This is a genomic window from Sphingobacterium sp. SG20118 (assembly GCF_044740685.1).
In the GTDB taxonomy this organism is placed as follows: domain Bacteria; phylum Bacteroidota; class Bacteroidia; order Sphingobacteriales; family Sphingobacteriaceae; genus Sphingobacterium.
Genome location: NZ_CP172826.1, coordinates 3,517,959 through 3,575,629, shown reverse-complemented (window position 1 = coordinate 3,575,629; position 57,671 = coordinate 3,517,959). Strand labels below are relative to the sequence as shown.

General features: G+C 36.5%; 52 protein-coding genes and 1 pseudogene (2 of these 53 cut by a window edge). 28 read left to right on the top strand and 25 right to left on the bottom strand.

What is annotated here, in order from left to right:
- From rpsL to ACFX5U_RS16455, 3 genes are all read right to left on the bottom strand, one after another.
- Positions 1–213: the 5' portion of a 30S ribosomal protein S12 gene (gene rpsL, locus ACFX5U_RS16465; RefSeq protein WP_002993550.1), read on the bottom strand. Its footprint begins 201 nt before the window's first position; only the first 213 of its 414 coding nucleotides appear in the window; the start codon lies at positions 211–213; its stop codon lies beyond the left edge, outside the window.
- A 131-nt stretch (positions 214–344) separates the two neighbouring features.
- Positions 345–983, bottom strand: a complete 639-nt coding sequence (locus tag ACFX5U_RS16460; protein WP_400261480.1) for an SGNH hydrolase domain-containing protein — start codon at positions 981–983, stop codon at positions 345–347.
- Positions 958–2,196: an acyltransferase family protein gene (locus ACFX5U_RS16455; protein WP_400261479.1), complete on the bottom strand. Its 1,239-nt coding sequence runs from the start codon at positions 2,194–2,196 to the stop codon at positions 958–960. Before ACFX5U_RS16455 ends, ACFX5U_RS16460 begins: the two co-directional genes overlap by 26 nt.
- A gap of 152 nt (positions 2,197–2,348) precedes the next feature.
- On the opposite strand from ACFX5U_RS16455, the gene ACFX5U_RS16450 reads away from it, so the two are divergent.
- Entirely contained in the window at positions 2,349–3,290 is a 942-nt protein-coding gene (locus tag ACFX5U_RS16450; protein WP_400261478.1) for an MBL fold metallo-hydrolase, read from the top strand.
- A 148-nt stretch (positions 3,291–3,438) separates the two neighbouring features.
- Positions 3,439–4,005 carry a DUF1572 family protein gene (locus ACFX5U_RS16445; protein WP_280565939.1) on the top strand — a complete coding sequence of 189 codons (567 nt, stop codon included), beginning with the start codon at positions 3,439–3,441 and terminating at the stop codon, positions 4,003–4,005.
- A gap of 81 nt (positions 4,006–4,086) precedes the next feature.
- Here ACFX5U_RS16445 and rnr read toward each other — a convergent pair whose 3' ends face one another.
- The 3 genes from rnr to fsa all read right to left on the bottom strand — a co-directional run bounded on the left by rnr (position 4,087) and on the right by fsa (position 7,948).
- On the bottom strand, positions 4,087–6,216 hold the full coding sequence (gene rnr, locus ACFX5U_RS16440; protein ID WP_400261477.1) for a ribonuclease R: 2,130 nt from the start codon (positions 6,214–6,216) through the stop codon (positions 4,087–4,089).
- A 513-nt stretch (positions 6,217–6,729) separates the two neighbouring features.
- Positions 6,730–7,188 (bottom strand): Fur family transcriptional regulator, encoded by a 459-nt coding sequence (locus ACFX5U_RS16435; protein ID WP_051960000.1) that lies wholly within the window; start codon positions 7,186–7,188, stop codon positions 6,730–6,732.
- A gap of 100 nt (positions 7,189–7,288) precedes the next feature.
- Entirely contained in the window at positions 7,289–7,948 is a 660-nt protein-coding gene (gene fsa / locus ACFX5U_RS16430; protein ID WP_038700037.1) for a fructose-6-phosphate aldolase, read from the bottom strand.
- 168 nt (positions 7,949–8,116) lie between these two features.
- Here fsa and ACFX5U_RS16425 point away from each other — a divergent pair, with 168 nt between their 5' ends.
- On the top strand, positions 8,117–9,337 hold the full coding sequence (locus ACFX5U_RS16425; protein WP_038700035.1) for an MFS transporter: 1,221 nt from the start codon (positions 8,117–8,119) through the stop codon (positions 9,335–9,337).
- Here the strand turns inward: ACFX5U_RS16425 and ACFX5U_RS16420 are convergent.
- The 7 genes from ACFX5U_RS16420 to ACFX5U_RS16390 all read right to left on the bottom strand — a co-directional run bounded on the left by ACFX5U_RS16420 (position 9,323) and on the right by ACFX5U_RS16390 (position 19,040).
- The gene (locus tag ACFX5U_RS16420; RefSeq protein WP_400261476.1) at positions 9,323–9,766 is read right to left on the bottom strand and encodes an aspartyl protease family protein; all 444 of its coding nucleotides are present in this window, start codon (positions 9,764–9,766) and stop codon (positions 9,323–9,325) included. The two genes, ACFX5U_RS16425 and ACFX5U_RS16420, sit on opposite strands and share 15 nt — an antisense overlap.
- Positions 9,767–9,825: 59 nt before the next feature.
- Positions 9,826–10,353: a helix-turn-helix domain-containing protein gene (locus ACFX5U_RS16415; protein ID WP_400261475.1), complete on the bottom strand. Its 528-nt coding sequence runs from the start codon at positions 10,351–10,353 to the stop codon at positions 9,826–9,828.
- Positions 10,354–10,403: 50 nt separating this feature from the next.
- Positions 10,404–11,342, bottom strand: a complete 939-nt coding sequence (locus ACFX5U_RS16410; RefSeq protein ID WP_038700029.1) for a malate dehydrogenase — start codon at positions 11,340–11,342, stop codon at positions 10,404–10,406.
- 126 nt (positions 11,343–11,468) lie between these two features.
- Positions 11,469–13,772 (bottom strand): BamA/TamA family outer membrane protein, encoded by a 2,304-nt coding sequence (locus tag ACFX5U_RS16405; protein ID WP_235212279.1) that lies wholly within the window; start codon positions 13,770–13,772, stop codon positions 11,469–11,471.
- Entirely contained in the window at positions 13,762–14,280 is a 519-nt protein-coding gene (locus ACFX5U_RS16400) for a hypothetical protein (protein WP_400261474.1), read from the bottom strand. The genes ACFX5U_RS16405 and ACFX5U_RS16400 overlap by 11 nt, the downstream gene beginning before the upstream one ends.
- Complete coding sequence (locus ACFX5U_RS16395) at positions 14,225–17,899, bottom strand: translocation/assembly module TamB domain-containing protein (RefSeq protein WP_400261473.1); 3,675 nt, start codon at positions 17,897–17,899, stop codon at positions 14,225–14,227. Before ACFX5U_RS16395 ends, ACFX5U_RS16400 begins: the two co-directional genes overlap by 56 nt.
- The gene (locus tag ACFX5U_RS16390) at positions 17,832–19,040 is read right to left on the bottom strand and encodes an AsmA family protein (RefSeq protein ID WP_400261472.1); all 1,209 of its coding nucleotides are present in this window, start codon (positions 19,038–19,040) and stop codon (positions 17,832–17,834) included. Before ACFX5U_RS16390 ends, ACFX5U_RS16395 begins: the two co-directional genes overlap by 68 nt.
- A gap of 285 nt (positions 19,041–19,325) precedes the next feature.
- On the opposite strand from ACFX5U_RS16390, the gene ACFX5U_RS16385 reads away from it, so the two are divergent.
- Complete coding sequence (locus ACFX5U_RS16385) at positions 19,326–19,757, top strand: Dabb family protein (protein ID WP_038700023.1); 432 nt, start codon at positions 19,326–19,328, stop codon at positions 19,755–19,757.
- A gap of 46 nt (positions 19,758–19,803) precedes the next feature.
- On the opposite strand, the gene ACFX5U_RS16380 is transcribed toward ACFX5U_RS16385, so the two are convergent.
- The 5 genes from ACFX5U_RS16380 to ACFX5U_RS16360 form a co-directional block, all read right to left on the bottom strand.
- The gene (locus ACFX5U_RS16380; RefSeq protein WP_051959999.1) at positions 19,804–20,103 is read right to left on the bottom strand and encodes a DUF4342 domain-containing protein; all 300 of its coding nucleotides are present in this window, start codon (positions 20,101–20,103) and stop codon (positions 19,804–19,806) included.
- 74 nt (positions 20,104–20,177) lie between these two features.
- On the bottom strand, positions 20,178–20,372 hold the full coding sequence (locus tag ACFX5U_RS16375) for a YqaE/Pmp3 family membrane protein (RefSeq protein WP_038700020.1): 195 nt from the start codon (positions 20,370–20,372) through the stop codon (positions 20,178–20,180).
- Positions 20,373–20,506: 134 nt separating this feature from the next.
- Entirely contained in the window at positions 20,507–21,046 is a 540-nt protein-coding gene (locus ACFX5U_RS16370) for a hypothetical protein (RefSeq protein ID WP_400261471.1), read from the bottom strand.
- A gap of 55 nt (positions 21,047–21,101) precedes the next feature.
- A complete protein-coding gene (locus tag ACFX5U_RS16365; RefSeq protein ID WP_400261470.1) occupies positions 21,102–21,380 on the bottom strand; it encodes a hypothetical protein in 279 nt (92 codons plus the stop codon).
- Positions 21,381–21,551: 171 nt separating this feature from the next.
- Positions 21,552–24,167: a valine--tRNA ligase gene (locus ACFX5U_RS16360; protein ID WP_280565957.1), complete on the bottom strand. Its 2,616-nt coding sequence runs from the start codon at positions 24,165–24,167 to the stop codon at positions 21,552–21,554.
- Between the two features lie 325 nt (positions 24,168–24,492).
- Here ACFX5U_RS16360 and ACFX5U_RS16355 point away from each other — a divergent pair, with 325 nt between their 5' ends.
- From ACFX5U_RS16355 to mnmE, 3 genes are all read left to right on the top strand, one after another.
- Complete coding sequence (locus ACFX5U_RS16355; RefSeq protein WP_400261469.1) at positions 24,493–26,373, top strand: LTA synthase family protein; 1,881 nt, start codon at positions 24,493–24,495, stop codon at positions 26,371–26,373.
- Positions 26,374–26,382: 9 nt separating this feature from the next.
- Complete coding sequence (locus ACFX5U_RS16350; protein ID WP_400261468.1) at positions 26,383–28,320, top strand: LTA synthase family protein; 1,938 nt, start codon at positions 26,383–26,385, stop codon at positions 28,318–28,320.
- A gap of 759 nt (positions 28,321–29,079) precedes the next feature.
- The gene (mnmE, locus tag ACFX5U_RS16345) at positions 29,080–30,456 is read left to right on the top strand and encodes a tRNA uridine-5-carboxymethylaminomethyl(34) synthesis GTPase MnmE (protein ID WP_038700010.1); all 1,377 of its coding nucleotides are present in this window, start codon (positions 29,080–29,082) and stop codon (positions 30,454–30,456) included.
- A gap of 177 nt (positions 30,457–30,633) precedes the next feature.
- Here the strand turns inward: mnmE and ACFX5U_RS16340 are convergent, their stop codons facing one another.
- Both ACFX5U_RS16340 and ACFX5U_RS16335 read right to left on the bottom strand, forming a co-directional pair.
- Complete coding sequence (locus ACFX5U_RS16340; protein WP_400263608.1) at positions 30,634–30,945, bottom strand: alpha-L-rhamnosidase C-terminal domain-containing protein; 312 nt, start codon at positions 30,943–30,945, stop codon at positions 30,634–30,636.
- A 21-nt stretch (positions 30,946–30,966) separates the two neighbouring features.
- Positions 30,967–32,878: pseudogene (locus ACFX5U_RS16335) on the bottom strand (family 78 glycoside hydrolase catalytic domain); the annotation flags it as partial.
- Positions 32,879–33,605: 727 nt separating this feature from the next.
- Between ACFX5U_RS16335 and ACFX5U_RS16330 the strand changes: the two are divergent.
- The 9 genes from ACFX5U_RS16330 (at position 33,606) to ACFX5U_RS16290 (ending at position 41,997) form a co-directional block, all read left to right on the top strand.
- Positions 33,606–34,757 carry a Pycsar system effector family protein gene (locus ACFX5U_RS16330; protein WP_400261467.1) on the top strand — a complete coding sequence of 384 codons (1,152 nt, stop codon included), beginning with the start codon at positions 33,606–33,608 and terminating at the stop codon, positions 34,755–34,757.
- 3 nt (positions 34,758–34,760) lie between these two features.
- Entirely contained in the window at positions 34,761–36,545 is a 1,785-nt protein-coding gene (gene ppk1 / locus ACFX5U_RS16325; protein WP_400261466.1) for a polyphosphate kinase 1, read from the top strand.
- 10 nt (positions 36,546–36,555) lie between these two features.
- Positions 36,556–36,831: a hypothetical protein gene (locus tag ACFX5U_RS16320; RefSeq protein WP_400263607.1), complete on the top strand. Its 276-nt coding sequence runs from the start codon at positions 36,556–36,558 to the stop codon at positions 36,829–36,831.
- Between the two features lie 6 nt (positions 36,832–36,837).
- Entirely contained in the window at positions 36,838–37,701 is an 864-nt protein-coding gene (locus ACFX5U_RS16315) for an SdiA-regulated domain-containing protein (RefSeq protein ID WP_400261465.1), read from the top strand.
- A 4-nt stretch (positions 37,702–37,705) separates the two neighbouring features.
- Entirely contained in the window at positions 37,706–38,800 is a 1,095-nt protein-coding gene (locus ACFX5U_RS16310; protein WP_400261464.1) for a metallophosphoesterase, read from the top strand.
- A 199-nt stretch (positions 38,801–38,999) separates the two neighbouring features.
- Positions 39,000–40,172, top strand: coding sequence for a hypothetical protein (locus ACFX5U_RS16305; protein ID WP_400261463.1), 1,173 nt, complete (start codon positions 39,000–39,002; stop codon positions 40,170–40,172).
- Positions 40,144–41,358 (top strand): hypothetical protein, encoded by a 1,215-nt coding sequence (locus ACFX5U_RS16300; RefSeq protein WP_400261462.1) that lies wholly within the window; start codon positions 40,144–40,146, stop codon positions 41,356–41,358. Before ACFX5U_RS16305 ends, ACFX5U_RS16300 begins: the two co-directional genes overlap by 29 nt.
- Before the next feature lie 104 nt (positions 41,359–41,462).
- Positions 41,463–41,882 carry a YceI family protein gene (locus tag ACFX5U_RS16295; RefSeq protein ID WP_400261461.1) on the top strand — a complete coding sequence of 140 codons (420 nt, stop codon included), beginning with the start codon at positions 41,463–41,465 and terminating at the stop codon, positions 41,880–41,882.
- Complete coding sequence (locus ACFX5U_RS16290) at positions 41,839–41,997, top strand: YceI family protein (protein ID WP_400261460.1); 159 nt, start codon at positions 41,839–41,841, stop codon at positions 41,995–41,997. The genes ACFX5U_RS16295 and ACFX5U_RS16290 overlap by 44 nt, the downstream gene beginning before the upstream one ends.
- A gap of 109 nt (positions 41,998–42,106) precedes the next feature.
- Here the strand turns inward: ACFX5U_RS16290 and ACFX5U_RS16285 are convergent, their stop codons facing one another.
- Positions 42,107–42,499: an OsmC family protein gene (locus ACFX5U_RS16285; protein ID WP_400261459.1), complete on the bottom strand. Its 393-nt coding sequence runs from the start codon at positions 42,497–42,499 to the stop codon at positions 42,107–42,109.
- Positions 42,500–42,503: 4 nt separating this feature from the next.
- Complete coding sequence (locus ACFX5U_RS16280; RefSeq protein WP_280565976.1) at positions 42,504–43,397, bottom strand: pirin family protein; 894 nt, start codon at positions 43,395–43,397, stop codon at positions 42,504–42,506.
- Positions 43,398–43,977: 580 nt separating this feature from the next.
- Here ACFX5U_RS16280 and ACFX5U_RS16275 point away from each other — a divergent pair.
- The 9 genes from ACFX5U_RS16275 to ACFX5U_RS16235 are packed head-to-tail and all read left to right on the top strand — an operon-like array spanning position 43,978 to position 50,720.
- Positions 43,978–44,352 carry a transmembrane 220 family protein gene (locus tag ACFX5U_RS16275; protein ID WP_038699994.1) on the top strand — a complete coding sequence of 125 codons (375 nt, stop codon included), beginning with the start codon at positions 43,978–43,980 and terminating at the stop codon, positions 44,350–44,352.
- 9 nt (positions 44,353–44,361) lie between these two features.
- Positions 44,362–45,057, top strand: a complete 696-nt coding sequence (locus ACFX5U_RS16270) for an EboA domain-containing protein (RefSeq protein ID WP_280565979.1) — start codon at positions 44,362–44,364, stop codon at positions 45,055–45,057.
- Between the two features lie 11 nt (positions 45,058–45,068).
- Positions 45,069–45,281 (top strand): hypothetical protein, encoded by a 213-nt coding sequence (locus tag ACFX5U_RS16265; protein WP_400261458.1) that lies wholly within the window; start codon positions 45,069–45,071, stop codon positions 45,279–45,281.
- Positions 45,256–46,056: a TatD family hydrolase gene (locus ACFX5U_RS16260; RefSeq protein WP_400261457.1), complete on the top strand. Its 801-nt coding sequence runs from the start codon at positions 45,256–45,258 to the stop codon at positions 46,054–46,056. Before ACFX5U_RS16265 ends, ACFX5U_RS16260 begins: the two co-directional genes overlap by 26 nt.
- A gap of 12 nt (positions 46,057–46,068) precedes the next feature.
- Positions 46,069–46,953: a UbiA-like protein EboC gene (eboC, locus tag ACFX5U_RS16255; RefSeq protein WP_280565982.1), complete on the top strand. Its 885-nt coding sequence runs from the start codon at positions 46,069–46,071 to the stop codon at positions 46,951–46,953.
- Between the two features lie 16 nt (positions 46,954–46,969).
- Positions 46,970–48,139, top strand: a complete 1,170-nt coding sequence (locus ACFX5U_RS16250; protein ID WP_400261456.1) for a 3-dehydroquinate synthase — start codon at positions 46,970–46,972, stop codon at positions 48,137–48,139.
- Positions 48,140–48,150: 11 nt separating this feature from the next.
- Positions 48,151–48,756, top strand: coding sequence for a hypothetical protein (locus ACFX5U_RS16245; protein WP_400261455.1), 606 nt, complete (start codon positions 48,151–48,153; stop codon positions 48,754–48,756).
- Positions 48,716–49,360 carry a hypothetical protein gene (locus tag ACFX5U_RS16240; protein ID WP_400261454.1) on the top strand — a complete coding sequence of 215 codons (645 nt, stop codon included), beginning with the start codon at positions 48,716–48,718 and terminating at the stop codon, positions 49,358–49,360. The genes ACFX5U_RS16245 and ACFX5U_RS16240 overlap by 41 nt, the downstream gene beginning before the upstream one ends.
- Before the next feature lies 1 nt (position 49,361).
- A complete protein-coding gene (locus ACFX5U_RS16235) occupies positions 49,362–50,720 on the top strand; it encodes an alkaline phosphatase family protein (protein WP_400261453.1) in 1,359 nt (452 codons plus the stop codon).
- 111 nt (positions 50,721–50,831) lie between these two features.
- Here the strand turns inward: ACFX5U_RS16235 and ACFX5U_RS16230 are convergent, their stop codons facing one another.
- The 3 genes from ACFX5U_RS16230 to ACFX5U_RS16220 are packed head-to-tail and all read right to left on the bottom strand — an operon-like array spanning position 50,832 to position 54,279.
- Positions 50,832–52,802, bottom strand: a complete 1,971-nt coding sequence (locus ACFX5U_RS16230; RefSeq protein WP_400261452.1) for a c-type cytochrome — start codon at positions 52,800–52,802, stop codon at positions 50,832–50,834.
- Positions 52,803–52,850: 48 nt separating this feature from the next.
- Positions 52,851–53,021, bottom strand: coding sequence for a hypothetical protein (locus tag ACFX5U_RS16225; RefSeq protein ID WP_400261451.1), 171 nt, complete (start codon positions 53,019–53,021; stop codon positions 52,851–52,853).
- Complete coding sequence (locus ACFX5U_RS16220; protein ID WP_400261450.1) at positions 53,005–54,279, bottom strand: DUF1080 domain-containing protein; 1,275 nt, start codon at positions 54,277–54,279, stop codon at positions 53,005–53,007. Before ACFX5U_RS16220 ends, ACFX5U_RS16225 begins: the two co-directional genes overlap by 17 nt.
- Before the next feature lie 287 nt (positions 54,280–54,566).
- Here ACFX5U_RS16220 and ACFX5U_RS16215 point away from each other — a divergent pair, with 287 nt between their 5' ends.
- The 3 genes from ACFX5U_RS16215 to ACFX5U_RS16205 all read left to right on the top strand — a co-directional run.
- Positions 54,567–56,579: a ThuA domain-containing protein gene (locus ACFX5U_RS16215; RefSeq protein WP_400261449.1), complete on the top strand. Its 2,013-nt coding sequence runs from the start codon at positions 54,567–54,569 to the stop codon at positions 56,577–56,579.
- On the top strand, positions 56,548–57,060 hold the full coding sequence (locus ACFX5U_RS16210) for a c-type cytochrome (RefSeq protein WP_400261448.1): 513 nt from the start codon (positions 56,548–56,550) through the stop codon (positions 57,058–57,060). The genes ACFX5U_RS16215 and ACFX5U_RS16210 overlap by 32 nt, the downstream gene beginning before the upstream one ends.
- Positions 57,061–57,349: 289 nt before the next feature.
- On the top strand, positions 57,350–57,671 hold the 5' portion of the coding sequence (locus ACFX5U_RS16205; RefSeq protein WP_400261447.1) for a DUF4198 domain-containing protein. The gene runs 386 nt beyond the window's last position; 322 of the gene's 708 nt are visible here — the first part of the coding sequence; the start codon lies at positions 57,350–57,352; the stop codon falls past the right edge of the window.

Sequence of the window (57,671 nt, the reverse complement as noted above, 5' to 3'; positions counted from 1 at the left end):
ACCTTCTCCTGGGATGTAAGCGTTAACCTCTTTACCGTTTGTTAAACGTACACGAGCTACTTTACGCATTGCTGAGTTTGGTTTTTTAGGGGTAGTAGTATATACACGTGTACATACACCTCTTCGCTGTGGACATGAGTCCAACGCTGGTGACTTACTCTTGTCAACCAGAGCTACTCTACCTTTTCTAACTAATTGTTGAATAGTAGGCATTTACCTGATTTTGTTATTTAATTTACTCCTTAAATTATTATAAGTTCGCAAAGATAACCATTTTATTGTTAAATCGAAATACATCGACCATTAGTTTTCCACATTTTGATTGAGAATCTTGCACTTAGCATCTAAATCAATTTGTTTCTTAATAAATAGCGAACAATTTGATCGGCTCCGTATTTGGATAAGTGGTCGTCATCATGCATATATGGGTCTTGGCCATTGTATTTTTTTACATCAGGTAAATTATAAATGTCGATATAAATATCTTCTGAGACGAACGTCTTGAGAAAATTATTGATATGTGTAGACCTCGCTTCGACGTAATTCTTTTCTCTTATACTACTGTTTTTTAATTGCAAAGCCAATATGTTTGGAAAGATGATGGTGTAACTTGGTGTTTGCCCAATCATCTTGAGTGGGATTTTTTTGTCCTTGAAGTATTGTATTACTTCTTGCAGTTTGATTTTTAAGGTTTCATCTGGGTATTGTTGCGATCCCCAAAATCCAACGAGAATGACCTCGTCTATATCTTTAGCATTTTTAGGAATAAATGATTGATACATGTAATTGATCAGTTCGCAAGAGGCTTTTGGCCCTTTTGGGTCTAGAAGGGGGTAGCTGGTCGAAACGGTTGCTTGCAATAGGTGAGCATCTTCTGTTGCTAACTGTTCTTTTAGGCTCTGTGCAAAAACGCCCGCATGGCTATCACCAAGAAGGAGAATATTTCTTTTAGTGGTATCAATACTTGCGCAGAAACTCAACATCGTATTGATCGAAGGTGTTATCAATATCAAGGTGACAACTGCCCTTTCTAAATTGTTTGGCAAGATCGTGTTTTCGGTAATTTGTATTATAATTGGTGAGGTGCTGTATCTCCTTATTTGTTTTTAATTCTTTGTATGGAAATAACATGACTACTGCTGCTGCTACCACGACGCCTGAAGTGCAGGTCAGTGTGAAGCGAATTTCATTGAATTTTTTATTGGATTCAATGAAATAATATGATAAACAGGCTAAAGCAAGCGAAAGGATAAGTATGGGTAGGGTGATGAAGGGGTTGTTCAAACCCAGGTATATGGAAAATACGTAAATTGGCCAATGCCATAAATATAAAGAGTAAGATAGTTTTCCTATCCACTGGATAGGTTTAAAAGCCAATACTTTGAAATCACACTGTGTCACGATAATCAAGAATGTCGCAACAACAGGAAAGAGGGTATAGTAAGAAGGCCAGCTGATATTTTCCTCGTTCAGAGTGAGAATGCATGTGATCAGGGTACAGTAGCCAAGAAAAGCTAATATTTTCCTTAAAGGGGAAGTTATGGATTTTCGTATATGTCCCTCTGTCAGAAATGCAAGCCCGCCAATGAGCATCTCCCAAGCTCTAGTTGGGAACATGTAAAAACTGAAAGATGGGTTTGTATTATTGAAATAGTGGTTGAACGCCAGGGATATTGCTGTGAGGCTGCTAAAAAAGACGATAAACCTTATTTTATTATCTGAATAGCTATTTCTAAAGGGATAAAGCAATATTGGAAACAAAAGATAGAATTGCCATTCAACGGATAGTGACCAGGTATGTAGCAGTATGTTGTTCTGGGATGCAATGTCAAAATATCCACTATGGAGATAGTAATCGATATTGGAAATAAAGAGGCTACTGAAGAAGGAGTTGTTTCCAAGTTGCTGTAAGTCGTTGGGAAGTAAAATAAAACCTCCTATTAAGATTATCCCAATAAGGAGGAATAACAGAGCTGGAATGATTCGGGTGGCTCTCTTTATATAAAACTCTTTAAAGGAGAAGTTTTGTTTTTCGAATCCAGAAAGCACGATTTTTGTCATTAGATATCCAGAGATGACGAAAAAGATGTCCACTCCGCTAAACCCACCGTCGAAGTAAGGAATTTTGAAATGGAAAAAAACTACTGCTAATACTGCTAAAGCACGCAATGCTCCTATGTCATTTCTAAATTTCATTTTTTTTTCTCGTTGATGTAGGTTGCAAATCTGGGCAAAATAATTTATTTCCCCTATTAAAATCTCAATCATCTTATTTTCTGACTACCCGCAGGAAACTTTAAAATATGTTTATTGTTTTTATGGTAATTTTGTTTTTTTAAATAAGATATATGGAAATGAGAAAGACGGTCCTACTTGCTATGATGTTATTCTGTACTACGGCTTATAGTCAAACTTTTGAAGTCGTTCCGTTAGGTGTTTATGGAGGTAATCATGAAGATAATCTTTCTTCCTATTTAATCGGTGAATACCAAAATAATGCATATTTAGCATTGGATGGTGGGACTATTAATGCGGGTATTAGAAAAGCAATTGCATTAAAAACATTCAATGAGCCAGCTTCCAGGGTGTTGAAGGATTATATTAAGGGCTATTTTATATCACACGGGCATTTAGACCATTTGGCGGGTATGATAATTAATGCACCTGCTGATGCTCCTAAAAGTATCTATGCAACACCAGGGATGATCGATGTATTGAAAAATCATTATTTCATTGATGCTACTTGGGCTAATTTTGGAAATGAAGGAACCCTGCCTATTCGTAAATATCGATATATAAGATTGTATCTAGGAGAGGTGGATTCAGTAGAAAATACCAATATGACGATACAGGCTTTTGATTTGAGTCATGTGAGTCCAATGAGAAGTTCTGCAGCTTTGGTAAGTATAGCGGGATCTTCCGTATTATACTTAGGAGATACTGGTGCGGATCGTGTGGAGGGAACCAAAGATTTGGAATACTTATGGAAAGCTATTGCACCAATCGTAATAGCTAAGCAACTAAAGGCACTGATGATCGAAGTGTCATTTCCGAATGCACAATCTGAAAAACTACTTTTTGGCCATTTGACTCCTGCTCTTTTAAGTGAAGAAATGGAAAAGTTAGCTCAATTTACGGGAAAAGAGGCTTTACGAGAGCTGAACGTTGTCATCACGCACATGAAGCCTGAGGCCGGTCAAGTTGAAGAGATTAAGCGGGAGCTGATCGAGGATAACCCTTTAGCTTTAAATTATATTTTCCCAGAACAAGGTAGGCGATTAATCTTTTAGTGAAGTTGCATATTATCCGTGTGATTTTTCAGCTCAATGTCAGCTTTTTTATGCTAGCTAGAAAAAAGTCATTTATTCTAGCTAAATTTAAGTTTCATTCAGCACGGTGTGGGTATTGTTGCTTTTGTAAAGATGTAAACCTATGTATATGAATTACTTAGAGGATGTTCAGAGATTGTTTTTGTACTATAAGCAGTTAGTTGATAGTACTTTGAATCAGTTGAGTGATAGCCAGTTGTTTTGGCGTTACAATGAGGAGAGTAACAGTGTTGCTGTTCTTATCCAGCATATTTCCGGAAATATGAGGTCTCGTTTTACGGATTTTTTGACTTCGGATGGTGAAAAAGAATGGCGTAATCGGGATGCTGAGTTCGAGTTGATAGACGAAGACAAAACAAGGTTGTTTCTAGAATGGAATGAAGCGTGGGAAAATCTGTTTGCTACTTTGAAAACCCTAGAGTTTGATGATTTGAGTAAGATCGTTCATATTCGGAATCAAGGGCATACTGTTGTAGAGGCTATTAATAGACAGTTGGCACATTATCCTTATCATGTGGGACAGATTGTGATGCTGGGAAAAATGATGAAAGGGAATAACTGGAGATCCTTATCTATTCCAAAGGGAGAGTCTGGAGTTTATAATGCTGTGCGGTTTACGCAGGGCAGGCATATGGAACATTTTACCGATGAGATGTTGCGACACTTGGATGGTTAGTGTTCATTTATGCAATAGAAACGCCCCCAAAAAGTATCATCTTATTTGGAGGCGGAAATTTCTTGTTTTGATTAACTTAGTTTAGCTTATTAAGGTGAAGTCAATCTGGCGTTTGTCAAGGTCAACTTTTTTGACTTTAATCTGTACCTCATCACCCAATTGATATTTCTTTTTCTTACGTTGCCCAATGATGGCAAAGTTTTTTTCATCCAAGACATAAAAATCGTCGTTAATATCGCGAAGCCTGATCATTCCCTCACATTTATTTGATTGAATTTCCACATACATACCCCATTCTGTCACGCCAGAGATAATACCTGTGTATTCAGTTCCAATTTGCTCTTGAAGGAATTCTGCTTGTTTGTATTTGATCGAAGCGCGTTCTGCTTCTGCTGCTTTCTTTTCCATTTGTGAAGTATGTTCGCACATCTTCTCGTAATGATCGGCATTGATTTTATTTCCGCCATCAAGGTAGTAAGCTAGGAGCCTATGTACCATAACGTCGGGATAACGTCGGATAGGGGATGTAAAATGAGTGTAATAATCAAATGCTAATCCGTAATGGCTTGTTCCTTTAGTCGTGTATATGGCTTTTGCCATGGAGCGAATAGCAAGGGAAGTTAACATATTCTGTTCTTTGCTACCTTCAATCTTGGTCATTAATGCATTTAAGGATTTGGCCGTTTCTTTATCCGATTTTATCGTTAATTTATGTCCAAATCGAGCTGCGAATTGTGAAAACGTTGCTAATGTTTCCGGATTGGGAACATCATGAAAACGGTAGACGAAAGGTAATTTATTTTTACCTTTCCCTTGTTTTCCGATATATTCGGCAACTTTTCTATTGGCAAGTAACATGAAGTCTTCAATAAGCTTATGCGCATCTTTCCTAACCTTAGTGTAGACACCTGTAGGCTTTCCATTCTCGTCCAATATAAACTTAACCTCTTCACTTTCAAAGGCAATTGCGCCATTCTTGAATTTGCGTTCGCGGAGGATATAAGCAAGTTCATTCAGTTTTAGGATCTCTGAAGAAAAATCACCTGTTTTTGTTTCGATGATCTCTTGCGCTTCTTCATAAGAAAAACGACGGTCTGAATGGATGATTGTTCTACCAAACCACTGTTCTAGTACATTTGCATCCTCATCGAGCTCAAAGACAGCCGAGAAGCAAAGTTTATCCTCGTGGGGACGAAGTGAGCACACGCCATTGGATAATCGCTCTGGAAGCATAGGAATCACCCTGTCGACCAAGTAGACAGAAGTACCTCTTTCGTATGCTTCTTTGTCTAATTCTGTTTCAGGAATGACAAAGTGGGAGACGTCTGCGATGTGAATACCAATTTCGTAATTTCCATTCTCTAGTTGTTGAAACGAGATGGCATCATCAAAATCTTTGGCATCTGCGGGATCAATGGTGAAAGTGGTGATGTTTCGAAAATCTCTTCTTTTTGCAATCTCTTCTTTTGAGCAGGTTTCTGGTAGTGCGTTTGCTTCTTCCTCTACTATTTTAGGAAATTTTAGTGGGAAGCCGTAGTCTGCCAAGATGGCATTCATCTCGGTGTTGTTTTCTCCCTTTTTACCTAGAATAGTTTTGACTTTTCCGATTGGATTTTTAGCTCCTTCAGGCCAGTCAATGATGGAGACTACAGCCTTTTCGCCATCCTTCGCGCCAACAAGATTATCAAGTGGAATAAAGATGTCATGAAGCATTTTTTTGTCATCAGCAATGAAGAAGGCGAAGTTTTGTGAAAGGTTGATGATGCCGGTAAAATCTGTTTTGGCTCGTTGAATAATTTCGACAACTTCGCCTTCTTTTTTTCGGCCTCTGCTCTTCTCAAATGTATGTACCTTAACGATGTCTCCATGTAATGCTTGACGTAGTTTTCTAGGTGCTACGAAAATGTCATTTTCAAATTCGTCTTCGGGTATAATATAAGCAGATCCTTCAGCGGTCATATCGACTTTACCTGTTACGTAAACTTTGAGCTGACGAAGTTTAAACTTCCCTTTTTCAACCTCTATAAATGGGCTGTTTTTGGGTTGAGAAGTTAAGATATTGGCGATAGCTATTTTAGAATCGGAATCGTGAACGTTCAATTTTGATGCGACTTGTTTGTAGTTGAGGGCTTTGTTGCTTGACTTCTCAAAGATGTCGATGATGAGCTGTGTCAAAACCTCTTGATATGGGTTTTCTTTTTTTGTCGTCATACGTATTTATTTACTTTTTATCGTGTTATAAGTAGAGGAGGAGGTTGCTATGAATCATGATGTTTTTGGTATTTCTGATTGCGCTATTTCTCATGCCTTATCACTTACAAGATACGAATATTAATCTAGAATTACGGGTATTTTTAAGGTGTTTATTATGTGTTTTTTATTTAGTGTATTTATTGTTTTCTTTAGCTTTGTTAATTATTTGGTAATCAGATTATTGAATTCATTGATGCTTAATGTTTCTGATGCTGTAAGTGGAGTAGGGAGTCAATTTCAAACTTTAGTGTAGAATTGTTTATTTAGCTAAAAATTTATTCCTTTATAATGCCTTTATTATTTGTTTGTAATACCCTTTATTAAAATGCGTTGTAATTCATTAAGCTAAAATTTAGCTTATATTTCATATTGTTTTTTAGCGCGAATTTGTGGCGGTTCAATCCATAGATATAATGGTTTCAAATTTTCATGAAACCATTATGTTTTAGAATATATTGTCAACAAATATTTTTATTTTTCCTGACATTGGTCACATAAACCAAGGGCATTTATCGCTACAGCTTCGAGCTTATAACCTTTGGGAAGATTAAAGCTTGGGAGTGTGATTTCTTCCATACAATAAACGGAATTGCATCGTCTACAGATGAAATGAATATGCTGATCATGATGTTCATGTTCAGAGCAATTTGTAGAACAAAGGGCATAAGTAGCAGTGCCATTCAGGTCAAAAATTTTATGTAAAATCCCCTTCTCTTCAAAAGAAGAGAGTACGCGATATAGGGTGACACGGTCGATTTCTTTACCTATTAATTTCTCTAATTCGGGTTGTGATATGGCCGATTTTTTAGTAGATATAATTTCCAAAGTACGCAATCTGGGTTGTGTCACTTTGAGTTGATATTGCTTTAGCAAAGCCGCAAAATCGACACTTTCAAATGCTGTTTTTTCTTGTTGTTGCTCTTTACTCATATGACAAAAATACATCATTATTCCTAGATAAAAAAACGGTCAAAAGCAGGTGTATAACACGCACTTTCGACCGTTCTTTTAAAATCGTTTTATTCTGAAATTATTTACCTGCCGCTTTAGCATGGTCAGCTAAGAAAGTAGCAAGACCGCTATCTGTTAAAGGGTGTTTCAATAAAGCTGTAATTGCTGATAAAGGACCTGTCATAACATCAGCTCCAATTTTAGCGCAACCTAGGATATGAGCACTGTTACGTACCGATGCAGCCAAAATCTGGGTAGGGAAACTGTAGTTATCATAGATCAAACGAATCTCTTCAATTAGGCCTAAACCATCTGTCGAAATGTCATCTAAACGTCCTATAAAAGGTGATACATAAGTTGCTCCAGCTTTAGCAGCTAATAATGCTTGACCTGCTGAAAAAACCAAAGTACAGTTTGTTTTGATTCCCTTTTTGCTGAAATATTTAATCGCTTTGATACCATCTTTGATCATAGGGACTTTAACAACAATCTTGTCATCTAATTTTGCAAGTGCTTCGCCTTCTTTGATCATTCCTTCGTAATTTGTAGAAATTACCTCTGCACTTACATCACCATCCACGATAGCACAGATTGCTTTGTAATGATTGATTACATTTTCGTCCCCACTGATTCCTTCTTTGGCCATTAAACTTGGGTTTGTAGTTACCCCATCTAATACACCTAAGTCCTGTGCTTCTTTGATTTGCTCTAAGTTTGCTGTGTCAATAAAAAATTTCATCTCGTATTGAATTGATTGTTAATTGTTTGGTTTATTTACCATTAAGTGGCAAAGTTATCGATTAAAATTCACTAATCTTGTGCTGAATTGAAATTACTGCACAAATATTGCTTAGTAATTCCTGTTCACTTATTTTACTCCTTTCATTTACTTCTATTATTCATTGATATGCAGTTATTTCGATCGCTTCAGTACCCTAATTTCAGACTACATATAATCGGTCAAGCGATTTCATTGATGGGAACTTGGATGCAGCGGGTCGCTATTAGCTGGTTGGTGTATAAATTGACGGGCTCAGTTTTTTGGTTGGGTTTTGTTTCTTTTATATCATTGCTTCCATCTTTGGTATTATCCCCATTTATCGGAAGTTTTGTCGATAAACATAAAAAGTACAAGCTTGTTTTTCTAACACAGATTGGTCTAATGATACAGGCGGGTATCTTGACATTACTGGTTTATCTTAAATTAGAGAACGTACTTTGGTTATCTGTGTTAGGGTTTACGCAAGGTGTAATTAATGCATTTGATGTATTGGGGAGGCAATCACTCATGGTGCATTTAGTCGAAAACAGAAAAGATTTACCCAATGCGATAGCGCTCAATTCTTCTATATTTAATGCTGCACGTATGGTGGGGCCAGCAATAGGAGGTATACTGTTGAGTACCTATGGAGAAATGATGTGTTTCAGTACTAATTTTCTGAGTTTTATCCCCGTTTTGATTACACTTTGGATGATGAATGTTACAGAAAGCGCAGACAATTTGAGTAAAGGGAGTAATTGGCAAGGCCTGGTCGAAGGTTTCTACTATCTAAAACGTTCTCCACATATTTTTTCCCTTATCATTGTCATGACTTTCTCGAGTTTATTGGTCATTCCATATACTTCATTATTGCCTGCTGTTGCTAAAGAAATGTTTAATGGGGATGCTACCACATTTTCTTGGTTTGAGAGCGCTGCAGGGCTTGGGGCGATGATTGGGGCCATTAATATGGCTCGGTTGAAGTCTGGGACTAATATGCGCTATCAAGTGATGGGGGCAGCTTTATTATTAGGAGCAGCTTTGTTTTTATTAGGTCATTCTTCTGTATTGGTCTTAGCACTTGTGTATACCGCCATTGTTTCTTTTGCTATGATGATTCAAAACTCGAGTATCAACACCTACATTCAAACCCATGCGATGCCGATGTATAGAGCGCGCGCAATTTCATATTATGTGATGGCATTTCAAGGGGTTTTTCCAATAGGAAGCTTAATGATTGGAGCTTTTGCTAGCTATTTTGGTCTTAGAAGCACACTTTATTTTATGGGTGTGGCCGGAGTGTTGATTGCTTTATCATACTATTTATATTTGCGACTGCATATACACAAAAGGTTATTTAAGTTTTAACCTTCTTTTAAGCAATTTGAGCGTTTTTTTCTTGTAATCGATGATAGCGCCATAAGGGGCTAAAATATCACCACCTATGACACCAATGACAGGTTGCAAGTTCATCTGTTCGTATGCATAGTTGATAGAACTCAGATCTAAAACTGCAGCTTTATAATTTTTGATGCTCCAGTCTTGGATTTTGAAAATTGGAATCTGTATAAGAAAGCTTTGCATTGTATTGGTTCCGAGACCTGTTGATAAGGTGTCTGTTGTTTCTAATTGGAATTGTTCGGCATGAATCTGTTCCAATTGGTTTTTATCAAAAACTGTTTTTGAAGCCCCTGTATCCAACACCATCAGATGAACTGTTTCAAACAACATGACTTCAACTAAGATATGAGTGCCTTGTTCCTGTAATTGTAAAAGTTGTAGTGGTATGATCGACATGCTTCAAACATAGAGAAAATATGTTCTTTCTGAAAGGAGAAACTCGATTTATTTATTAATCAATTTACTTGGTCAAGGGTTTGGCGCAAGGCTGTAGGGTCGCTTAGATTCTTAAATTGAGTAGGAGTCAAACCTGTATTTTTCTTGAATTGATTGCTCAAGTAGGCAGTACTCGAATAATTAAGTTTTTCAGCTATCTCAGCTAAAGAAAGTTCGTCGTATATCAATAATTCTTTAATATATTCTATTTTTTGAATTATCGCATATTTTTCGATACTAATACTGGTCACAGAAGAAAAGAGGGCGCTTAAAGAGCTGTATTCAACGTTTAAGTTACTGCTCAATATCTCGGAAAGGTTTTTATTTAAAAAATCATAAGGTTGGCGGGTATAGTCGATAATCAACAATTTTATTATCTCAATAATACGGGTATTTTTATCGTCGATTAATTCAAATCCGATAGTATGAAGATTTTCCTGCAGTTGAGTCCTTTGTTCTGAATTTAAATCCGAATCAAGTGTAACGACACCTAATTGTAGGTCATGATAGGAGATATGCAACTCTTTAAATATATTTTCTACAGCCATTTTACATCTATTGCAGACCATATTTTTTATAAAGAGTTGCATATTATTTTTTATAAAACGTTAATTTCTTTTAGTACATTATTCATATTCCGGACAGCATCGGCACTTTTATGTAACTTTTGCTTTTCCTCTTCAGATAGATTCAAAGGTACAATTTTATTCCAACCATTTTTATTTATGATGACTGGAACGCCTAATGTGATATCTGATAAACCAAATTCTCCTTCCAAAAGCACACTCGCTGTAAACAGTTTGTTTTGGTTTCTAACAATGCTTTCCACGACAGCAGCAGTGGCTGCTCCGGGTGCATACCAAGCTGATGTACCGATTAGGGATGTTAATGTTGCGCCGCCAACCATGGTTTTCTGTACGACCTCATCTTGTTCCGCTTCAGTTAAAAAATCACTCACAGCTATGCTATTCCAAGTCGCATGTTTTATCAGTGGTATCATCGTAGTATCACCATGACCACCTATGACGATAGCATTGAGGTCACTTGCTGAGGCATTTAATTTTTGACTCAATTGGTATTTAAATCGTGCAGAATCTAATGTTCCACCCATACCAATAATTCTATTTTTGGGTAATCCAGAGCTTTTAAGTGCTAGATAGGTCATAGTATCCATCGGGTTGGAAACAATAACAATAACGATATCTGGAGAATGTTTTACCAAATTATCGACTACTGTTTTAACAATATTGGCATTTGTTCCTATTAACTCCTCTCGTGTCATCCCTGGCTTTCGCGGAATTCCTGAGGTAATAACTGCAACTGAAGACCCTGCTGTGGCACTATAATCACTGGTAACACCTGTTATCTTGGAGTCGAAGCCCAATAAGGCAGCTGTTTGTGACATATCCTGTGCTTTGCCTTCTGCAAAACCTTCTTTGATATCCAATAGGATGATTTCTTCGGCAACGTTTCTTCTTATTAAATTATCTGCTGTTGTTGCTCCAACCGCTCCCGCTCCAACTATTGTAACTTTCATAAGCTTATTAATTTTGGTCCTCGTCGTTAATTTTGTTTAATTTACTTAATAAATTGTAGGAATACAATTAAGTGATATAAAAAAACAGTAAAATAAAAAGGGAGAAACATTGTTTCTCCCTTTTTATTAGAATGGATAGCCGATAGCTAAATTGAACATCAGGTTGTTTTTTCGCCAAGCTCTACTTCCCAAATCGATATCTTTTATCACCCATCGATCACCTTTTTCTAAATAAGGCACACGTAGAGGTATTGCAAAATCTGTTCTAAGAATCAGGAAAGTGAAGTCAAACCTTAGTCCCAAACCTCCTCCAACAGCTAATTCTGTTAAGAAGTCTTTACTGAATTTTGCACCGGGCTTTTCTTCATCTGTATTTTGAAGCCATACGTTACCCGCATCAATGAATGCAGCCCAATGTACAAATCCTGCTAATTTAGCACGGTATTCTGTATTTAGTTCCAATTTGATATCTCCGGTTTGGTCTGCATAGAATTTATCAGTTCCTATATTCTGTGGCTTTAATGTTCCAGGTCCAATGGCTCGAGCTGCAAAGGCTCGAATACTATTTGGTCCCCCTACATAATATTGTTTTAAGTAGGGAAGGGCACGAGAGTTACCATACGAGTAACTGAGACCCAAACTAACACGGGAGGCAAGTTGCGAATTTTCACTCAGTTTCAGGTAGTGCCTACCGTCTCCACTTATCTTAATATATTGCGAGAAATAGGCGTCAAAAAGTTTAAATGTTTTTCCCTCTTTATAATTAGCACCTTTAATTAAACCGATTACATTACCTGATAAATCTAGATTACCTTTAAAATAAAAGGTGTTCTTTAGATTTTTGTTCATCGTGTTGGATAATGTGAAATTGTAATTGGGTCCAATCGTAAATTGTGGTTCAATCGCGTGTTTCAGCGTTGGTACAGTATCCATTTGAGCTTTATATTCGTCCGAGATACGGCTCGGTTGAACATAAGTGATCTCGATTAAACCCAAATCATGTTGTTTTTCTTCTGACTCTTGCCAAATATAACCGTAGTCCAATGTAAGTGAACGTAGGGTATAAGCCTTTGTTCTATTTAGAAATTCAAAACCTGTCTTGATATAAGTTTTCGGAATAAATCTACGGCTCGGGTCAATCTTAAAGGGCGACAAAATGCGAGGGAAAGTCAATGTAAGATCGGCACCATAGCGGTAGTAGCTTGAATTAAGGCTGACACTTCCACCTGTTTGGGTCTCATATCCTCCGAAGACATTGAGACTTAGTAATTCGGCTCCTTTAAAGGCATTACGAAGTTGCCAGTTAACATTCAGCTCTGAACCATTGTAGACAGAAGCCATTTTACCCAATAATTCAACACGGATTGATTTCTTCGGAAGAGGTGTCAGGTAGTAATACACATCTAGACCATTTTTGACCTCCTTGCTATCGACAAAATTGTTCTTTACAAATTTAAAACTGTTGAGATTAACCAAATGGCTAATGGTTTTGTTATGCGCTCCTCGATTATAGCGATCCCCTTTTCTAAAGAAAATATGATTGGCTATAACCGGTTTTCTAAAGGTGTTTTTTGGGTCAATAAAATAGAGAGAACTGTCAAATAATTGGGGATTACGTGGTGCACGTTGGTAACCTGTACCTTCATCTGTATAGTTTGGATAGATGTAAATATTATTAATTTGCGACGGAGCTTTCGCAATCGCAGGTGTTTCGGGCTTAATCGTTACAAATAAATCAACTTTATGGTCACCAATGGTACTATCCACTTCTACTAAAATGTAATCAGGGCTAAAATAGTAATATCCTATATTTTTGAGTTCATTATCGATACGATCACGCTCGTTCATAATATCATCCAAGTTATAGTGTTTCCCCACTTTTAAAAGGGATTTATCTCGTGATTGGAGAATATCCCTCCCGAGTTGTTTTGTGCTGTCTACAGAAAACGTGACGCTTTTGATGCGGTAAATAAGATTGGTGGTAGCAATATAGTGAATCGTAGCTTCCTTATCCTTAACCGTTGTATCTGATTTCACCTCAGCATTGAAAAAACCAATATTTTCAAGTCTATTTCGGAGCAGATTTTCATTATATTCTCTATTGACATCACTCAGTAGAACAGGTTCTTCACCCATCTTTTTTAATTGTCGACGTATGAAATTTTTCCCCACAGAGTCACCGGCCATATTATTAAAAGCCAGTTTATAACGCCAACCAAATAATGATTTATTTGGTTGTGGTGTAAGCACTGCTTCCAGATGGGTTGCTAATGCTTCTTTCTGTGCTTTAGGTATCGTATCCGACTCAATGTCAACGTGACCATCGACATAAAGAGACTGACCTTCTTTTAGGTTTTTGGTGGTCGAACAAGAGGCAATGAAAAGCCCTAGCATAATGGTTAGTGCTATAAATTGATTGTTATTTTTCATTGTTCTCCCTTTCTTCATTTCTAATCACTTTTTCTCCTATGGTATCTACTTTTTGATCAGTAGAATCTGTTTTATTGTCTGTACTTGTTTTCTTAATTGTGCGCTTTTGTTCCCGATCTAACATACGTTTCTTGTATTTATCAGGATCAACACGCATCATACTATCTCGGATTGCGTAGCGTACACTGTCCCGATAAACGGAGTCGGTTTCCATGCGTTCTACATCAAAGCGTTTTCTGAAACTTTTGCTTCGGGTATTATATTCATTCAGTTTTTTTGAATTCATCCAAATTTCTTTGAATTTATTATAACTCATATTGATGATAAAACCGATACCTGTCTCCACATATTGTCCTTGTAATGTCACTTGGTATTGATTTTTACGATACACACGTGCAAAATATCGACCATCAGGAGATAATTGGTAATCTAAACTAATATCACCAGCGATATTAGCCGCCTGTTTCTCCAGGTCTCGAATTACCCTCCACCTCAAAATTGGATCCAATGGTGATTTTTAGGCGATCGTTAAACAGCATTTTGGAAACCCCAATATTTAAATCCGTTCTCGTCTCGCCAACTCCAGTGGTAAAGTCTTCTTCAGATTGTAGGTTGAAATCTAACTCAACGCCTGTAATTAAATCGGATGCTAGACGATTTAACTGTGATGATAACAACGAACTCACGCTATTACGAGCCATGGATTCGACTCCACCGCCACCAGATAAGCTCTCAAATGGATTGGAAGCTAAGAAGCGCCCTAATACAATTAGCGAGAACACCTGTTTATTCATCTCAGAGGGGTCTGATCGAAGTTGTGAAAGTGCATTGTTTACCTTACTCACGACATCTTGTGAGACAATAGCATTATTTTCATCCAAATCAATGTCAAATCCTAATTTGGGAGCAAATAGCTGCTCTGTAATCAATAAGTTAACGTTAAATGGAACACGCTGTTTATATAAGTTTGAATTATCTGCGCCCAATTGTGTTTGTACCAATTCTAGAGTAGGAGCTTTAACTTTATATACGGCGGTAATATCCATTCGAGCATCCAGTGGATCCCCTGCCCAAGTAATGGTACTACCTTCTTTGAATAAGAATTCACGTTTTACGGGACCGAATGAAAAGGAGTAACTTCCTTTATCTACGGTATATGTCCCTGACATTGTTATTTTATTACTGGCATCAATTCCTGCATTCAGCTCTGCTTCACCTTGAATGTTTAAAGCATCTTGCGAACCTTCATCTATGATAACTTTGAATTTTGCATTTTTGTCAGTTTGTAAATTTAAAGTAACATCTATTCCCGTTAATTTCGTTGTTGTTAGAGAGTCCAACCGTGCAAAGACATTTGTTGCTGTGGTATCACTTTTATCTACAAACTCCACAACACCTTTTCGTTCAACCATGCCTGGGTCGTCATTAGGCATGATGAAAACAAAATCAGTTTTATCCTGTACTTTGATATTTCCATCGACAACAGGCTTATCTAAGGTACCACGAATCCGTAAATCCGATGAAACATACATTTTACCAAAGAATAAGTCATTGTCCTGACGGGTTGAATTAACAACCTCAAAATTATCTGTTTTAAGATTCAGATTGAAATCATAATCCAAGTAGTTACTGGTTAGTATAGTTCCATTTAATGCACCAACATTTCCCTTTTTATCTTTAACATTGAAATCTGAGAATAGTATACCTTTATTGTTAAATCTGATTTTCTCATTGTCAATAAAGAATGATGCATTTAGCATGGCAACGTTAAATTCTGCGGAGTTGAAATTTAAGTCTCCGTCAATTACTGGCCGGTTAGTTGTCCCGGATATTTTAAGTTCTCCTTGTAGGTCGCCCTTAGATTCTTTTAAATAACCGAAACTAAAAGCTTGTATGGTACGCATTTTTAAAGGAGCGATATTCAACACAGCATTAAAAGTAGCATCTCCCTTAGGTGGACTTATAAACTCGCCAATTAAACTCACATTATTGCCATTTTCTGTAATACTGACATTTGCCGCATAGGTGTTTTCCTTTTCGTTATTGACCTTAATGTTTACATTACCAATTGTATCCGTCCCAAGATAGAATTTGTCAATTCCAATATCTGAAACGAATACAGGATTACTTTCCAAACGAGAGATAGTAGCCTGACCATTAATACCACCTCCGAGGTTCATATCTTCTGCAGCAATCATTTTACTTAACGTTTCAATTCTAAAGTTTTTGAAAAGCAAGTCAATAGGAGAGTTAAGAACAGTGTCCTGCGATTTAATTTCTAATAACTGTCCGTTGTTCTCCAAAGTGAAATTATGCGCTTGAAGTCCCGATTTACCAAATGATAACACGTTTGTGCTGTCTACTTTCCATTTTTCATAGTTTAACATCAAACCGTCCTCAAGAAGGCTAAATAAGAAATCTCCATGGTGAACCTTCATATTGGCACCTAAATGATATTGTTCTTTGTCTTTATTATCTTTAATCCAGAGACCGAAGTCTAAGTTGTTTTTGATGACTTTACCACTGAATACAGTGTTAATCAATTCGATGTTACTCACTTTGATCTTATTGATAAGAGCTGAATAGTACATGGTGCTATCGACGGTCGTAAGATCGAAAGAAACACTATTAATATCTGTACCCGCATAGACAATTTTTGGAGCTTCTAATTTAGCCTGAATCAATTTATCTTTACTGTTAAACATACCATCTAGCGTGATATCTTTCATCTCGGTAAGATCAGGTAGAAACTCTTTTATAAATTTGGTTCTTGTCAACTGCGCAGAAAATTCAAATTGTTGGTCTTCGTACTTTGGAATGACAACAGGGGCACCAGGTTGATAATATACATGGGCAATATCTTGAATGGCCGAACCTAGTTCCATTAATTTATATTTTCCAACCAAATGGGCATTAAGAAAAGCAGATTGTAACATGAGTAGGTTTCTACTGCTATCAGAACGTGCAATAAGTGATATGCTATCTAAGACGTAGCGTTCGTTATTGTAGGCAATAGATGAATTGATGATGTGAGCCTTTCCATTTAAATAGTTAAGATCTGCAGTTTCGAAATTACCCACTATTTTACCATGATAACGGAAATCATCGTCCATTAAATGTAGATTCTTAAGATTGATGCTGTCTACCATTAATTCAAAATTCACCTTTGGATATCGGTCCCGCATATCAGCAGTAGCATTTAAATCGAATTTGATATTGGGGTCGATGCTGTTAATCTTGGCATGGATATCTCCCGCATCAGCCTCTACATTCATATCGATGTTTTGATAACGGTAACCTAGTGCATCCAACTGAATCAGCTTCCCATCAACATTTGCCATAGCTTTTTTAAGGTCGAGTCCATGTCCTTTTAAATTAGCTTCAAATGATAATATTCCTAACACCGAATCTTGTTTCAATATTTTCCCTATATCAAAGTCACTGATGGAGACAAAGGCATCATAAGTGGTGTCTCGAGTGGACATGTCAAAATTACCATTAACTTTTGCGGTTCCTTTTTCGGTAACTAATGCGAGGTTCGTATTGAAAGCTTGCATCCCACCTTTAAATGTACCGGTTAAGCCAATCGCATTAGGAAGCTCTAAGTCTTTAGGAAACATGGACTTTGCAACCAATTGCTCTATATCCGAACGACCGGTTGTGAACTTCTTGAGTTGCAGGTCTATCGTCATTTTATCTACATCAGGTAGACCTTTTATCCTTGCACTGGCCAGTATTTTTGTATTTGATAATGTGCTGAAATCTAAATTTGGAATGTTTAAATCATTAAGCTTACCAATTATTTTACCATCAATATTGAATTTTTTATTCATTAAAGGCTGCATAACCTCCATGGTATCCAAGAAAGGTGCGAAATAATAAATATCACGCATATCGATGTGACTCTTTTTTATATTGGCATTTACAGCAAGCAATGCTGGATTTTCCGATATGGCTTCTAAAGATGGGTAAGTTATTTTGATATAATCTTGCAATAAGGTGTTTTGGGTTGCTGCATATAGGTTTTTTATCTCAGCACCTGTATTGGTATAAATGAAATCAGCTTTTAGGCCTTTGATTTCGAAACCCGAGTGGTCTTTGGCAGTTAAGGACTTTAGAGAAACCACTTATCGAATCAGCACTATAATATAGGTCGTTCATCGATGTATTGATAGCAGGTATTTTTATATTGAAGTAATCGAAGCCTTTCATCCGTGCTTGATTGTCATCTTTATACCAAACGTGTGTATCATTGATATTGATATCTTTAACGGATACGACCCAATTGATTTTGCTAGGAGTAGAGACTGTGTTTTTTTCCGTTACTGGTTTAGTAACTTGTGCGATTTTGTCAAATAACACCTCTGCATCGGAGCCTTCAAGGTTTATTTTTTCAATAGCAACATGCTCTTTATTAAGGTCGATACTGTTGATTTCCGCATATAATTTTTGTATAGCAAACTTTGTTTTTAGTTTGGATGATTTATCTTCATATCGAACATTGATATTTTTTAAGTCAGCAGTATTGATTCCAATATCGGGTAATAGCGATGTGACGATAGCAGTAGAATCTGTAATACCAAAATCTTCAACACTGGGAGCCGTCCCTTCTTGTACGGGATTCCATTGTGTCACAACAGCACTAAGTCCATCAATATTGATTTTTGGTAAATCAAAAGCCATGTTTTTAGTCAAATCAAATTTTTTGATTCGTGTATTGAAATGTTTCAAATAGACATCAGCACTGGTGCCAATTACATCATCTGCATAGACAATATGGAAACGCTCGAAGAGTACCTTGTCCATATTGAAAACCATTGCAGAAGAGGTATCGGTCTTGGTATCCTTATTTTCAGGACCAGCAAATGCTTTGATAATATAGTCGAAGTTAAAGCTACTATCTGGGAGAGAACGACGAATTTTTGCCGTAATACCTGTCGCTTCCAATTGTTGGATCTCCACGGTATTGTTCAGCAATTTCATCATATTGATATCGACTTTAATTGCTTCGCCAGCCACTAATGTATCTCTTGATTGGTCTTCAAGGTAGATGTTTTCAAGAACTAGTTTTTTAGGAAATTCGATATTGATACTTCCGATATGGAAGGGAGTGCCAATTTTCCCTTCTACATAGCTAGTCACTTTTCCTGCAATATAATTTTGCACGGAAGGAAGTCGAATTAAAAAAATAATAAGAAGTAGAAGTCCGATTACAGATCCAACAATCCATAATAGGGTCTTTAATGCGATACGGCTAAATTTATTCAAAATATGTATTAGTCTTTTATGAACCCTTAATTTAATATGATAACGTAAAACAAGTAAATATGTTTATACTTTTATTCCTAATAACGCTACGCTTACCTTTAGAAGGGATGTGAATGTTTAAGTTTTTCCCTGATAACTGCTTATAGAGAAATATATTTGCAATGTTAAGGATATTAATCAAAAATAATGCCTTATTTCTATAAAATACCCTGTATTGTTTACCATGAATTTAAGATTGTCCATCTGTTTTTTTCTATGTATATTAGATAGATCAATTATAAAATAATGGAACGTAAAAAATTTTTAAAATCATTGGTGCTTGCGGGCGCTGCAGGAACAGTTTTAGCCTCATGTGCAAATACAGAAAAAGAAATTAAAAATATGGAAACAAGCGATGGATTTAAGGCAGGGTATATCTTTCACAGTGTATATTTCTGGCTAAAAGATGGTATTCAGGAAAAAGAAGAAAAAGACTTTTTAAACTTTTTTGAGATTTTAAAAAAAGTACCAGGCGTAGAATCTTGCCATATTGGTAAACCTGCAGGTACTAATGCAAGAGACGTGGTTGATAATTCATTTTCGTACCACGTGATGTTAACCTTTTCAAGTCTAGAAGCGATAACAGCATATGAAGTACATCCTGATCATTTGGCGGGGATTGACCAATATAGTAAATATTGGAAACAAGTCGAGGTGAGGGATACCGTACTTAGTTAGCAATATGCAAAAGGGAGAATGCAGTTTCTCCCTTTAGTATCGAAATTTATTTTACTTCAATATTTTGTGATGTATCGTCCGCGTTTTGATCGTGGTCATCCGTATCCTTTACTTTTCTTTCAACGGTTATTTTGCACTCTGTTAATAATGCTGCCATAGCACCAATAGCAGCAAATATTGGTGCGAATATCAGCCCAATAGCACCTACAGTCACCGGGAAACTCATAATTTCTTTTCCAGACTTATCAGAAATACTGATTTTGGTCACATTGCCTTCAGCAATGAGCTCTTTAATCTTTTTTAATAGATTCTCTCCATTAATAGAAAATGTTTCTTTTATGCCCATAATGTATTGATTTTTAAATTGATGTTGTTTTTAAATATAAACACTTTCAATCAATAATTGTTGCTAAAAAAATGTTAAAAACGTTGTTGACGTTTAATTTCTTTAAATCTAGATTTGTTTTTACCATCAACTCGGGAAGCCACAGCCCATATTGCCGCGGGCAACCAACCGATAAGTGTACACTGCAAAATCAAACATAAGATTCCAGAAAATATTTTTCCCCTTAAAAAGAAGGATAACCAGGGTAGTAATACTGCTATTAGGATCATATCTATTATTTTAATATTTGTTCAAAGATAATTATTACCGCAATTAATCGACATTCCCATTAGGTAAACGGCCGGAAACAATCGGTGAATATCTTTTGTTAAATGGTGAATAGCGCATTATCATTACAAGTTAATCAACGCATTTCCATGATTTCACTCAAAGTAGTCCCATCCCAGATATAATTAATCTGGCTTTTAGTTTCCTTATATTTAGGGTCTTCCATATCTTCACTTGTGTTTTCACCCTCTATAATCCTTTTAATAATCATATTTTGGTCGCCTAAATGTTCTGAGGGGAAAAGAATGGTTTCGTCATGATAGAATACACCTGCGTCAGAAACTGTCATTTTATTCGGAAAATGAATCAGCTCATGACCATTCCATGCGAAATAATAATATTGGGTTGATACTCCGCAAGATTCACTTAGAAATGCTGAGCGATGAATGTTTTTGATGTTTTTCAATCCCATTGCCGGTAGGATTTTTGTTTCTGTACCGAGTTGATCATTTACATCTGCTTGATAATCGGCACGTGCAATACAATTCTTTTCCTTATTAAACACCTTTATCTGAGCCTCATAATAAGCTGCTGCATATTCAGTAGATGGTTTGAATTTTTTAAAACCATAAATAAATTGCTCACCATCTTCGTTCTGGATACTATTGAGAGCCAAAAGGCCTAGCCAAATGAACCCTTCTTTCTCAACGTTGTTTTTTATGTACGTTATTTTATACCAAGGTGCATGGAAACCCTCTTATAGTATTTCCATTATATCCTTCGCTGGCAATTACAACACTATTTCCCGCTGTTATAGAATCAATGAGTGTAGCATTGGTGCTGGCATTACTACGGATATAAGCGATGTCAGCAAAAATATAAGCTGTATCACCTTTGCTAAAATTCCATAAATCGAACTCATCGTATACTGCATAAGCAGTAGGTTGCTCTTGTGCACGAACAAATAAAGAAGTAAGGACAAATAAGAGCAAAAACATTGTTTTTTTCATTTATTAACCGTTATTGTTTTATATCTATATAATTTTCTTTTGCGATCTGTTTTTACAATGCAATTTTAATTCCAACTATTGAGTATGGCTTTTTTGATTCTATGTCCTATTCTGTCTAACAAAAGAGGCCAACTTTCGATAAGAAAGTTGGCCTCTTTTTAGTAATATTTTTTATGATAGACTTGCTAAGTTTTCAGCCAAGATTTTAATCTTAGATTCAGCATCTGCTTTTTTATTCTGTTCGTTTTGAATAATTTCAGGCTTCGCATTCTGAACAAAACGCTCGTTCGATAACTTCTTATCTACAGAAACCAAGAAACCTTTTAAATAATCAATTTCTTTTGTAATTCTTTCACGCTCCGCATCAACATCGATATTTTCTGCAAGTGCAACATAGCATTCTTCTTTGCCTGCCAAGAAACTGATAGCGCCATTAACTTTTTCCTGAACAAAAGTTAATGTTTCAATATTTGCCAATTTGATGATGCTATCTTGGTAACTCGTAAATTCAATTTCACTTGAATTGATAGCTAAAGGCAAAGCAATTTTTGGAGAGATCTGTTTCGTATTTCTGATATTTCGAACTTCAGAAATAATCTGTTGTACGATAGTGAACTCTTTAATTATTTTTTGGTCGATTTCACCTACAGTTGGATAGTCCGCAACGATGATACAATCTTTTGCATCGCGTTCACCGAATAATTCATCATGCCATAATTCTTCTGATAAGAAAGGCATAAATGGATGTACCAAGGTTAATATGCGTTTGAAAAATCCTTTTACTACTTCAAAAGTTTCGGCTTCAATAGGGGCTTGATATGCTGGTTTAACCAACTCTAAGTACCAAGCGCAGAAATCATCCCATACTAATTTGTAGGTAGACATCAAGGCATCGGATAAACGGTAGTTATTAAAGTGATCTTCGATCTCTATTAAAGTAGCATTGAATTTGCTTTCAAACCATCTTGCAGCTGTTTTTTGAGCCTCAGTTGCAGCTGTATCAGTTGTTTCCCATCCTTTTACTAAACGGAAGGCATTCCAGATTTTATTTGCAAAATTACGGCCCTGTTCACAATAAGAAACATCAAACATCAAGTCATTTCCGGCAGGTGAAGATAATAACATACCTACACGTACACCATCTGTACCGTATTGTGCCATTAATTCGATTGGATCAGGAGAATTTCCTAATGACTTAGACATCTTGCGTCCCAATTTATCGCGAACGATACCTGTTAAGTATACATTTTTGAAAGGAGCTTTCCCTGTATATGCATGCCCCATGATCATCATACGTGCTACCCAGAAGAAAAGAATCTCGGGAGCAGTAACTAAATCATTGGTCGGGTAGTAGTAATTGAATTCTTCATTTTCAGGATTACGGACACCGTCGAACACTGACATTGGCCATAAACCAGAAGAGAACCATGTATCCAGTACATCTTCTTCTTGACGGATCGCTCCAGTAGCTTTTCCTTGCGACTCAAACTCTTGAATAGCTTCAGCTTCAGTTTTAGCAACTACCCATTCGTTTTTCTCATTATACCAAGCTGGTATCCGCTGTCCCCACCATAACTGGCGTGAAATACACCAATCTTTCACGTTTTCCATCCAGTGCTTATAGCTAGATGTAAACTTGTCTGGTATCAGATTTACTTCTCCGCTAACCACATAATCTAATGCAGGTTGTGCTAGTTTATCCATTTTACACCACCATTGCATCGATAATTTCGGTTCGATTGCAGCATCAGTACGTTCCGAGAAGCCAACTTGAGATTTGTAATCATCAATTTTTTCGATTTGATCGACTTCTTCTAAGAGTTTTGCGATTTTTTTACGAGCAATGAAACGATCTTCACCTACCAAAATTTGAGCATTGGCATTTAAAGTTCCATCATCGTTTAATAAATCAATGATTTCTAAATTATGTTTTTGGCCTAAAGCATAATCGTTTAAATCGTGTGCAGGAGTAACTTTTAAACAACCAGTACCAAATTCCATATCCACGTATTCATCTTCGATGATTGGAATTTCACGATTAACTAAAGGTACAAGTACTGTTTTTCCTTTTAGGTGTGTATAGCGTTCATCATTTGGATTGATACAGATAGCAGCATCAGCCATGATCGTCTCGGGACGAGTCGTTGCGATGATGATGTGTTCATCTGAATCCTTAATTTTATAACGGATATAGTATAATTTTTGATTTACTTCTCTGCGGATTACTTCTTCGTCAGATAAAGCTGTTTTTCCTTGTGGATCCCAGTTTACCATGCGAACACCACGATAGATATAACCTTCTTTGTAAAATTTGATAAAAGTATCGATAACCGATTCAGATAAATCAGCATCCATCGTGAATTTTGTGCGTTCCCAATCACATGAGGCACCTAATTTCTCAAGTTGTTTTAAGATGATACCACCATATTTTTCTTTCCATTCCCAAGCATGTTTTAGGAAGTCTTCACGCGATAATGATTTCTTATCAATTCCTTGCTCTTTCAGCATAGCGACAACCTTAGCTTCAGTGGCAATAGATGCATGATCGGTACCCGGTACCCAACAGGCATTTTTACCTTGCATACGTGCGCGACGAATCAATACATCTTGAATGGTATTGTTCAACATATGTCCCATGTGTAATACACCAGTGACGTTTGGAGGAGGCATTACTATTGTATACGGTTCACGCTCATCAGGTGTAGAACGGAAAAATCCATTCTCCATCCAATAGCTGTACCATTTGTCTTCAGCTTCTTTAGGATTGTAAGTTTTTGCTATACTCATGATAATTTTTTTTCAAAATCGTTCGCAAATTTAACGAATTTAGTTGTTTTATTGAAGTTTAATATTTCTATTTAAAAAATGTGTATTTCCTTGATATTTTGATTTTAGCAATGGCAGTATAAATATAATTAGGAAGCAGTTAAGTAAGAAGGAATTGCTTCTTTAAGCTTGATTACTTGTCTTTATACTCATAATTCTTTACTTGGGTAGCTTATATTATATGCAAGAATTGATGATATGATAATATTTTTATAACATAATCGTCACATAGCAATCTATTATTCCTGAAATAGCGTACATTTGCGTGTTTTAAAAATTACTAAACATGAATAGAATTGCCAATGAGTTGAAGGCCCTAACTCAATACTTTTTATTTTGGCTGCTCATATGCTTTATCGATCGATTGCTGTTTATCACTGCTTTTTTTGAGAAGATTGGGTTTGAAAATTTGTCGGAGGTTTTTAGAATCTATTATCATGGTCTCAGTTTAGATTTTTCTGCAGTCTCCTATATATGTGCTATTCCTTTCTTCATTTATTGCATTTTATCTTTCTTACCTCAAGTACATTTTAAAAGAAAAGTATTGGATGTTTATACCATTAGTTTGTTGGTTATTTACTTCGTGGTTTCTTTCATCAATATTAATATATATAGAGAATGGGGCGATAAAATCTCTAAACGTGCTTTTGATGCTTTTTTAGCATCTCCTTCAGGAGCTGTTGCTTCAGCGGAGTCCACGCCAGTATTTTTTCCTGTTTTTGGTATGATCGTTGGTATCGTATCTGGTTACTTCCTCTATCGTTGGATGTTCAAAAAGGTACACTTTTATAACATTAAATTACCGTGGCAGAATGCTGTTAAATTTTTGGTTGGTGCACTCTTATTATTTACCTTTATACGAGGCGGCTATGGCAGAGCAACTTTAAATCCCAGTAAAGCATATTTCTCTGAGGAAAGTTTCTATAACCATGCAGCAGTAAATACACAATGGGCGCTACTGCGTGATTATTTCTCTAAAAGTACACGGTTAAAAAGTCCATATCAATTTTATAGTGATGAATCGGAAATGAAAGCTATTTTAAAACCAGCATTTCAAGCAAATCCAGATTCAGCTATTTCGATATTAACAACAAATCGACCAAATGTAGTTTTTATTATGTTGGAAAGTTTCGTCGGGGGACTGATTGAATCAATGGGGGGGGAAAAGGGAGTCACACCCAATATTGAAAAATTAATTAACCAAGGTGTGTTTTTTGATCATATCTATGCTGCGGCAGATCGTTCGGATAAAGGAATGGTCGGTATTTTTAGCGCTTTCCCTGCTCAAGGTCCAGAGAGTATTATCAAGTATATCGATAAGCATGAAAATTTACCAGCCGTTGGCCAAGAGTTAAGCAGCGTGGGGTACCGCGGCTCATTTTATCATGGTGGACAAAGTGAATTTTATAATTTTAAATCCTATATGTTGATGCATGGCGTTTCCAAAGTGGTTGATAATGCAAGCTTTGGGGTTGATGTAGATCGTGCATCATGGGGAGTGTATGATCATGTTGTCTTAAAACGCATGCTGCATGACTTTGATACGGAAAAAACGCCGTTCTTTTCAACCATTTTTACGTTAATCAATCATGAACCATTTAACTTGAAAGATGGTTATAAATTTGGCACTAAAACGAATGCCGATAAATTTAGAAGTACAGCATATTATACCGATTCTGTGGTTTATGATTTTATCAATCAGGCAAAAAGTAAAAGCTGGTATAAAAATACTTTGTTTGTTGTTGTAGCAGATCACGGACATCGATTACCTGCTGAGAAATGGGAATTGTCGAACCCACACCGCTTCCATATTCCATTGTTGTTTTTTGGAGATGTAATAAAACCAGAATTTAGAGGTAAGAAATTTCATAAAATAGGAAATCAAACGGATATGGTGGCGACCTTACTCCATCAATTGGGTTTATCTTCCGAACGTTATCATTGGAGCCGAGATCTGTTAAATCCAACAACGCCGCAGATTGCTTTTTATAATTCCAAAGATGCATTTGGTGTCATTACACCAGAGCAGGCGGTTAGTTTTGATAATGTCGGGAAAATTATCAATTACAAGCAAAATAGTAATTTCCCCCATGCAAAAACGGATAGTTTATTGAACATTGGAAAAGCTTATTATCAGGAAGTGTATCATGAGTTTTTAAAATATTAATTAGAAAATATGATTAAATTGAAAGGTTTTTTCGCACCGTATTTAGGGTTGTTGATTCGATTCTTGATGCTGTTGTTGATTTACGCTTTTTTAAGATTGGGATTTTATTGGATCAATTATTCCTTATTTCCAAATGTCAGTGTTGAGCATTTAGCATTGATGCTATGGGGAGGGGTTAAATTTGATATTGTAGCTTTATTATATTTAAATGTACTCTATCTCTTGATGCAAATTATCCCAGCTCCATTTAAGTACAATGCGACCTATCAAAAAATAGCGAAATGGATCTTTGTTATCACAAACTCCATTGGTATAGCCTTAAATTTGATTGATTTTGCATATTACCCTTTTACATTGAAGCGCACCACAGGTACAGTCTTTGATCAATTTGCAAATGAACAGAATCTTTGGTCCTTAGCTTTTGATTTTTGCGTTGATTATTGGTACTTGTTTATATTGTTTGCTGTCTTGGTATACGTTTTAATTAAGTTGCATGACTTGCTGCAGATATATAGGCCAGCGACCTTTAAATGGGGAGCATATAGCATTCAGTCAGCCTTATTTTTACTAAGTATATTTCTGTTTATAGGTGGAGTTCGTGGTGGATGGGCACATAGTACCAGACCCATTACATTAAGTAATGCGGGAGATTATGTGACAAACCCAGAGGAAATGAACATCGTGTTAAATACACCTTTTAGTATGATGAAGACTCTGAAAGCCGTAAATTTGAAACCCATTCATACGTTTACACAAGAAGAATTGGACCATATCTATAATCCTATCCACTATCCAGAAAGTAGGGAGCCATTCAAAAAAATGAATGTTGTCTTTTTGATTCTAGAGAGTTTCGCAAAGGAACATTTTGGAGAGTTAAATAGGGATATCCAAGATGGAAAATACAAAGGTTACACGCCATTTTTAGATTCTTTGATTCGTGAAGGATATACTTTTGAACATACCTATGCTAATGGACGTAAATCAATCGATGCGCTTCCGTCTGTTATTACAGGAATTCCTTCTGTAGGAGAGCCTTTTGTACTATCGGTTTATTCGGGCAATAAGACAACTAGTATCGCCAATTTATTGGGAAATGAAGGCTATGAAACGGCATTCTTTCATGGTGCTCCAAACGGGAGTATGGGGTTCTCTGCTTATATGAAACTAGCAGGTATTCAACATTATTATGGTAAAAATGAATATAATAATGATGCGGATTTTGATGGTATCTGGGGCATTTGGGACGAACCGTTTATGCAATTTATGGCCAATGAAATCAATACTTTCAAACAACCATTTTTTGCCAGTTTCTTCTCGTTATCTTCGCATCACCCTTTTAAAGTACCGACAAAATATAAAGGTGTGTTTCCAAAAGGACCCTTGCCTGTACAAGAACCAATAGGTTATACCGATAATGCATTACGTCAGTTTTTTAAAACAGCAGCGACCATGCCTTGGTATAAAAATACTTTATTTGTCATTTGTGCCGATCATGCAACCGTTAGTGCGCTACCTGAATATAAAACTGCTGCTAATAGCTTTGCCATCCCTATAATTTTGTATACTCCAGGAGGAGAGTTAAAAGGTAGAAGTGATAAGTTGGCACAACAAATAGATATCATGCCTACGGTACTGAATTATTTAAATTATAATAAACCTTATTTTGCCTTTGGTTTTGATGCATTGAATCCAACAAAAGAAAATTTTGTAATCAATAATAATGCAGGTACATATAACTTCTACTACAAAGATTATATGTTGATCAATGATGGGACAAAAAATGTATCCCTTCATAATCTGAAGGAAGATCGTTTTATGCAGCAAGATATCCTCAAGCAGCACCCAGCAGTATTAGATACTATGGATACTAAACTTCAAGCTTTTGAACAACAATATAATAATCGGATGATTGAAAATAAACTTATTTTCGACGGGAAACAAAAATAACGAATGAGATCTCTTTTCAGTATCCCTGCGCGCAGAGATACTGAAAAGAGGGTGTTGATAAACAATTTTTAAAAGCGATTAAGTAATAACATGATTTTAACTTAATTGCTTTTTTTGCTAGTAGCCGCTTAATTCCACCGCCTCTTCTTTATTAATATTATTGTACACAATCTATTGAATGTAATTATTTTAAAGTCAAAAAACAGGACTTATTTTTTGGTAGCCAATTTAATTTTCACTCCCTAAATCACTTTAGTAATTACTAGTTGCTACCGTACCAAAGCAATATTATAGCTCAAAAGTAATTTAGTACACTTTGGTTCACTATGAAGGTGAAAGTGCATGAAAGTCCCTGTAAGTCTTTAAAACTCCATGCAAGTCCATACCATGTGTGCCAACGATTTGGGACTGATGGGACACAGCCTTGGCCCTGGTTCGATGATTGTTCGACCGTGCTTCGAATGACCTTCGACTATCCTTCGGTTATTAGGCGAACAAGCTCCATACAATTGCCGAACCAGTCCTCTGTCATACTCGAATCATTACCAATGAGTGCCCTAACACTACTCGGATGTCAAGAAATTCAATGATTTTATGTTAGGCTAACCTATTCTAGGTATTTTGCCCTCGTTTAATGAGAATGAGCGAACTTCTGGGTTGAAAAATGCTCGTATAATTTAATACTTAATGTACTGATCATACCTTAAATATATCGTTTATTTACCAGTGAACTACGGCTGTAATCCTTATCTTTGCAAGATGTCTGAACACACTATTTTGGAACAAGAAACAATTGTGGCATTAGCCACAGCTAGTGGTAACGGCGCTATTGCAGTTATTCGTCTTTCAGGAAAGGATGCGATTGTAATCACCGATCAAGTATTTCGAGGAAAGAATTTGCTCAAGCAATCTTCTCATACCCTTCATTTCGGCACCATACGTGATGGCGAAGAGATTATAGATGAAGTATTGGTCTCCCTATTTATAGGTCCTAATTCTTACACAAAAGAAAATGTAGTGGAGATTTCCACGCACAATTCGAAGTATATCATAGAGCGGGTGATGAGTTTACTCATTAAAAAAGGAGCTAGGGCAGCGAAAGCTGGAGAATTTACCTTACGTGCGTTTTTAAATGGAGGTATGGATTTGTCTCAAGCAGAAGCTGTTGCAGATTTGATTGCTTCAAATTCAGCTGCTTCTCATCAAATCGCTATGCAGCAAATGCGAGGAGGATTCTCCAATCAATTGAAAAAATTACGTGACGACTTGATTCATTTTGCGTCACTAATAGAATTGGAATTGGACTTTTCTGAAGAAGATGTGGAATTTGCAAATCGTGATCAACTGAAAAATCTGATTAAGCAGATAAATCAAGTAGTGAGTAAGCTTATTTCTTCTTTTGAGCAAGGAAACGTATTGAAAAATGGTGTACCAGTGGTTATCGCAGGTAAACCGAACGTGGGTAAATCCACACTTTTAAATGCACTATTGAATGAAGAGCGTGCAATCGTATCGGAAATTGCAGGCACTACAAGAGATACGATTGAAGACGAAATCAATATCAAGGGAATTACTTTCCGATTTATTGATACGGCAGGTATTCGCGAAACAATAGACGTTATCGAAGCCAAGGGTGTAGAGCGTACTAGAGCAAAAATGAAACAAGCACGCTTGATCATCTATCTGTTTGATCCAACACAAGATCAGGTGCAGGATATTGAAACCCAGATTGAGGAGGTGAAACTTTTAAACATTCCTTTTGTAACTATTATTAATAAATCTGATTTATTGAGCGTTGAACAAAAGCAACAGTATGCGGTATTGCAGCCTTTGTATATTTCTGCAAAAGAGCAAATAGGAGTGGAGGAACTCAAAGATGAATTATTGCAACAAGTAAATTTAGCAAACTTGAATACTGATGATGTTTTAGTGACTAATATTCGACATGTAGAAGCTCTTCAACATACACAATCATCTTTAGAACGTGTACTTAATGGTATTGATAATCCAGTTACTTCAGACTTTTTAGCTATGGATATCCGTCAGTCACTTTATCATTTAGGTGAAATAACAGGGTCTGTATCAACAGATGATTTGTTGGATAATATATTTTCGAAATTCTGTATCGGGAAGTAATCTGTTTGTAGATAGTAAAAATGCTATCCAATCATATAAAAAAATCAGTAGTATATTTTACTACTGATTTTTTTATTTTACTGTACTTCTATTATATGCTGCAGCCTAATTTTGTCAGCTATTATCACTACTATCATGGACCATCAGCTACTTGGTATATGAATGGTCAAGCACTTCTTACAGCAGGGTTAAAACGAGTTTATGTTTTCCTGCACTAAGTTGTATGTTTGTTTGTTCTTTTATATTTGCAGGAGGATAAAACGTCGCTGTTGAATTTGGAGGCACAGCGACTTCATAATTGATGGTCCTTTTGTTTTTGGTCCACTTTGAAGTTATCGATCCGTAAGGTGATTTATGTGTCACTTCAGACTGATCTAGCGTGCTAGGAAATGAAGGTTTCAATAAGATATGTTTAAATCCTGGTTGATCAGCATCAGGAAGAATACCACCTATAGATTTGAAAAACCAACCCCCAATTTCTCCAAACATCATGTGATTATCAGAAATATCTCTTTCCGATTTTAGGTCCCAATTTTCTAAAAGAGTAGTGGCGCCATTTACCACCCACCATCCCCAAGAGGGGTAACTATCCTGTACAGCTACTTGATAGGCAGTCTCCTGATAGCCATTGTTGTTTAATGCGTTTAATAAGGCTTTTGCTCCGAGTACACCTACATCAAGATGAAAATTTGTCTCTACTACCTTTTTGTTAAGATTGGCAGCAACCTTATCTTTCATATCTTCAGGTACCAAGTCCCAATGTAAAGTCATACTCAATTCAGTCTGTGTGCCACTTGCATAAATTCCAGTCGATCGATTTAGAAATTTATCATTGATTGCTTTTTTTATTTTTTTACTCAAAGCATCGTATTTCGCATAATCTTCTTGTTGGCCAAATAGTTTAGCTGCGGATGCTAATATAGTCGCATCTACATAGAAATAAATGGAAGAGGTAAGTTCTAGATTTGAAGTTGACTTTACAGGAAACCCAATCCCCTCGTCCAAAGCTAGTCAATCCGCTAGGACTGGTTCGATCTACATAATTTACATATCGTTTTATGTTTTCATAGCAATCTTTCAATAACCTGCTATCGCCATAAAACATATAGATCTGCCACGGTATGATAGCAATGGTACTTGTCCAGTCCAATCCATTTGCTGTTCCGTATCCCCATCCCCCAGTAGGGATAATGTCTGGCAATACACCATTTGGTTGCTGCTCGTCTCGATGATCGGCTAGCCACTTTTCATAGACTGTAATTGCATCAAAATTATATAAAGCAGTTTCTATAGCGAGGTGGCCATCGCCTGTCCATCCATTTTTTTCTCTTTGAGGACAATCCGTTGGGTATCCCATGAGATTGGATAGGTAAGCATTGTTGGTTACTTTCCAAAGATCATTGACCAATTTGGAAGAGGTTTTTACCTCACCTACAGATTCGACATCACTATGCATAAAGTAGGAGGTGATTTTTAAATCTTGCAAGGAGATGGGTTGACTACTGGTAACTTCAACATAGCGAAATCCTTTGTAATTAAACTTTGGGATAAATTCATCTTCTTTTTTACCACTTAGGGTAAAGATGTCGGTCTGAAAAGGATCATTCTCTTTATCTCCCCTATAGTATACATCAATATTAGCCATATCAATTCGGCCATCAGTATGTAGGCGCTCGCCATGTTTGATTTTGAGCACAGTACCCGCAGCACCCTTAGCTTTTACATGGGTAACACCGGCCATATTTTGTCCCATGTCAAATACGTAGGTTTTATCATCAATTTTCTGGGTCGACTTTGGGGTAAAGGGTGTTATTAACCGGATAGGTACAGTTTGTTGAGAAATAATGAGATCTGCTGGAGCACTACGATATTTTACCCCCTGCCATTTTGAATCATCAAAATTAGCTGTATTCCATCCTTCTTGTTCCAAGCGGGCATCATAATGTTCACCTGTATAGATACTATTATAAGTTATAGGCCCCGAAGAAGTTTTCCAGTCTTGCTCAGATACAATGGTCTCCTCAGTGCCATCTGTATAAACAATGCGGAGGTCCATGCAGAAGGCAGGTCGATTTCTCCATGGTGCATTGTGAAAATCCCACACGGCAAGAGATTGATGGTTATACCATCCATTTCCCAATATAACACCAATGGCATTTTCACCCGACTGCAATTGTTGCGTTACATCATGGACAACATATAATGTCCTTTTATCGAATCGGGTATACATGGGGTCAAGCCAGTTTTCACCTACTTTTCTACCATTGAGCGACAGTTCATATAGCCCCGCAGCTGCAATATAAGCACGTGCCGATTTGATAGTCTTTTTCACCTCAAATGCTTTGCGGAAGTAGGGAGCCTCTTTATGATGGATATCATGATGATCACTGATCCAAGTGCCTTTCCAATTGTATCTTCCCATCATGCCTGTTTCAAAAGCAACAATCTTAGAAGTCGTCGGTTTACCATCCTTATCCCAGATTTTTACTTTCCAGAAATATTTGGTTAATGGATTAAGTTCCTTTCCTGAATATGAAACGATAATATCTCCGTTCGACTGTTTACCGGTATCCCAAACCTCACCTTTGTTATTATCGACAGCTATAGAATCTGTCCCTACAAATAACTGATAAGCAGTCTGCATAGCACCTTGTCTATCGTCCTTCAACATCCAGGTTAACCTAGGGTTTTGGATATCGATTCCCAATGGATTACTTAGATGTTCACATTTTAATTTGATTGGCTCACATACCGTAAGCTTCTGTTGTGCATAAAGATTGTAGCCTACAGTTAGTGCAACAATCAATAAAGTTCTTTTCATTTTGTGTGGTTTTTTGTTCCAAAAACAGTAATCGATTCACTACTGACGAATTATTTTTATTTTTAACTAACCTTAGATTTGAGAGGTTATATTGGTTGATATATTGCGCAGAAATTGTTTACTAGCAATATATCTCTAAAGCTAATGCGTTTTAGTCAAATAAAAAAGGGTTTAAAAAAAATACTTAAGTTTTTCGTTCGGAGAGGATTGCTGTTAAATCTCTAAAATCGTAAGAAAATATCTTCCGATAAATCCCTATCTTTAAGACAAGGAGAAGACAACATTAAATCACAATTGATTACTGAAAATAATACTAATTTTAGACCTCATGGATTACGCTCAATTGATAAATGAAACAGCACAATACGTACATAAGTATATGGATGACCATGACCTTTCAAAGCTGAGCTTCCATAACCGAGCGCACATTGAAGAGGTGGTAGAGGCCGTGAAGAAGATGGCAGACTATTATAACCTCGATGAAAGAGATACAGCTATTGTGACGCTATCGGCATATTTTCATGATCTTGGTTACTGCATTAATGGTAAAGATAATCATGAAGAAAGAGGTGCAGAAATAGCGGAAAAATTTTTACACTTGAAGCAGGTTGATACGAGCATTATTCTTGCAATTCGAGGATGTATTTTGGCGACAAAACTACCACAATCTCCTAAAGATCTCCTTGAAGAAATTGTCTGCGATGCAGACTTGTATCATTTTGGGAGCGATCGGTTTGAAGCTCGTAATAAATTGATGCGCCAAGAGGCAAAAGCTTGTGGATATACTGCAACTAAAGAGGAGTGGCGTAAAAACACCATTAAATTGATGGAAGCTCATCATTACCATACCGATTATGGACGTAACTTATTAGATCAAAAAAAGCAACAAAATATCCAGGCTTTAAAACAGAAAGAAGAGTCGGAAATTAGCGGTCAAGAAAAAAATAATCGAAGGCCAGAGCGGGGTATTGAGACCATGTTTCGAATTACTTCAACCAACAATCAGCGCTTAAGTGATATGGCTGACAATAAATCAAATATCTTAATTACGGTAAACTCCATCATATTATCGGTTGTTATTGCACTGTTGTTGCGTAAGTTAGATAATAATGTACATCTGGTATTCCCTACTGCTATTTTGCTATTTACTAGTCTGATTACGATGGTGATAGCGATTCTCGCAACTCGACCTTCTGTCCCAAATGGTAAATACACACCAGATGACCTGAAAAATAAGAAAGTCAATCTCTTATTTTTCGGTAATTTTTACCAAATGAACCTAGAAAGCTATAGTAATGGGATGAAACTCATGATGGAAGAACGAGATTACCTCTATAGTACTTTAATTAAAGATGTTTACTCCCAGGGAGTTGTTTTGGGACGTAAATTCAAATTACTCCGCTTAGCTTATAATATATTCATGTATGGGTTAATTGTTTCTGTACTTGCTTTTGTTATTGTCGTCATTATTAATGCTTAAGATATGAACGATACAAATGGTGAATCAGTTAATTTGAGGTTGTTTAATCGGGATTTAAGCTGGTTATCTTTTAATGAGCGGATTTTGAAGGAGGCTGGAAACAAACAGGTTCCTTTGCTGGAACGAATTAATTTCTTAGCAATTTTTTCTTCTAATCTAGATGAGTTTTACCGGGTGCGCATGCCGGTGCTTTCTGCATTGAAAAAGATTAAAAATGAGGAAAGTCATGATGATTATGTACCTAACGAGACGAATATATACAAAAAAGCCAAGTTACAAATAGAAAAGCAATTAGCTCTTTTTGGAAATACTTTAGTAGCAGATATCATTCCCGATTTGAAGGATGAAGGCATACTTGTCGTATACGATGGTATTATACCCGAAACTATTGCATCCCAAACAAGGGATTATTTTTATGAAAGCATAGCTTCATTTTTAGAAATTAGGATACTTGATGATGAGCCTTTTTTTCCTGAAAACAATCAATTGTATTTAATCTTTACTGTTGAAGAGCAAGGAACTGAAAAATTGGGTCTTATTAATATTCCTTCCGACCGAATAGCTCGTTTTTACAAAGTTTCAGATGAAGATAAAACATATATTGTCTTTATTGATGATATTATTCGGCAAAATCTGAAATTGGTATTTCCAGAGTGTTCTATTACAGGTATCTATGCATTGAAAGTGACACGAACTGCTGATTTAGAATTGGACAACGAGTTTGAGGGCTCATTGTTGGAAAAGATAGAAAAACAAATTAAGAAAAGAGATTTTGGAATTGCTACGCGCTTATTGTACCAACCAGATCTTCCGGATGAACTTTTACAAAAGTTCAACAAGCTCTTTAATCTGCGAAGATCTAATGGAATAAAAGGAGGAAACTATCATAATTTAAGCGATTTATTTTCTTTTCCAATTGATAAAAAAGATTGGAAATACAGAACACAAGTTCCGATTCCGTATAGCTTTAAAACCAGATCTTTTTCTTTGTTTGCAGAAATTGAAACGGAAGATATTTTAATACATACGCCTTACCAATCGTATCAGGTTATTTTACGGTTTTTTAATGAAGCGGCATTAAGTCGGGATGTTGAAGAAATTTATATTTCCATGTATCGGGTAGCGAGTGATTCAAAGATTCTGAATGCCTTACTAAGCGCAGTTAGAAATGGGAAAAAAGTAATTGTTTTTGTAGAATTAAAAGCAAGATTTGACGAAGAGAATAATATTTACTGGGCTAAAAAATTAAAAGACGCAGGAGTAAAAGTATTGTATAGTATTCCAAACTTAAAGGTACATGCTAAAATTGCTCTGGTGAAAACACGAAAAGACGGTCAGGAAAAATTCTTTGGATTGCTGTCTACAGGGAATCTAAATGAAAAAACAGCTTTTGTATATGCGGATCACATATTATTGACTGCTAATCAAGAAATTCTTTATGAATTAAAGGAAGTTTTTAATATGCTGACAGAGATAAGAGACAAAGAATCTACTTATACTATTCGGTTCAACCATCTTTTGGTCGCTCAATTTAATTTGTCAGAGCGCTTTATTAAGCTTATAGATCAGGAAATTGCACATGCAAAAAATGGACTTCCTGCTTCGATTATCATAAAAGTAAATAATTTAGAAGAAAAGGGAATGATTCAAAAATTATATGAAGCAGGTCGAGCGGGGGTAAAAATTCAGCTAATTGTTAGAAGTATATGTCGTTTGGTGCCCGCAGTAGCTGGCTTGAGCGAAAATATAAGTGTGAGACGTATCGTTGATCGTTATTTAGAAACATAGCCGAGTCTTTATTTTTTATAATAACGGTGACGAACAAGTTTATCTAGGATCTGCCGATTGGATGACTCGAAATATATTTAATCGTATTGAAGTCTGTTTTCCGATTATAAATGAACGGTTGAAAAAAGAAATACAAACCATTATCGCCTTACAACTGGAAGACGATACTTCTGCGGAACTTTTGGATGGAAATATGGAACCGATAAAATTTTTATCGAGTAAAGGACTGCGTGCCCAAGATCGTATTTATAACTATTGTAAACAAATTGAAAATCCCTTAAACTAATATCATATGAACAGTAAAAAATTATTTTGGATATGTATGCCGATAGCAAGCTTATTTTTCTTCTCGGCATGTGCACAAACCCCTAAAAGCTTTGTAAGTCCAAAGGGATATGATTTAAATAATGGCGAAAAGCAATTCTTGCCAGATGCCTTACATGAAATATCTGGTATAGCCTTCCCTCAAGAAAGCTCACAATATATTTTCGCTAATGAAGATGAGCATGGTATCGTATATTTTTTCGCTCCAGGTGAACAAAATCTGCAACAGATAAAGTTTGCAAAAAAAGGTGATTATGAAGGTATTGCTATTAATAATGGCTATGTGGCAGTTATGGAAAGCAGGGGTACTATTTATACTTTTCCTCATGCTGATATGAGTCAAAAAAATGCGTCAAATGTAAAAGTCGCAGAGAGTCTGATTCCAAAAGAGGAATATGAATCATTAGCAGCTTCAACAGCGGATAGTTTATTATATGTATTATGTAAAAAGTGCACGGTAGATAAAGGGTCTAAAACATTGACCGGATATATATTGGCACTTGCTAAAGATGGCGAAGTTTCCCGCAAAGGTGAATTTAAAATAGATGAGGAACAAATTGACCGTCTTAGTAGTTTGAACGGAAAGAGTTTCCGTCCGTCGGCATTGACTAAAAACACACAGACGAATGAATGGTTTATTCTTTCTTCTATCAATAAGATGCTCGTGGTTGCCAATGATAAATGGGAAGTGATAGGAGCTTACCCCTTGAATCCAACTGTTTTTAATCAGCCAGAAGCCATTGCCTTCGATCATTCGGGTAATCTATATATAGGAAATGAGGGTGGGGATAAAACTAATAAAGCAACATTAATAAAATTTAAATTGAATTGATCATATGTTAAAATTCATCCATATAGTTTTGCTATCCTTTTCAATGACTCAAGTTATTGCTCAAGATAGTGTGCTCAATCGCGTTATTTTTATAGGCGATGCTGGTGAGATAAATTTTAAACAAGAAACCATCATACCACTTGCTGCAGATTTAATTCTAAAGGGTAGAACGACCGTTATGTTTTTGGGAGATAATATCTATCCGCGTGGAATGGGGCTTCCGGGTGACCAAGAGGAAGTAGAAACTGCGGAAATCTTGCGTTCTCAATATGAGCCGATGCGAGCAAAAGGTGCACCCGTATATTTTATCCCTGGAAACCATGACTGGGACAGGTCGGGTAAGGATGGATTAGCAAAGATTAGGGCTCAAGGAGATTATTTAGCGCAACAAAATGATTCTCTCTTGCGGTTGATTCCAGCAAATGGATGCCCTGACCCGATTGAAATCCCGATCTCGGATCAGATGGTTATTATTGCTTATGATAGTGAATGGTGGCTTTTTCCTTATAAAAAAGATAATCCTAATCATGAATGCGCATGTAACTCTGAGGTAGAGGTTTTGGCAAAACTAAAAAACATACTGGATAAGAATCAGGACAAAATGGTATTGGTAGCCTCACATCACCCTATGCAATCTTTTGGAATACATGGGGGCCATTATTCGTTGAAAGATCACCTATTTCCGTTGACCCTGATTAATAAAAGCCTTTATTTACCGTTACCTGTTATTGGATCATTATATCCATTATTGCGTTCAACTGCTTTTTCAAATGCAGAGGATATGCGCCATCCTACATATAAACGTCTGAAACAAAGCATTGGGAAGGTATTCGAAGGACACCCAAATTACATTTATGTAGCAGGCCATGATCATGGATTGCAGTTTATCAAAAATCGAGATCAATATCAAATAGTAAGTGGTTCCGGAGCTAAAAGTTCCGCTATTAAGAACAATAAGAAATTGCTTTATAAAAATGCTAAACAGGGTTTTGTTGCAGTAGATATGATGCTGGATCGGAGTACTCGTATTACTTATTATCGTTATGATAATCATGGAATAAAGGAGGATTTTGTATATTGCATACCCCTCAGGAAATAGGGTTAGCCATGCAATAAAAGACTTCTAAATTGAGGATATTTAGTCATTAAATAAATTTACGAAGTAATTTTGATAGCAGAAGAGTCCTTCCTAGATTGATTCGTTTTACGATTTGATAAAAATGGAGACAAACGATCGTTGTAAAAAAGGATATTCATATTCAATGTTTAAGCCCGTGTTAATTTAAACTTTTAAAAAGATGCAATCAGCATTATTCGATATCATAAATGAAGATGGAGGTCAATTTCCTGAAATTGAAACAAAGTTCTCCTTTGAACCGTTTTTAAATTATTTAAAAGAAAGGACGAGGAATGAAATTTCAATCAAGAAGAATTTTTTCGAGAATGTACTCCATGAGTTTAAGCTCATATTTGAAGTACATGGAACTGTAAATGAAGAAAATATTGTTCACTTTGAACCCATATTCAGGTTAATCCATGCCTCATTAAACCCGCCGTTAGTGGAAGAAGAAGAGGCTTATTGGGCTATTGGGTTTCCGATAGGACAAAAAATATGTTTTGGCACAGATAAATTTTATGAGCTTCTGAAGCAGCATGTGTGCCAAGATCAATTAAGGATTAGTCAGAATCCATTGGATTCATCAGATAAAACGAACATGTTGTACGCATTTATTCTGGAAAGATTATATGGTATAAATCCTGCAAAACATTTAGAGCTGATACATTCATTTGAAGATGCTACTTCGGGTCTGCAAAAGTACTATAGAATCCATATCGATCATTCTTTCGTAGATGTGAATGTAACAGGAGAATTACCCATTATTGACCGCTCGAAGATAAGAGATGAGTTTTCAAAAACCCTAAATTTTGAAATAATAAAATCAATACTTCCATTGGATCAAATCCGATTAGATGGTTTCTCAATTTTAACAGTTACTGATGTTACTGCACAACAAGCCCTTGAAAATATCAAAAACATGATTATTAGAGGGGTTGAAAACTCAGATTCCTACGGACATGTCATACAGGCTTTGAAAATACTTGCAGGAAGTGCAGATATTGAATTTTCGCTCTTACCCTTTTTGAGGCTAAATGCTCAAGTAGTCTTTGATTTTAAAAATAAGAAGAATTCAATAATCTATTCCTTATTTCAGAATAATAAAATGAGTGAGGATCATATTCAGGAAATATTGGATCAATTTATTAAACAGCCTCAAATTCTAGTATTCAGTAATGACCAATCGCCAGAAGATAAAAACATACAATTTTTCTGGGATAAATTAAAAGAGTTGGATGTGGTAAACTATGCCTTGATTCCGATAGCTCATAATAAAGAGCTAGTAGGAGTTATAGAAGTTTTCACCAAGAAGAAGGTTGTTTTAGATGAACAGGTTTCTAGCGCGTATATTTAGTGCGAGTACACTACTTGCACAATTATTAAAAGATGAAATCGTTGACTTTGAGACGAAAATAAATGAGGTTATAAAAGATAAGTTTACCTCCCTTCAGTCAGCCGTACAGTGGAAGTTTAATAAAGAAGCTTGGACATATTTACAGCAGTTGGAGGAAGGGAAGCCTAGGCCTATTATAGGCGATATTAAATTCGAACAAGTATATCCCTTATATGGTGCTGTTGATATCAGGAACTCAACCATTGAAAGAAACAAAGCAGTATATCAGGATATGGTCGTTCACTTAGAGTTACTAGAAAAACTATTGGTTCGGTTAAAGGATCTGCACAGCATTGTTATTCTTGATGAAATGATTTTTAACTGTAGGCGATGGTTACAGGAAATCAATGAAGAGATGATGGATAGTTTCCAAATCCAAGTCAATGAATTCTTTAATCAGAATGTGCCTGAAGTGCTAACCTATTTTACGGAGTATTCAAAAGAAGCCCATACCTTAATCAACGGATACGAAAAAGCAGTTCACCCTATAGAGGGTATTGTCTATAAAAATCGTAACATTTTAGAAAACTCCATTCAATTGATAAATAGTGGTATCAGTGGTTATTTGGAATTATTTGATAAAGAATTACAAAGTTCTTACCCTTGTTATTTCGAGAAATTTAGATCAGATGGAGTTGAGTATGATATATACATAGGGCAATCTATTGCACCGAATAAAAAATTTAATGAGATATACCTTAAAAATATTCGACTTTGGCAATTGACTTCAATGGCTGCTATCGGGAAAATTACGCATAGTTTACTCGAGCAGATGGGTAAACATCTACTGACTACACAGCTTATTTTTGTCAATGCTAATTTGATTGATATCAATTTTAGAACAGATGAGCACCGTTTTGATGTAGAAGGTTCTTATAATATTCGTTACCAGATCATTAAGAGGAGAATTGATAAGGTAACCCTTAAAGGTACGAGTGAGCGCTTGACCCAACCGGGTAAAATAGCAATTGTTTACTTTACGAAGAATGATGAAAAGGAGTATTTGGGCTATATACAATATTTACAAAAGAATGGAACATTATTAGATGATCTGGAAGAATTGGAATTGGAAGAGTTGCAGGGAGTTAAGGGGTTGCAAGCTTTAAGGGTGGGTATCAATTTCACCTCGTATGAGGCAATAGATTAGGGTAAATCTTGATTTACATCAACTTTTAGTTTACTGGTACTTCTTAACTTCGCGATGGACAATGATTGCTTTCATTTATTTATAAATATTAAAAATATCAGATTATGATTACACAAAAATGGTTGGTTGACCCAAGTCACAGTGAGGTGTCTTTTAAAGTAAAGCACTTGATGATTACGACGGTGACAGGTTATTTTGGGAAATTTGACCTTGAGGTAGAGACCGTTTCCGACGATTTTAATACAGCCCAAAAGATTGTATTTGTAGCTGAAATCGATTCGATTAATACCAATGATATACAGCGCGATGAACATTTGCGGTCGGCCGATTTTTTTAATAGTGTAGAAAACAAATATTTGAAATTCTTAGGTACGCACTATAAAGGAATAGGCAGTGATGCCCAATTAACTGGCCAATTGACAATAGGGAGTGTTACCAGAACGATTACGTTAGACGTAGTATTTGGTGGTATTGTAGTCGATGGGTATAGACAGACGAAAGCGGGGTTTCTCAGTCTCTGGTAAGTTAAGCCGTAAGGAATTCGGTTTAACATGGGATGCGGTAACCGAGGCGGGTAATATCGTTGTAAGTGATGAAGTAAGAATCAATGCTGAAATACAAATTGTAAGGCAAAGTTAAGTCCTTTTGGAACTCATGAACCGTGCCACAATTGCCATACTAATTGCTCAATTATTGAAAAAAAGTAAAAGGCTTATCCCTATAAGTCTTTTACTTTACCAAATTATAGTTATAATATTATTGTCTCTACACTTATTTGTGAATGGAGAATCTTATGTATTGGACAAGTATTCGCGACTGCTTCCAACCGTACTTGTTGTTTTTCATCAATATTACCTTCATAACTAATTTTCCGGATTAATTTTGTTTCTTTTTTATCTTCAGATTGTTCTACGGTAACTACTACATGAAATTTTTCAATTGCCCATTGTTTATGGTCTGTATACATTTTTAGCGTGATCGCTGTACAAGAAGCAAGCGAAGAAGCTAGTAGTTCTAACGGCTGAAAACCCAAGTCAAGACCTCCTTTTTCAGTAGGTTCATCAACAATAATGTTATTTTTTCCTGCGATAACTGTGGTTTTGTATTTATCGGATCCTATAGTTGCTTTTACGGTGTTCATGCTTTTATATTTTATTATTTAAGTAAAAATCAGGTAGTGGTATATAGCCAGTTTCATTGGCAACGGGTGGAAATTTTTTATCGATCCAGTCTTGTTTGGCCTGTTCAAGTCTTTGTTTGGAAGAACCCACGAAGTTCCAAAGGATATAACGTTCTTCAGGCAATGGCTCTCCTCCAAAAATATAAATAGTCGAATTTTCACCAATTTCAAATTCGCACAACTGTGCATCTTTAGCTACAAGGAGTTGTTTGGGTTCGAAAATTGTTCCATTATCTGTTATACTACCTTCCAAGATATAAAGTCCCGATTCGCCATAGAGATCTTTACCAATACTGACTTTTGCTTTATTTTTTGATTTTATTTCGATAAAGTACAGTTTACTGTAAACAGATACGGGGGATTTTTTTCCAAATGCTTCTCCTGCAATTAGCGTGTAGTTTACACCTTGTTGATCTTCCCAATGCGGAAGGTCTTCTGCATTGGTGTGTTCAAACGAAGGTTCGCATTCTTCCAGTTCCTTAGGAAGGGCTACCCAGATCTGCAACCCATGTAATACTTTGTCGGTATGGCGTAAATATTCTGGGGTTCGCTCCGAATGTGTTACACCTTTTCCAGCAGTCATCCAATTTACGGCTCCAGGTTTTATTTCCATTTCGGTACCTAGGCTATCGCGATGCATGATGGCGCCTTCAAAAAGATAAGTTAAAGTTGATAGTCCAACATGGGGGTGAGGACCTACATCTAGATTTTCATATTCATTCAATGCAGCTGGCCCCATATGGTCGATAAATGTAAATGGCCCGACCATTCTTTTTTGACGGAATGGAAGGAGACGACCGACCATAAAATTACCGATGTTTGCGGCTCGCTCTTCTATAATGACTCCTATATTTGACATATTATTCTATTTTTACGCGTTAAAGTATTAAACAGTTTTATTGTACTTAAGTTTACATTTTAGCAAATCTTGAAATCAACTAAATAACATCATATTGTACAATTTTCGACGATTTCATTATTTACTAAGCTAAAGATAGTCGTTTCATTGCTCTAAATCATTGATCTAGATTAAGAAAGTCAGGATTGCTTATTCCATTCGATTTGGATGCACATGGAAAGCTTTTTTAAAGAATGCGAGCGATAAGCGATATGTCAATAGATTTCTGAACGATTTAATCTCCATTTACCAACCACAAGATTGCTGTTGATTGCTTAAAAAAGAAAATAGTGTATATTATTTATTTCTAGTACCAGTAAAGAATTACATGAACAGATAGGGGAGAGCGGAGCGAGAAGGAACTAGAAATAACTAGAAAAAGATAAAATTAAAGAATTGATGATTGCTTGTTTAAGCATCTAGTTAATGGTAATTTGACATTCGTCTTAATTTTTTTACAATTTGACGGTATAAATCAGATTAATAATCTGTTTATTTGTGTTAAAGAAATGATGGAATTTCATTGACTAAACCTAACTTTATGATGCTAAGCGTTTTAAATATTATTTTTTGCATTGCATTTATTGGATTTGCATATGTAAATCTCAATGATAAAGATTCATGGCTATGGATACCAATATATATGCTGGCATCCGTTTGCTGTGGGTTGACTGTTTTTGATCTTTATTATCCATTTATATATCTTGGTGCTATTGTATTTTATCTTATTTATGCTGTTATCCTCTTTTTTGCAAAAGATGGAGTTCGTGATTGGTTGATGAAATACCGAACGCCAAGTCTGGTGGAGAGTATGCAAGCTACTAAACCTTATATTGAGAAAACGAGAGAATTTTTCGGTCTTCTCATTGTTGCTGCTGCGTTGGCTATAAACTATTTTGTTGCTGTTAATTTGTAAATGATATCGATGATCGATTTAGAGAGAAAAAAACAACTCAATGAGCTGTTTCAACAGATTCTTAAACAAAACCTGACTCTGGATGCATGGTCTTGGTTGAACCTTAAGGTGGAGGCGATTAAAACAGAAGAAAAAACACTCCAGTTAAATCAAAGTTTTTCACAAATACCAAGGATGTTAGGTAAAAATCAGGTAATTATCCAGCCCGAAGAATCCGTGGAAATAAGTACATTATTACCTGGTTTTTCTTTGCAGGAATGGTCTTCGGATCGACTGGCTCGTGTATGGTTGTTGATGCAGTTACCGGATCATAATAAAGAGGTTTATCTCCATAAAATAAATAACTTGTTTATCGCTTCGGAAATGAATGAACTGATTGCACTTTATTCAGCTCTGCCTTTCTTAAGTTATACCGAAGAATGGGTTAGCAGATGTGAAGAAGGAATTCGTTCTAACATAGGAACGGTATTGGATGCAATTATGTATCACAATCCCTTTCCTGCAAAGACACTTACCGAAGCTGCATGGAACCAATTGGTTTTAAAAGCTTTTTTTACTGAAAAAGATGTTAACCAAATTACTGGATTAAAAGAAAGAGCGAATCAGGCCCTAGCGTGTACCTTAAACGATTATGTTGAAGAACGTCTAGCGGCCCATAGAACAGTTCATCCAGAAATTTATCAATTAATAGAATTAGGAAAATAAAATAACGAATTATGTGCTGTAATGACAATTTCCAAGAAAGAAATGCAGGAGAAAGAAACCAAAGCGCTCTTGATTTAAATGATATTAGTGGAATGAAATTTTTTGATCCACATATCCATATGACTGCACGGACAACGGATGATTACCAAGCGATGGTAGATGCAGGTATCGTGGCTATCATAGAAACCTGCTTTTTGGTTGGGTCAGCCGCGTACCGGAATTGATAGTTTTACGGATTATTATAGTAGCTTGATCGGTTGGGAAAGATTTAGATCTTCTCAGTTCGGTATTAAGCATTATTGTACGATAGGTTTAAATTCGCGTGAGGCTAATAATGAAAAGTTGGCTGAACAGGTAATGGAACTATTGCCTCAGTTTATTTTTAAAGAAGGAGTGGTTGGTATTGGTGAAATAGGTTTTGATGATCAGACTGCTGCGGAAGAAAAATATTTCAGATTGCAGTTGGAGCTTGCCAAAGAGGCAGGATTACCTGTACAGATTCATACACCGCATAGAGATAAGAAAAGAGGTACGCAGCGTAGTATGGATATTGCTATTGAGCATGGTCTCTCTCCTTATTCAGTGATTGTCGATCATAATAATGAAGAGACTGTTAAAGAGGTTTTAGACAGGGGTTTTTGGGCTGCTTTTACAATCTACCCATTTACGAAAATGGGCAATGAACGTATGGTAGATATTGTGAAACAATATGGTTCAGAGCGGATTATGATTAACTCAGCTGCGGATTGGGGTATTTCTGATCCACTTGCCGTACCTAAAACTGCTGCTTTAATGAAAAAATCTGGCATTAGTTTAAGTGACATCGAACTTGTCAGTTTCCGAAATGCAATTACGGCTTTTAGTCAAAGCGGGCAGATTGATGAAAGTGATTTTATATCCGTTAAGAATATTGATCAATCTCAAAAATTTGCGAGTAATTCTATTTTACGTGGTGGACAGCAACCACGAATTGATAAAAACTCGATTATCATTACTTAATTAGGTATTGCATTGGAAAAATTAATAGGCTATATCAGGTTAATGAGACCCGCAAATGTTGTAACTGCAGTAGCCGATGTACTTGCTGGTATAGCGATATCAGGTTACTTGTTAACAATAGGTTGGGAGGATCCATTGCCAATTATACTACTTTGTATTTCAACAATTGGTCTGTATAGTGGCGGCATTATTTTTAATGATGTCTTCGATGCCAATCTAGATCGGGTAGAACGTCCCGAACGTCCTATACCTAGTGGATTGATCAGCGAGAGAGGTGCAACTATTTTTGGAGCAATATTTTTCCTTATAGGGGTTGGGACCGCTACTTTTATTGGTGCGACGACAACTGTACTTGCCATATCCATTATGGTGGCCTGTTTACTGTATAATAAATGGGCGAAACACCATGCTATTTTAGGTCCCCTAAATATGGGGCTCTGTCGTGGATTAAACCTGTTACTTGGTGTCAGCATCATTAGTTCCGAAGTGAGTCAATGGTGGTTTTTGGCCATTGTACCTATTATTTATATTGCTTCTATCACGATGATAAGTAGGGATGAAGTACATGGAGGAAGTAAAAGAATGCTTTATTTCGCTGCTATACTTTATGCCTTTGTTATAGCTTGTATCTTATTTTTTGCAGTTCGCAAAGGAGATATTGCCGTCACCCTTTTATTCCTTGCACCCTTTGCATGGATGATTTTTAAGCCACTTATAAAAGCAATAAATAACCCTATAGGACCCAATATCGGAAAAGCAGTTAAAGCCGGTGTGATTGCTTTGATTTTAATGAATGCGGCTTGGGCCAGTGTTTTTGCAGATTGGAAAATTGCGCTGACAATCATTTTTTTATTACCATTATCCATTTTACTAAGTAAAGCTTTCGCTGTTACTTAATTAGTGATTTTTAATTATGAGTTTTTTAGAACAGTCCTTTAGTGTAAAATTTGAATATAAAATACATTTTACTAAATCGTTATTTGACATCGATAATCCTACTTTAATAGATTTTTTTAAAGGGAATCCTACCGATGTTTTACGGAAAATATTTTTTGTATTAGATCAGGGGGTAGCTGATGCACACCCTGATTTAGTGCCTCGTATTAAAGCTTATTTTAAACAACAACAAGAGGTTCAGCTGATCCAAGAGATTTTGGTTATTCCGGGAGGAGAAGCCTCAAAGAATGACACTTCCCTGTTTGATCGTTTAGTAGAAGCGGTGGATCATTACGGTATTGATCGCCATTCTTACATAGCTGCAATTGGTGGTGGAGCAGTGCTCGACCTTGTCGGTTATGCGGCGGCTGTATCTCACCGTGGAATCAAGCATATCCGCATACCAACAACCGTACTTTCGCAGAATGACTCTGGTATCGGTGTTAAGAATGGCATAAATTATAAAGGAAAGAAAAATTTCTTAGGAACTTTCGCGCCCCCCTCTGCAGTGTTCAATGATGATCAGTTTTTGTTAACATTAACGGATCGAGATTGGCGGTCAGGTATTTCAGAGGCTGTTAAAGTTGCATTGATAAAAGATCCAACATTTTTCTATTGGATTGAAGAACATGCGACAAAATTGGTTGCTCGTGATTTAGATACCATGAACTATCTGATTGTACGTTGTGCTGAATTACATTTAAATCATATTGCATCTGCAGATCCATTCGAAATGGGATCTGCGAGACCTTTGGATTTTGGTCATTGGAGCGCACATAAATTGGAGCAATTAAGCAATTTTCATGTTTTGCATGGTGAGGCTGTAGCAATGGGTATCGCTTTGGATAGTGCCTATTCATTCTTAAGCGGATTATTAACAGAGGATAAATTGTTGCGCATATTGCATGTATTGCATCATCTATCATTTGATATTTCTAATCCATTAATTCAGATTAATGATCAAGAATCACCTATACTTCGTGGTTTAACGGAGTTTCAGGAGCATCTTGGGGGTAAGTTGACCATCACGCTATTAACTGACCTAGGGACAGGGAAAGAGGTGCATCATATGGACCATCAGTTATTGATAGCAGCGAGTAACTATGTCTTAAATTTTACCAGCGTAACAGCTGGCTTAAATCATTAAATTAGTAGAAAATGAAAGTTAATACAGGCCATTTAACATATTGCACAAATATCCATCCAGGAAAAAATTGGGACGATGATTTTAAAGCTTTAAAGGATAATTTTTCCTTTATCAAACAGTCTGTTTCAAAAAATGAGCCACTTGGAATAGGACTTAGATTATCTAATATTTCGAGCTTAGAGCTCGTTAAGGAAGATAATTTAATTGAGTTCAAGCAATGGTTGAAAGAAAATGATGCTTATGTATTTACGATGAACGGTTTTCCTTATGGCGAATTTCATCGTACAGTAGTCAAAGAGGATGTACATACACCAGATTGGACTACTGATGCGCGTAAAGATTATACGATAAGACTCTTTACCATTCTACAGTCTTTATTAGCCGAAGGAATGACTGGTGGTATCTCGACATCTCCGCTTAGTTATAGACACTGGTTTAAGACCACTGCTGATTTTATGGAGGCAAAAAGGATTGCTACCTTAAATATAGTGGAAGTAATAAAGGAATTGATTTCGATTGCAGAAAGTACGGGTACAATCATGCATCTCGACTTGGAAACCGGAACCGGATGGGATATTGGAAACAGGGCGAGAATTTATCGATTGGTATACGAATGATTTACTCCCGATTGCTGTTCAAGACATTGCAACATCATTTGGTATCACTGCAATTGAGGCCGAATCATTGATTAAGAGACACCTTTGTCTTTGCTATGATGTTTGCCATTTTGCAATCGGTTATGAAGATCACGCTGTCGTGTTAAAAGAACTAAAGGCGAAAGGAATTCGAGTGGGTAAAATACAAATATCTGCAGCTTTAAAAGCAAATTTGGACCAATCTATAGAACAAAGAGCAGCTATTAAAAATAGTTTTCAAAAGTTTAATGAACCGACTTATCTACATCAAGTAGTAGCCCTTAAAAGTGATGGTCAAGTGATACGCTATTCGGACCTAACACCTGCACTAGCAGATTTTGATCATCATGATGTGATTCAATGGCGTGCCCACTTCCATGTCCCTATATCTGTACAAGATATTGGCGCATTACAGTCCACACAACAAGATATCATCGAATTATTAGAGCTGCAAAAAAGCGAACCCTTTACCGATCATTTAGAAGTGGAGACCTACACTTGGGAGGTACTACCAGAACAATTAAAAATACCCATTGCAGAATCTATTAGTAATGAACTGGAGTGGGTAATAAAAACGAATGTATAAGATGAAGAAAACAGTTGTAATCGATGTAGTTGGTTTATCTGCAAACTTAATCGGAAAGCATACCCCATTTTTAGAACGGTATCTAAAGGAGAAAAATTTAGCTGCAATAGCTCCCATGCTACCGGCATTAACAACCAGTGTACAGTCAACATATCTGACAGGAAAACAGCCTACAGAGCATGGTATTGTTGGAAATGGTTGGTATGATGACGTTGATTCGGAAATTAAATTCTGGAAGCAATCCAACAAATTGGTGCTCGTGGAAAAGATTTGGGACAAAGCCAAAAAAGAAGACCCAAATTTTACTTGTGCCAATCTGTTTTGGTGGTACAATATGTATTCGAATGCTGACTATAGCGTTACGCCACGCCCCAATTATTTGGCCGATGGTCGAAAACTGCCAGATTGTTATGCAGAACCAGCAGAGTTACGTGATATTTTGCAAGAAAAACTGGGTCAGTTTCCTCTTTTTAATTTTTGGGGACCTGGTGCCAATATCAAATCAAGCAGATGGATTGCCGATGCCTCCATGATTACAGATGAGCTTTATGATCCTACACTATCGCTAATCTATTTACCTCATTTGGACTATTGCTTACAGAAATTTGGCAATGATTGGAACAATATCAGTAAGGAACTTGGTGAAATAGATACCTTGATCGGAGAACTGGTTGTATTCTATGAAAACAGAGGAGCGAATGTTATCGTACTTTCCGAGTATGGTATTGTACCAGTAAATAATCCCATACATATCAATCGAATCTTTAGAGAAGCAGGATTATTACAAATACGTATGGAGCGCGGTCTAGAGTTATTAGATGCAGGAGCTTCCAAAGCCTTTGTCGTGGCGGATCATCAGGTAGCGCATGTCTATATCAACGATCAGTCAGTAGTGGCTCAGGTGAAAGAGATCTTGGATAGAACACCAGGGATTGCTCAAGTTCTGGATCAGCAAGGGAAAGAGGAGTATGGGATAGCACATGAACGTGCGGGTGATTTTGTTTTGGTTGCATCTCCAGAAAGCTGGTTCACTTATTATTTCTGGCTCGATGATGCCAAAGCTCCTGATTATGCAAGATGTGTTGATATCCATAAAAAGCCAGGGTATGATCCTGTGGAAATGTTTATGTCTTCCAAGTTTCGGGCTTTGTATAAACTCTTGAGAAAGAAAGCAGGGTTTCGTTATGTAATGGATGTGATACCATTAGATGCTAACTTGGTTAAGGGGTCGCATGGAAGTGTCAATACACCAGAGAAATTTCATCCTGTTTTAATAACTGACGCAAGTTTACACACAGGCAATATACAAGCGACTCAAGTTTACGATTTAATTTGGAAGTCTTTACATAGTGGAAAATAATCATATTACGGAACTATTGGTTCGCTTTAAAGAAAATCGAAACTAAAAGGACATCATATAAAACAAGAAAGCCATTCTTTTTAGGAATGGCTTTCTTGTTTAGTATCATTATTATTTTAATGAGTTAATATAAGCTGCAATTTTTAATCCGTCAGCCTTAGAAACTTGAGGCATAGGAGGCATTTCTGTAGCATAACCTGGCCAGTTTTCAGGCTTAGGGTTATAGATGAGCTGCACAATCTTTTCATTTGAATATTTACGTTTAGCAATTTCTGTGAAAGATGGTCCTATTTGCTTTTTTGTAGGGTTATGACAGGCCAAGCAAGTATTACTTGTCAATAACCCCTTTACCTCAGCATAAGTTGGCGCTTTAGTAGCTGTTTTCACTTCGTTTACTTTCGGTTTTACCTCGTTTACTTTCGTCTTTACTTCAGCAGTCTTTTTTGCTGTCGCAACTTTGTTATTGGTTGTTGCAACCTTATCGATCGGTTTTGCAGTAACCTCCACCACAGGATCATTTGCAGAGTTTTTAGTACTCAATGCGCTTATAGCTAATTTTTCTCCATTAGGTATTGCGTTTAAAGTGTAATAAGCGTCTGGGTGAACAATAGAGTAAAAGTTTTGCTTTTCACGGATACCATCCACATTAATGGTATGGATATAATGCTCACGAAGACCATCTACTACAATTCTAGCTTTAAGTCCATCGGGAGAAACCTTAACACCTTTTATATTTAAAGTCTCTTTATTAACAGGAGGTGAACCATATACAGGATGATATTTGTAAATAAAACTTTCAATACTATACGAAGCTAAATCTTGAGCTGAATTTAAATCAACAGGTTGGGTAAACTCGATTTCAAAACCATCAGGCATTGCTCTTACAGCTTTCATCTCAAATGGAATCTTATTGTTGTACACTAAGCGCTCCAGTCCTTCATTTGCATCACCTGCAGAACCCCATCCTCGGTTAGTTTCACCAACAAATAATGAACCATCTTGTCCCCACGCGAGTCTCAATACGCCTGAACGAAACCCACTTCTGAACATAAATGCCGCTCCTTGTTCTTCACCATTTATAGTTTCAAGGAATACACGCGAGATAATGCTCATTCCCTGATCACCAACCAATAATTGACCTTCAAATGGACCAAATGCTCCTTGGGGAATTTTTACAGGTTCGGAATTTGAAATCCCAAGAATACCATGTGGAAGCCAAACTGATGGTAAGCGAATTTCAGGAATTTCTTTTTTCATTTCATAAACTGTTTTGAAATTCTCGTTGACTCTATTTTCAGGTTTTATGTATCTTCCTTGATCATTTTTGATGCGACGTTCATCTATTTTAGAATAAAAGGATTCAGATGATAATTTTAACGGTGAATCTGGTCTTTTGGTCCATACCAAACTGGCAGGGTGCCCCATGAAATCACCTTTACTTACTTTCCATAAACCTCCGGAACCTACCCAATCACCTTGGTTTTCGGTATAATAAAGCTGTCCGTCAATAACATTGATACCTGCCGGAGAACGTACTCCTGCTGCCCAAGGCTGCATTTTTCCATCCTCAGTAATGTTCATAATCCAACCGCGCATCGGTACACGACTTTCTGCACGCCACCATTCTTCGTCTCCAAAAGCGACGTTACCAGATACAAAAAAGGATCCATCTGCAGCTATTTTAGGACCAAAACTGTATTCGTGATAGTGTCCGCTTATTGGCCATGCATAGACAGTTTCATAAACATCGGCTTTACCATCCATGTTTTTATCCACGAGTTTCGTTAGCTCACCTCTCTGAGCCACATATAGTGCACCGTCTTTATAAGCAAGACCCAATATTTCATGAAGACCAGTTGCAAATTTCCGAAAGTAAGGTCTGTTACTGGTAGGGTTTTCTACGATAAATACATCACCTCTACGGGTGGATATGCCTAGATCACCATTTGGTAAAGTAATTAGCCCACCTACCTCTAACACAGGTCCCTCAGGCATCCTTACTTTCATGATCTTAAAGAAATCTTCTTCTTTTGGTGTTTCTTGAGCTTGCGAAATGGTATAACTAAAACTCAAAGCTAGCATTGCTAGCATTCTAAAAGTGTGTTTCATATAATAATTGTGCTCTCTCGATTAGAATGAGATAGAATAATTTAATTGTTTGTCAAGTTGGATGATGAGTTCTTTACCACCATTAGCATCTCTAATAATAGGTTTTGGAGCACCTTTATCAAATTCTAGATAATAGGACTGCCCATCCATAAGGTAAAAGCCTTTTGATAGCTCTTCAATAGAAACTGGCATTGGCCAATAAAAAATAAAGATTTGAGACTGGCTTGTCAATGCTCACGGATCTGTTCAAGCTTTTACCATCATTTGAAACTGTTATGATATCTGTAACTCCAGCACCATATACATTATATTTAAATTGTGGTCTATCTTCATTATCGAGAACATATCCTTTAGTTTTAAAACCTGTTCCTGTACTATCTGTTGGCCATGTTGCTTGTGCATTAGTAAGTTGCGCTACGGCAGGTGCAGCTATTTTTGCAAAAGAAGTAATCGCTCCACGAGCTCTAGAAGTACCGTTACCTCTACCATCCCACATCGGGGTAGCATCGATAAATTCGCCATGCCATGCATGTAATAATAAACCATTATCTAAATCATAGCTATAATGCGTTTTTTGCGGTGAACCTACAGATATGGCATGTACAGCAAGTTTTTTTGGGGCATAATTGACAAAACTTCTTATCATCGTATTGGTAGGCGCATCGATATAGATAGGGTCGGTAGTATCGCCGCCTTTATTACTTGGATTAAGTTGGTCGTCCGTTATTTTTGATATTTTAATATTTTTAAAAGCTACTGAGCCATGGTCCCCTTGAAGACGTAATGGACCTAGCGCCTTTTCTTTATCTGCAGCGCCACCTGTTGGACCAAATAATTCAACATTTTCTTGAACCAAGACGCCGTTAAGTTCAACGCTTAATATTCTGGCATTGACAGTTTTATTTCCAGCTGCATCAAACTGCGGCGCTTGAAATGCAATTTTCAAGTGTTGCCATAGACCTGGTGCTTTGCTCGCATTTTGACGGGGAGAATAACCTTGGTAACCTTCAGGTCTAGTATCATCTACGCGTTCGTAAATACCACCATTGTCTGATGAAGAGGGATTTAGGACACCCCAAGAGTCTCTTAATTGCACTTCGTAATTTCCCTGCAGGTAGATGCCTGAATTTGAATTCTTAGCCATTAAATAATCCAGCTCAAGAATCATATTTCCATGAACTGCATTCGTAAACAAGTCAGAACCCTTCATCTTCGTTGAAGTTGAATTGACAAGAATGCCCGACCCCTTTAATGGTTTTAATTCATTTTCATTTCTGGGATCAGCTATTACTTTTTCAGCAATAATCCAAGTTTTGCCTGTGGCATTGAAGGCTGATAGGTCGTTAAGCTTAATTTCTGACTGATCGGTTAGTTGTTGAGCCATTAACAATGTCGTTCCAAATAACCAGCATAAGCCGGTTGTTCCGAACTTCAAGTAGTTTAATTTCATATTGAGTATTAGGTTTTAAACCATAAATGTAGCAATTTAGTCTTTGCTAAAAGGATTTTCTTTGTAAAAATTTTAATATAATAATCATCAAGATAAATATTGAGCAATGATCTAAGTACATTGCCTACGGAATAGCATAGCTAAAAAAAAAGAGCCATCAAAATAATATATATTTTGGTTAAAATAGCGTTAGTTTGAGCGAAAATATAATTGCACCTTTAAGGCAAATTATTATGCTAGTAATAGTGAAATTCAAAAATAAGATAGTACAACCAATAAGATTAATTATGATTAAAACATTTTTGTCAAAAATCTTCTTACTGCTGATTTTTATATCAGTTCTAAGTTCTTGCCACGATAAGCGACCTGGAAAACCTCGCGTATTGGTTTTTAGTAAAACGGCTGGCTTCCATCATAACTCTATTGAAAAGGGAAATGTTGCCCTTCAAAAGTTAGGGCTCGAAAATAATTTTGACGTAGATACCACCACGAATGCAGATTGGATTACAGAAGATTCTTTAAAGCACTATTCTGCTGTTGTTTTCCTTAATACGACGGGCGATTTATTGAATAGTTATCAGGAAGCTGATTTCGAACGCTATATACAAGCTGGAGGAGGTTTCGTAGGTATTCATGGTGCCGCTGATGCTGAATATGACTGGGGATGGTACGGAAGGTTGGTAGGAGGGTATTTTGTTACCCACCCTGAAGTGAAGGAAGGGGAATTAACGATACTAGATAAAAAGCATCCTGCAACAAAGTTTTTACCTGATACCTGGGTACATACCGATGAATGGTATGTCTTTAAAAAATTGTACAAACAGATTAATGTGTTGATGACAATCGATAAAAAGGTCTACGCTAATCCTGAAAAAATGACCGAAACACCAATGGCATGGTACCATGATTTTGATGGTGGGCGATCCTTTTATACTGGTTTAGGACATCAAGATGAAGATTATACAGATGATTTATTTCTTAAGCACGTATTAGGAGGTATTGAATATGCTATCGGAGATAACTACGTATTGGATTACACTAAAGCCAAGACAAAACGAGTACCAGAAGAGGAAAGGTTTACTAAAGTTTCTTTAGCAGTCGGTGAGTTTTTTGAACCAACAGAAATGGCTATTTTACCAAATCTTGATATTTTGGTTTCGCAACGCCGTGGCGAGTTGCTCCACTATAACCAGGAAACAAAAAAAGTAAGTCAGGTAGGTTTTTTAGATGTATATCATAAAACAGAAACCCCTAATGTGAATGCTGAGGAAGGTTTTATGGGACTGACAATAGACCCGGACTTTGCCGATAATCATTATGTTTATGCATTTTATAGTCCTAAGGATACCTCTGTTAATCGTCTATCAAGATTTGAGTTTAAAGATAATAAACTTGATATGGGGTCGGAAAAGGTAGTGCTTCAGTTTTATTCACAACGCGATATCTGTTGTCATACTGGTGGCTCTCTTGCTTTTGGTAAAGACAGAAATCTATATTTATCCACAGGTGATAACTCAACTCCATTTGATGAAAAAGATCAAAAATTTGTGAGTAACGGTTATTCCCCTCGCGATGATCGTCCTGGACATGAGCAATACGATGCTGCACGAAGTTCAGGGAATAGCAATGACCTACGCGGTAAAATCTTACGAATACAGGTAGAAAAGGATGGGTCATATCAGATTCCGAAAGGAAATCTATTTGCAGAGGGGCAAGCAAATACAAAACCTGAAATCTATGTCATGGGGAACAGAAATCCATACCGAATTTCCACCGACCCAAAAACAGGTTTTCTTTATTGGGGAGAAGTAGGTCCAGATGCCAACGCAGATAGTTTGGGTAGAGGACCGAGGGGTTACGATGAGGTGAATCAAGCGCGTCAAGCTGGATTTTTCGGTTGGCCATTTTTCGTAGGTAATAATTATGCCTACAATCCTTATAATTATGAAACAGGAGAAAGTAGCCAAGCATTTGATCCTCAAAAGCCGGTCAATAACTCCCGCAATAATAGTGGTATTAAAGAATTACCTCCAGCACAACCTGCTTTTATCTGGTATCCATATGGTGAGTCTGTAGATTTTCCACAAGTGGGTTCGGGTGGCCGTAACGCTATGACTGGTCCGGTATACTATTCAGATCTTTATCCAAAAGAAAGTCGTTATTCAGATTATTATGATGGAAAATTATTTATTTATGATTGGATTCGTGGATGGATCAAAGTCGTGACGATGTTGCCAAATGGTGATTTTGATAAAATGGAAACCTTTTATGCCCCATACAAAATTGGCTTCGCCGATTGATATGGAAGTTGGTCCAGATGGTAAAATATACATCTTGGAATATGGTAATGGTTGGTTCAGTAAAAATGCAGATGCTGGGATATCAAGAATCGATTATAATGCAGGAGAATTGCCTTCAAAACGTGTGAATAAAACTGTTACTGTAGCAGGGGGGAAATCATCTAGTGATACCACCTATAAAGATTTAGATAAAGCAGATGGATCTTTGGGACATAAAGAAGGTTCAGATGTTCCTAAAGGAGAAGCTTTGGTATTAGCATCCGATTGTAAAGCATGTCATGCAACGGATAAGAAGTCTGTTGGACCTAGTTATAAAGAAGTCGCCAAACGTTATAAAGATAATAAGGATGCAGTAGCACTGCTATCACATAAAATCATTAATGGAGGTAGCGGTGTTTGGGGTGAGGTAGCTATGGCAGCACATCCATCACTAAAAGAAGATGAAGCAAATGAAATTGTTAAATGGATACTATCCTTATAAGTGATCGTATCAAATCATTAAATTTACGGGTAAATGAAGAGGTTGTATCAAAAGATACAACCTCTTTTTTGTTGCGATGTGTAGTGATGGAAAAATTGCAGGGACGGATTTTTTTTAAATGAGATCTAATATTGTTTGCGACCTCATTATCTAAATGATCGCTTATGCACCCAACACCACAGTTGGGTTTCCTCTGAGATGAAATGATTTAATAGAAATAATAAATTGATTTGGATATTTTGTCAATCTTTGTATATTTGTTCATTATCTTTAATTAATCTAAATAAGAATGTATTACGTTAAGCAACTATTAGTCGCGATGATCGTACTTTTTGGCGGTAACCAAATGGTACAAGCTCACGCGATCTGGATTGAAAGCAATCCAATGGGTATCAAGAACCAATCTCATACTATCCGAATTTATTATGGTGAGTACGCAAGTGGAGAAATAGAAAAGACTAAAGACTGGTATTCGGATTTAAGTCAGTTAAAACTGAATCTTGTAAATCCGGACAATCAAGCTGAGTTGAAACTTACGGACAAGGGAGATTATTTGGAAGCTAGTTTTGTTCCTGTCCAAGAAGGAGTTTATCAGATTTTCGTCTCACATC

Coding starts and splice junctions, on each gene's coding strand:
- ACFX5U_RS16340 (WP_400263608.1), bottom strand. CDS start 30,945: ATGTTTGGAGAAATTGGGGGTTGGTTTTTCAAATCTATAGGTGGTATT.
- ACFX5U_RS16290 (WP_400261460.1), top strand. CDS start 41,839: ATGGGTATAGACAGACGAAAGCGGGGTTTCTCAGTCTCTGGTAAGTTA.
- ACFX5U_RS16295 (WP_400261461.1), top strand. CDS start 41,463: ATGATTACACAAAAATGGTTGGTTGACCCAAGTCACAGTGAGGTGTCT.
- ACFX5U_RS16405 (WP_235212279.1), bottom strand. CDS start 13,772: ATGAAAAATAACAATCAATTTATAGCACTAACCATTATGCTAGGGCTT.
- ACFX5U_RS16245 (WP_400261455.1), top strand. CDS start 48,151: ATGAAAGTTAATACAGGCCATTTAACATATTGCACAAATATCCATCCA.
- ACFX5U_RS16460 (WP_400261480.1), bottom strand. CDS start 983: ATGTTGAGTTTCTGCGCAAGTATTGATACCACTAAAAGAAATATTCTC.
- ACFX5U_RS16230 (WP_400261452.1), bottom strand. CDS start 52,802: ATGCTAGCTTTGAGTTTTAGTTATACCATTTCGCAAGCTCAAGAAACA.
- ACFX5U_RS16220 (WP_400261450.1), bottom strand. CDS start 54,279: ATGAAATTAAACTACTTGAAGTTCGGAACAACCGGCTTATGCTGGTTA.
- ACFX5U_RS16385 (WP_038700023.1), top strand. CDS start 19,326: ATGGAACGTAAAAAATTTTTAAAATCATTGGTGCTTGCGGGCGCTGCA.
- ACFX5U_RS16455 (WP_400261479.1), bottom strand. CDS start 2,196: ATGAAATTTAGAAATGACATAGGAGCATTGCGTGCTTTAGCAGTATTA.
- ppk1 (WP_400261466.1), top strand. CDS start 34,761: ATGAACGATACAAATGGTGAATCAGTTAATTTGAGGTTGTTTAATCGG.
- ACFX5U_RS16410 (WP_038700029.1), bottom strand. CDS start 11,342: ATGAAAGTTACAATAGTTGGAGCGGGAGCGGTTGGAGCAACAACAGCA.
- ACFX5U_RS16275 (WP_038699994.1), top strand. CDS start 43,978: ATGATGCTAAGCGTTTTAAATATTATTTTTTGCATTGCATTTATTGGA.
- ACFX5U_RS16380 (WP_051959999.1), bottom strand. CDS start 20,103: ATGGGCATAAAAGAAACATTTTCTATTAATGGAGAGAATCTATTAAAA.
- ACFX5U_RS16225 (WP_400261451.1), bottom strand. CDS start 53,021: ATGCCAGTTTCTATTGAAGAGCTATCAAAAGGCTTTTACCTTATGGAT.
- ACFX5U_RS16360 (WP_280565957.1), bottom strand. CDS start 24,167: ATGAGTATAGCAAAAACTTACAATCCTAAAGAAGCTGAAGACAAATGG.
- ACFX5U_RS16270 (WP_280565979.1), top strand. CDS start 44,362: ATGATCGATTTAGAGAGAAAAAAACAACTCAATGAGCTGTTTCAACAG.
- ACFX5U_RS16305 (WP_400261463.1), top strand. CDS start 39,000: ATGCAATCAGCATTATTCGATATCATAAATGAAGATGGAGGTCAATTT.
- ACFX5U_RS16450 (WP_400261478.1), top strand. CDS start 2,349: ATGGAAATGAGAAAGACGGTCCTACTTGCTATGATGTTATTCTGTACT.
- ACFX5U_RS16435 (WP_051960000.1), bottom strand. CDS start 7,188: ATGAGTAAAGAGCAACAACAAGAAAAAACAGCATTTGAAAGTGTCGAT.
- ACFX5U_RS16445 (WP_280565939.1), top strand. CDS start 3,439: ATGAATTACTTAGAGGATGTTCAGAGATTGTTTTTGTACTATAAGCAG.
- rnr (WP_400261477.1), bottom strand. CDS start 6,216: ATGACGACAAAAAAAGAAAACCCATATCAAGAGGTTTTGACACAGCTC.
- ACFX5U_RS16365 (WP_400261470.1), bottom strand. CDS start 21,380: ATGAAAAAAACAATGTTTTTGCTCTTATTTGTCCTTACTTCTTTATTT.
- ACFX5U_RS16235 (WP_400261453.1), top strand. CDS start 49,362: ATGAAGAAAACAGTTGTAATCGATGTAGTTGGTTTATCTGCAAACTTA.
- ACFX5U_RS16250 (WP_400261456.1), top strand. CDS start 46,970: ATGAGTTTTTTAGAACAGTCCTTTAGTGTAAAATTTGAATATAAAATA.
- ACFX5U_RS16310 (WP_400261464.1), top strand. CDS start 37,706: ATGTTAAAATTCATCCATATAGTTTTGCTATCCTTTTCAATGACTCAA.
- ACFX5U_RS16215 (WP_400261449.1), top strand. CDS start 54,567: ATGATTAAAACATTTTTGTCAAAAATCTTCTTACTGCTGATTTTTATA.
- ACFX5U_RS16355 (WP_400261469.1), top strand. CDS start 24,493: ATGAATAGAATTGCCAATGAGTTGAAGGCCCTAACTCAATACTTTTTA.
- ACFX5U_RS16300 (WP_400261462.1), top strand. CDS start 40,144: ATGAACAGGTTTCTAGCGCGTATATTTAGTGCGAGTACACTACTTGCA.
- ACFX5U_RS16280 (WP_280565976.1), bottom strand. CDS start 43,397: ATGTCAAATATAGGAGTCATTATAGAAGAGCGAGCCGCAAACATCGGT.
- ACFX5U_RS16265 (WP_400261458.1), top strand. CDS start 45,069: ATGTGCTGTAATGACAATTTCCAAGAAAGAAATGCAGGAGAAAGAAAC.
- ACFX5U_RS16350 (WP_400261468.1), top strand. CDS start 26,383: ATGATTAAATTGAAAGGTTTTTTCGCACCGTATTTAGGGTTGTTGATT.
- ACFX5U_RS16285 (WP_400261459.1), bottom strand. CDS start 42,499: ATGAACACCGTAAAAGCAACTATAGGATCCGATAAATACAAAACCACA.
- fsa (WP_038700037.1), bottom strand. CDS start 7,948: ATGAAATTTTTTATTGACACAGCAAACTTAGAGCAAATCAAAGAAGCA.
- ACFX5U_RS16415 (WP_400261475.1), bottom strand. CDS start 10,353: ATGGCTGTAGAAAATATATTTAAAGAGTTGCATATCTCCTATCATGAC.
- ACFX5U_RS16425 (WP_038700035.1), top strand. CDS start 8,117: ATGCAGTTATTTCGATCGCTTCAGTACCCTAATTTCAGACTACATATA.
- ACFX5U_RS16330 (WP_400261467.1), top strand. CDS start 33,606: ATGGATTACGCTCAATTGATAAATGAAACAGCACAATACGTACATAAG.
- ACFX5U_RS16420 (WP_400261476.1), bottom strand. CDS start 9,766: ATGTCGATCATACCACTACAACTTTTACAATTACAGGAACAAGGCACT.
- mnmE (WP_038700010.1), top strand. CDS start 29,080: ATGTCTGAACACACTATTTTGGAACAAGAAACAATTGTGGCATTAGCC.
- ACFX5U_RS16210 (WP_400261448.1), top strand. CDS start 56,548: ATGCCCCATACAAAATTGGCTTCGCCGATTGATATGGAAGTTGGTCCA.
- ACFX5U_RS16315 (WP_400261465.1), top strand. CDS start 36,838: ATGAACAGTAAAAAATTATTTTGGATATGTATGCCGATAGCAAGCTTA.
- ACFX5U_RS16375 (WP_038700020.1), bottom strand. CDS start 20,372: ATGATCCTAATAGCAGTATTACTACCCTGGTTATCCTTCTTTTTAAGG.